This is a genomic window from Pseudomonas sp. WS 5412 (assembly GCF_012985615.1).
Classification (GTDB): domain Bacteria; phylum Pseudomonadota; class Gammaproteobacteria; order Pseudomonadales; family Pseudomonadaceae; genus Aquipseudomonas; species Aquipseudomonas shahriarae.
The window spans coordinates 1-46,493 of the sequence record NZ_JAARMB010000030.1; the positions used below are offsets into that span (position 1 = coordinate 1).

The 46,493-nt window shown below is 61.0% G+C and carries 56 protein-coding genes, 2 pseudogenes and 1 other annotated feature; of the genes and pseudogenes, 28 read left to right on the forward strand and 30 right to left on the reverse strand.

All coding sequences use genetic code 11. The annotated features are described in order from the left end of the window. Positions 1–478: 478 nt before the first annotated feature. On the reverse strand, positions 479–1,021 hold the full coding sequence (locus tag HBR94_RS26310) for a recombinase family protein (protein ID WP_169907648.1): 543 nt from the start codon (positions 1,019–1,021) through the stop codon (positions 479–481). A gap of 115 nt (positions 1,022–1,136) precedes the next feature. Between HBR94_RS26310 and HBR94_RS26315 the strand changes: the two genes are divergently transcribed. From HBR94_RS26315 to HBR94_RS26330, 4 genes are read left to right on the forward strand one after another with little or no spacing between them, the layout of a single operon-like run. Then, positions 1,137–2,816: a DDE-type integrase/transposase/recombinase gene (locus HBR94_RS26315; RefSeq protein ID WP_003465068.1), complete on the forward strand. Its 1,680-nt coding sequence runs from the start codon at positions 1,137–1,139 to the stop codon at positions 2,814–2,816. A 2-nt stretch (positions 2,817–2,818) separates the two neighbouring features. Beyond that, positions 2,819–3,727, forward strand: a complete 909-nt coding sequence (locus HBR94_RS26320; protein ID WP_003465065.1) for a TniB family NTP-binding protein — start codon at positions 2,819–2,821, stop codon at positions 3,725–3,727. Beyond that, positions 3,724–4,941, forward strand: coding sequence for a TniQ family protein (locus tag HBR94_RS26325; protein ID WP_003465063.1), 1,218 nt, complete (start codon positions 3,724–3,726; stop codon positions 4,939–4,941). Before HBR94_RS26320 ends, HBR94_RS26325 begins: the two co-directional genes overlap by 4 nt. A gap of 60 nt (positions 4,942–5,001) precedes the next feature. Then, positions 5,002–5,616, forward strand: coding sequence for a recombinase family protein (locus HBR94_RS26330; RefSeq protein ID WP_000904941.1), 615 nt, complete (start codon positions 5,002–5,004; stop codon positions 5,614–5,616). Between the two features lie 52 nt (positions 5,617–5,668). On the opposite strand, the gene merE (HBR94_RS26335) is transcribed toward HBR94_RS26330, so the two are convergent. From merE (HBR94_RS26335) to merT (HBR94_RS26360), 6 genes are read right to left on the reverse strand one after another with little or no spacing between them, the layout of a single operon-like run. Continuing rightward, positions 5,669–5,905 (reverse strand): broad-spectrum mercury transporter MerE, encoded by a 237-nt coding sequence (gene merE / locus HBR94_RS26335; protein WP_001087809.1) that lies wholly within the window; start codon positions 5,903–5,905, stop codon positions 5,669–5,671. Then, positions 5,902–6,267 (reverse strand): mercury resistance co-regulator MerD, encoded by a 366-nt coding sequence (gene merD / locus HBR94_RS26340; RefSeq protein ID WP_003465059.1) that lies wholly within the window; start codon positions 6,265–6,267, stop codon positions 5,902–5,904. Before merD (HBR94_RS26340) ends, merE (HBR94_RS26335) begins: the two co-directional genes overlap by 4 nt. A 16-nt stretch (positions 6,268–6,283) precedes the next feature. Then, positions 6,284–7,930, reverse strand: a complete 1,647-nt coding sequence (gene merA, locus HBR94_RS26345) for a mercury(II) reductase (protein ID WP_000136268.1) — start codon at positions 7,928–7,930, stop codon at positions 6,284–6,286. Then, entirely contained in the window at positions 7,927–8,172 is a 246-nt protein-coding gene (gene merF, locus HBR94_RS26350) for a mercury resistance system transport protein MerF (RefSeq protein WP_000654684.1), read from the reverse strand. The genes merA (HBR94_RS26345) and merF overlap by 4 nt, the downstream gene beginning before the upstream one ends. Before the next feature lie 2 nt (positions 8,173–8,174). Then, a complete protein-coding gene (gene merP / locus HBR94_RS26355; protein WP_000735441.1) occupies positions 8,175–8,450 on the reverse strand; it encodes a mercury resistance system periplasmic binding protein MerP in 276 nt (91 codons plus the stop codon). A gap of 15 nt (positions 8,451–8,465) precedes the next feature. After that, positions 8,466–8,816 (reverse strand): mercuric ion transporter MerT, encoded by a 351-nt coding sequence (merT, locus tag HBR94_RS26360; RefSeq protein ID WP_001294667.1) that lies wholly within the window; start codon positions 8,814–8,816, stop codon positions 8,466–8,468. A gap of 71 nt (positions 8,817–8,887) precedes the next feature. On the opposite strand from merT (HBR94_RS26360), the gene merR (HBR94_RS26365) reads away from it, so the two are divergent. The 11 genes from merR (HBR94_RS26365) (at position 8,888) to HBR94_RS26415 (ending at position 15,813) form a co-directional block, all read left to right on the forward strand. Further along, complete coding sequence (merR, locus tag HBR94_RS26365; RefSeq protein ID WP_000429838.1) at positions 8,888–9,322, forward strand: Hg(II)-responsive transcriptional regulator; 435 nt, start codon at positions 8,888–8,890, stop codon at positions 9,320–9,322. A gap of 220 nt (positions 9,323–9,542) precedes the next feature. Continuing rightward, positions 9,543–9,833 carry a nucleotidyltransferase gene (locus HBR94_RS26370; RefSeq protein WP_001247892.1) on the forward strand — a complete coding sequence of 97 codons (291 nt, stop codon included), beginning with the start codon at positions 9,543–9,545 and terminating at the stop codon, positions 9,831–9,833. Continuing rightward, positions 9,830–10,216: a DUF86 domain-containing protein gene (locus tag HBR94_RS26375; protein ID WP_003100872.1), complete on the forward strand. Its 387-nt coding sequence runs from the start codon at positions 9,830–9,832 to the stop codon at positions 10,214–10,216. The genes HBR94_RS26370 and HBR94_RS26375 overlap by 4 nt, the downstream gene beginning before the upstream one ends. A 236-nt stretch (positions 10,217–10,452) precedes the next feature. After that, the gene (locus HBR94_RS26380) at positions 10,453–10,809 is read left to right on the forward strand and encodes a cupin domain-containing protein (protein ID WP_003465043.1); all 357 of its coding nucleotides are present in this window, start codon (positions 10,453–10,455) and stop codon (positions 10,807–10,809) included. Positions 10,810–11,063: 254 nt separating this feature from the next. After that, entirely contained in the window at positions 11,064–11,390 is a 327-nt protein-coding gene (locus HBR94_RS26385; protein ID WP_003100858.1) for a hypothetical protein, read from the forward strand. Then, positions 11,387–11,887 (forward strand): hypothetical protein, encoded by a 501-nt coding sequence (locus HBR94_RS26390; RefSeq protein WP_003100856.1) that lies wholly within the window; start codon positions 11,387–11,389, stop codon positions 11,885–11,887. Before HBR94_RS26385 ends, HBR94_RS26390 begins: the two co-directional genes overlap by 4 nt. After that, entirely contained in the window at positions 11,884–12,255 is a 372-nt protein-coding gene (locus HBR94_RS26395) for a hypothetical protein (RefSeq protein ID WP_003100853.1), read from the forward strand. The genes HBR94_RS26390 and HBR94_RS26395 overlap by 4 nt, the downstream gene beginning before the upstream one ends. Then, positions 12,249–12,806: a recombinase family protein gene (locus tag HBR94_RS26400; protein ID WP_003100847.1), complete on the forward strand. Its 558-nt coding sequence runs from the start codon at positions 12,249–12,251 to the stop codon at positions 12,804–12,806. Before HBR94_RS26395 ends, HBR94_RS26400 begins: the two co-directional genes overlap by 7 nt. Positions 12,807–12,839: 33 nt before the next feature. Further along, positions 12,840–14,009, forward strand: coding sequence for an ABC transporter substrate-binding protein (locus tag HBR94_RS26405; RefSeq protein ID WP_016487053.1), 1,170 nt, complete (start codon positions 12,840–12,842; stop codon positions 14,007–14,009). Continuing rightward, positions 14,006–15,064 carry an iron ABC transporter permease gene (locus HBR94_RS26410; RefSeq protein ID WP_016487052.1) on the forward strand — a complete coding sequence of 353 codons (1,059 nt, stop codon included), beginning with the start codon at positions 14,006–14,008 and terminating at the stop codon, positions 15,062–15,064. Before HBR94_RS26405 ends, HBR94_RS26410 begins: the two co-directional genes overlap by 4 nt. Further along, positions 15,058–15,813, forward strand: a complete 756-nt coding sequence (locus HBR94_RS26415; RefSeq protein ID WP_016487051.1) for an ABC transporter ATP-binding protein — start codon at positions 15,058–15,060, stop codon at positions 15,811–15,813. Before HBR94_RS26410 ends, HBR94_RS26415 begins: the two co-directional genes overlap by 7 nt. 4 nt (positions 15,814–15,817) lie before the next feature. On the opposite strand, the gene HBR94_RS26420 is transcribed toward HBR94_RS26415, so the two are convergent. The 3 genes from HBR94_RS26420 to HBR94_RS26430 are packed head-to-tail and all read right to left on the reverse strand — an operon-like array spanning position 15,818 to position 19,289. Then, positions 15,818–17,140 (reverse strand): aminotransferase class III-fold pyridoxal phosphate-dependent enzyme, encoded by a 1,323-nt coding sequence (locus tag HBR94_RS26420; RefSeq protein ID WP_016487050.1) that lies wholly within the window; start codon positions 17,138–17,140, stop codon positions 15,818–15,820. Next, positions 17,137–18,204 carry a phosphotransferase gene (locus HBR94_RS26425; RefSeq protein WP_016487049.1) on the reverse strand — a complete coding sequence of 356 codons (1,068 nt, stop codon included), beginning with the start codon at positions 18,202–18,204 and terminating at the stop codon, positions 17,137–17,139. Before HBR94_RS26425 ends, HBR94_RS26420 begins: the two co-directional genes overlap by 4 nt. Before the next feature lie 53 nt (positions 18,205–18,257). Next, positions 18,258–19,289, reverse strand: coding sequence for an ABC transporter substrate-binding protein (locus tag HBR94_RS26430; protein ID WP_016487048.1), 1,032 nt, complete (start codon positions 19,287–19,289; stop codon positions 18,258–18,260). Positions 19,290–19,517: 228 nt separating this feature from the next. Here HBR94_RS26430 and HBR94_RS26435 point away from each other — a divergent pair, with 228 nt between their 5' ends. The 8 genes from HBR94_RS26435 to HBR94_RS26470 all read left to right on the forward strand — a co-directional run bounded on the left by HBR94_RS26435 (position 19,518) and on the right by HBR94_RS26470 (position 26,125). Next, complete coding sequence (locus HBR94_RS26435) at positions 19,518–20,252, forward strand: SDR family oxidoreductase (protein WP_016487047.1); 735 nt, start codon at positions 19,518–19,520, stop codon at positions 20,250–20,252. A 69-nt stretch (positions 20,253–20,321) separates the two neighbouring features. Beyond that, the gene (locus HBR94_RS26440) at positions 20,322–20,999 is read left to right on the forward strand and encodes a GntR family transcriptional regulator (protein WP_016487046.1); all 678 of its coding nucleotides are present in this window, start codon (positions 20,322–20,324) and stop codon (positions 20,997–20,999) included. 81 nt (positions 21,000–21,080) lie between these two features. After that, positions 21,081–21,671 (forward strand): TetR/AcrR family transcriptional regulator, encoded by a 591-nt coding sequence (locus tag HBR94_RS26445; RefSeq protein ID WP_003465041.1) that lies wholly within the window; start codon positions 21,081–21,083, stop codon positions 21,669–21,671. 90 nt (positions 21,672–21,761) lie between these two features. Next, positions 21,762–22,463: a cysteine hydrolase gene (locus HBR94_RS26450; RefSeq protein ID WP_003465039.1), complete on the forward strand. Its 702-nt coding sequence runs from the start codon at positions 21,762–21,764 to the stop codon at positions 22,461–22,463. A gap of 54 nt (positions 22,464–22,517) precedes the next feature. Continuing rightward, positions 22,518–22,742, forward strand: a complete 225-nt coding sequence (locus HBR94_RS26455) for a DUF2798 domain-containing protein (RefSeq protein WP_003465037.1) — start codon at positions 22,518–22,520, stop codon at positions 22,740–22,742. 280 nt (positions 22,743–23,022) lie between these two features. Then, on the forward strand, positions 23,023–24,075 hold the full coding sequence (locus tag HBR94_RS26460) for an ABC transporter substrate-binding protein (RefSeq protein WP_003465034.1): 1,053 nt from the start codon (positions 23,023–23,025) through the stop codon (positions 24,073–24,075). A 325-nt stretch (positions 24,076–24,400) separates the two neighbouring features. Beyond that, complete coding sequence (locus tag HBR94_RS26465) at positions 24,401–25,330, forward strand: ABC transporter permease (protein WP_003465031.1); 930 nt, start codon at positions 24,401–24,403, stop codon at positions 25,328–25,330. Next, positions 25,331–26,125, forward strand: coding sequence for an ABC transporter permease (locus HBR94_RS26470; RefSeq protein WP_003465028.1), 795 nt, complete (start codon positions 25,331–25,333; stop codon positions 26,123–26,125). Positions 26,126–26,474: 349 nt separating this feature from the next. Here HBR94_RS26470 and HBR94_RS26475 read toward each other — a convergent pair whose 3' ends face one another. The 5 genes and pseudogenes from HBR94_RS26475 to argC all read right to left on the reverse strand — a co-directional run bounded on the left by HBR94_RS26475 (position 26,475) and on the right by argC (position 31,135). Continuing rightward, positions 26,475–27,506 (reverse strand): HAMP domain-containing methyl-accepting chemotaxis protein, encoded by a 1,032-nt coding sequence (locus HBR94_RS26475; protein ID WP_073454648.1) that lies wholly within the window; start codon positions 27,504–27,506, stop codon positions 26,475–26,477. A gap of 36 nt (positions 27,507–27,542) precedes the next feature. Next, positions 27,543–28,571, reverse strand: coding sequence for an IS30 family transposase (locus HBR94_RS26480; protein WP_003465026.1), 1,029 nt, complete (start codon positions 28,569–28,571; stop codon positions 27,543–27,545). A gap of 24 nt (positions 28,572–28,595) precedes the next feature. Then, a complete protein-coding gene (locus HBR94_RS26485; RefSeq protein WP_003465024.1) occupies positions 28,596–29,222 on the reverse strand; it encodes a DNA methyltransferase in 627 nt (208 codons plus the stop codon). Between the two features lie 414 nt (positions 29,223–29,636). Beyond that, a pseudogene (locus HBR94_RS28835) lies at positions 29,637–29,792 on the reverse strand (OmpA family protein); the annotation flags it as partial. A 413-nt stretch (positions 29,793–30,205) separates the two neighbouring features. After that, positions 30,206–31,135, reverse strand: a complete 930-nt coding sequence (gene argC, locus HBR94_RS26490; RefSeq protein WP_003465021.1) for an N-acetyl-gamma-glutamyl-phosphate reductase — start codon at positions 31,133–31,135, stop codon at positions 30,206–30,208. Between the two features lie 114 nt (positions 31,136–31,249). On the opposite strand from argC, the gene HBR94_RS26495 reads away from it, so the two are divergent. Continuing rightward, positions 31,250–32,134 (forward strand): LysR family transcriptional regulator, encoded by an 885-nt coding sequence (locus tag HBR94_RS26495; protein WP_003465017.1) that lies wholly within the window; start codon positions 31,250–31,252, stop codon positions 32,132–32,134. Positions 32,135–32,317: 183 nt separating this feature from the next. Here HBR94_RS26495 and HBR94_RS28485 read toward each other — a convergent pair whose 3' ends face one another. Genes HBR94_RS28485 through HBR94_RS26510 form a run of 4 tightly spaced genes read right to left on the reverse strand, consistent with a single transcriptional unit; the run spans position 32,318 to position 34,101 of the window. Continuing rightward, complete coding sequence (locus tag HBR94_RS28485) at positions 32,318–32,530, reverse strand: hypothetical protein (RefSeq protein WP_223866296.1); 213 nt, start codon at positions 32,528–32,530, stop codon at positions 32,318–32,320. Next, the gene (locus HBR94_RS28840; protein WP_077203601.1) at positions 32,433–32,963 is read right to left on the reverse strand and encodes a uracil-DNA glycosylase family protein; all 531 of its coding nucleotides are present in this window, start codon (positions 32,961–32,963) and stop codon (positions 32,433–32,435) included. The genes HBR94_RS28485 and HBR94_RS28840 overlap by 98 nt, the downstream gene beginning before the upstream one ends. A 28-nt stretch (positions 32,964–32,991) precedes the next feature. Then, positions 32,992–33,540, reverse strand: a complete 549-nt coding sequence (locus HBR94_RS26505) for a cytochrome P460 family protein (protein ID WP_003465000.1) — start codon at positions 33,538–33,540, stop codon at positions 32,992–32,994. A 27-nt stretch (positions 33,541–33,567) separates the two neighbouring features. Next, positions 33,568–34,101 (reverse strand): carboxymuconolactone decarboxylase family protein, encoded by a 534-nt coding sequence (locus tag HBR94_RS26510; protein WP_020309197.1) that lies wholly within the window; start codon positions 34,099–34,101, stop codon positions 33,568–33,570. Positions 34,102–34,218: 117 nt separating this feature from the next. Between HBR94_RS26510 and HBR94_RS26515 the strand changes: the two genes are divergently transcribed. The 3 genes from HBR94_RS26515 to tnpC all read left to right on the forward strand — a co-directional run bounded on the left by HBR94_RS26515 (position 34,219) and on the right by tnpC (position 39,351). Continuing rightward, on the forward strand, positions 34,219–35,061 hold the full coding sequence (locus HBR94_RS26515; RefSeq protein ID WP_003464996.1) for an AraC family transcriptional regulator: 843 nt from the start codon (positions 34,219–34,221) through the stop codon (positions 35,059–35,061). Positions 35,062–35,971: 910 nt separating this feature from the next. After that, positions 35,972–38,989, forward strand: coding sequence for a Tn3 family transposase (locus tag HBR94_RS26520; protein WP_026140367.1), 3,018 nt, complete (start codon positions 35,972–35,974; stop codon positions 38,987–38,989). Continuing rightward, positions 38,989–39,351 carry a Tn3 family transposase post-transcriptional regulator TnpC gene (tnpC, locus tag HBR94_RS26525; protein ID WP_017849612.1) on the forward strand — a complete coding sequence of 121 codons (363 nt, stop codon included), beginning with the start codon at positions 38,989–38,991 and terminating at the stop codon, positions 39,349–39,351. The genes HBR94_RS26520 and tnpC overlap by 1 nt, the downstream gene beginning before the upstream one ends. Positions 39,352–39,605: 254 nt before the next feature. Here the strand turns inward: tnpC and HBR94_RS26530 are convergent. The 9 genes from HBR94_RS26530 to merT (HBR94_RS26570) all read right to left on the reverse strand — a co-directional run bounded on the left by HBR94_RS26530 (position 39,606) and on the right by merT (HBR94_RS26570) (position 45,164). Continuing rightward, a protein-coding gene (locus HBR94_RS26530) for an IS3 family transposase (RefSeq protein ID WP_143511574.1) occupies positions 39,606–40,828 on the reverse strand; the annotation gives its coding sequence in 2 pieces (ribosomal slippage) (positions 39,606–40,543 and positions 40,543–40,828; 1,224 coding nt in all). Beyond that, positions 40,434–40,550: a sequence feature (AL1L pseudoknot), on the reverse strand. Its footprint overlaps the gene before it by 117 nt. A gap of 132 nt (positions 40,829–40,960) precedes the next feature. Beyond that, positions 40,961–41,173 carry a DUF3330 domain-containing protein gene (locus HBR94_RS26535; protein ID WP_032805095.1) on the reverse strand — a complete coding sequence of 71 codons (213 nt, stop codon included), beginning with the start codon at positions 41,171–41,173 and terminating at the stop codon, positions 40,961–40,963. A gap of 161 nt (positions 41,174–41,334) precedes the next feature. After that, the gene (gene merE, locus HBR94_RS26540; protein WP_017849613.1) at positions 41,335–41,571 is read right to left on the reverse strand and encodes a broad-spectrum mercury transporter MerE; all 237 of its coding nucleotides are present in this window, start codon (positions 41,569–41,571) and stop codon (positions 41,335–41,337) included. Beyond that, the gene (gene merD, locus HBR94_RS26545; protein WP_017849614.1) at positions 41,564–41,926 is read right to left on the reverse strand and encodes a mercuric resistance transcriptional repressor MerD; all 363 of its coding nucleotides are present in this window, start codon (positions 41,924–41,926) and stop codon (positions 41,564–41,566) included. The genes merE (HBR94_RS26540) and merD (HBR94_RS26545) overlap by 8 nt, the downstream gene beginning before the upstream one ends. Further along, positions 41,923–42,342, reverse strand: coding sequence for a hypothetical protein (locus HBR94_RS26550; RefSeq protein ID WP_017849615.1), 420 nt, complete (start codon positions 42,340–42,342; stop codon positions 41,923–41,925). Before HBR94_RS26550 ends, merD (HBR94_RS26545) begins: the two co-directional genes overlap by 4 nt. Before the next feature lie 20 nt (positions 42,343–42,362). Continuing rightward, a complete protein-coding gene (merA, locus tag HBR94_RS26555; RefSeq protein WP_031633059.1) occupies positions 42,363–44,042 on the reverse strand; it encodes a mercury(II) reductase in 1,680 nt (559 codons plus the stop codon). A gap of 32 nt (positions 44,043–44,074) precedes the next feature. Further along, positions 44,075–44,509 (reverse strand): organomercurial transporter MerC, encoded by a 435-nt coding sequence (gene merC, locus HBR94_RS26560; protein WP_003131881.1) that lies wholly within the window; start codon positions 44,507–44,509, stop codon positions 44,075–44,077. 12 nt (positions 44,510–44,521) lie between these two features. Continuing rightward, a complete protein-coding gene (merP, locus tag HBR94_RS26565; RefSeq protein ID WP_003131880.1) occupies positions 44,522–44,800 on the reverse strand; it encodes a mercury resistance system periplasmic binding protein MerP in 279 nt (92 codons plus the stop codon). 13 nt (positions 44,801–44,813) lie between these two features. After that, positions 44,814–45,164 (reverse strand): mercuric ion transporter MerT, encoded by a 351-nt coding sequence (gene merT, locus HBR94_RS26570; RefSeq protein WP_017849617.1) that lies wholly within the window; start codon positions 45,162–45,164, stop codon positions 44,814–44,816. Between the two features lie 71 nt (positions 45,165–45,235). Here merT (HBR94_RS26570) and merR (HBR94_RS26575) point away from each other — a divergent pair, with 71 nt between their 5' ends. Continuing rightward, complete coding sequence (merR, locus tag HBR94_RS26575) at positions 45,236–45,676, forward strand: Hg(II)-responsive transcriptional regulator (RefSeq protein WP_003131870.1); 441 nt, start codon at positions 45,236–45,238, stop codon at positions 45,674–45,676. A 162-nt stretch (positions 45,677–45,838) separates the two neighbouring features. On the opposite strand, the gene HBR94_RS26580 is transcribed toward merR (HBR94_RS26575), so the two are convergent. Then, a complete protein-coding gene (locus tag HBR94_RS26580) occupies positions 45,839–46,054 on the reverse strand; it encodes a co-regulatory protein PtrA N-terminal domain-containing protein (protein WP_017849619.1) in 216 nt (71 codons plus the stop codon). A 195-nt stretch (positions 46,055–46,249) separates the two neighbouring features. Continuing rightward, positions 46,250–46,366, reverse strand: a pseudogene (locus tag HBR94_RS28845) (type II toxin-antitoxin system RelE/ParE family toxin); the annotation flags it as partial. Positions 46,367–46,493 lie beyond the last annotated feature (127 nt).

Consider the following 46,493-nt stretch of genomic DNA (forward strand, 5'->3'; position numbering starts at 1 on the left):
GTTGTACTTCGCCAAAATGGGGCTGGTCTCGCTGCGCAGCACTGTGCAGGGACTCCAGCGTATTAGTTGAACCGCCGTATGCGGAACCGCACGTACGGTGGTGTGAGAGGGCTGAGGGAAAAAAAAATCCCTCACCCTACTCGATTCTTCGCGTCAGCAGGCGAAGGCCAGCGCCTCGATCCGTGGGAGTTGTTCATCACGTCCAGGAGCGCGCCAGTTTGTCGGTAGCCACCTCGATCCGTGCGCCCCCCTGACAAATTGTCACCCCTCTACACACGCGGTTTCAGGGGCGCATCACCTGATCCGTGGGAGTTGTTCATCACGTCCAGGAGCGCGCCAGTTTGTCGGTGGCCACCTCGATCCGTGCGTCCCCCCTGACAAATTGTCACCCCCTCTACACACGCGGTTTCAGGGGCGCATTACCTGACCCGTGGGAGTTGTTCATCACGTCCAGGTTCACGCCAGGTCGGCCGGAGGCCTATTCCCGATCCCGCGCCGGCAGGTGTCGATAGAGAGTTGGCAACGATACCCCGATGGACATGGCCACCTCCTTGGCGTCCATCCCGTTGCTCAGCAACGTTTGTGCTGCCTCGGTTTTTGCTGGGGTCATTACCGGACGCCGGCCACCGACCTTTCCGCTACGCCTAGCGGCTTCCAGGCCGGCCCTGGTTCGCTCCAGGATCAATTCCCGCTCCATTTCCGCCATAGCGGCAAGGACGTGGAAGAAAAAGCGTCCAGCGGTTCCTTTGGTGTCGATACCGTCAGTGAGCGAACGAAGATCGACCTTCCGCGCATCAAGTTCGGCAGCAAGGTCAACCAGCCCTTTCATTGAACGACCAAGGCGATCCAGCTTCCACACGACGAGCGTGTCACCCTCGCGGGCGAAAGCCAGTGCATCTATCAGGCCGGCGCGGTCTAGTTTCTTCCCGCTGGCCTTATCGGTGAAAACCTTGTCGCATCCAGCCGCTTGTAGTGCGTCGAGCTGGAGGCGTATGTCGTTTTCAGAAGACGACCGCACCATCTGACTGGATGTAACGCCTGGTGTGCATACGGCTCCTGACAGCCCAATATCAGGAGTCGTCTGCACCAATCTCGACTATGCTCAATACTCGTGTGCACCAAAGCGAGGTTTGGGCATGACATCAGACACTCCACCGATTGCCGCGCAAGGCGTGGCCACCCTGCCCGACGAGGCATGGGCGCAAGCCCGGCACCGGACGGAAATCATCGGGCCACTGGCAGCGCTTGAGGTGGTCGGGCATGAAGCCGCCGATGAGGCAGCCCAAGCGCTGGGCCTGTCCCGGCGACAGGTATATGTCCTGATCCGTCGCGCCCGGCAGGGTACTGGCCTGGTAACAGACCTGACGCCCGGCCGATCCGGCGGCGGCAAAGGCAAGGGGCGCTTGCCGGAACCGGTCGAGCGCATCATCCGCGAGCTGCTGCAAAAGCGCTTCCTGACCAAGCAGAAACGCAGCCTGGCGGCGTTCCACCGCGAAGTCGCGCAGGCGTGCAAAACCCAGAAGCTGCCGGTGCCGGCGCGCAACACCGTGGCCCAGCGGATTGCCGGACTACACCCGGCGAAAATAGCCCGCAGCCGGGGCGGGCAGGACGCTGCCCGTCCCTTGCAAGGCGCGGGTGGCATTCCGCCCGAAGTCACCATGCCGCTGGAACAGGTGCAGATCGACCACACCGTCATCGACCTGATCGTGGTCGACGAGCGCGACCGGCAACCGATTGGCCGCCCATATTTGACCCTCGCCATCGACGTGTTCACGCGCTGCGTACTCGGCATGGTGGTCACGCTGGAAGCGCCGTCCGCCGTCTCGGTCGGCCTATGCCTCGCGCATGCCGCCTGCGACAAGCGGCCCTGGCTGGAAGGGCTGAATGTGGAAATGGACTGGCCGATGAGCGGCAAGCCCAGGCTGCTCTATCTGGACAACGCGGCCGAGTTCAAAAGCGAAGCGCTGCGCCGTGGCTGCGAACAGCATGGCATCCGGCTGGACTATCGCCCACCAGGCCAGCCGCACTACGGCGGCATCGTGGAACGGATCATCGGCACGGCGATGCAGATGATCCACGACGAATTACCGGGGACGACCTTCTCCAATCCCGGCCAGCGCGGCGAGTACGATTCCGAGAAGATGGCCACCCTGACGCTGCGCGAGCTGGAGCGCTGGCTCGCGTTGGCGGTAGGCACCTATCACGGCTCCGTGCACAACGGCCTGCTCCAGCCGCCGGCCGCGCGCTGGGCCGAGGCCGTGGAGCGCGTTGGCGTCCCGGCCGTCGTTACCCGCCCCACCGCGTTTTTGGTCGATTTCCTGCCGGTGATCCGCCGCACCCTGACCCGCACCGGCTTTGTCATCGACCACATCCACTACTACGCCGACGCCCTCAAGCCGTGGATTGCCCGGCGCGAGCGCTTGCCCGCCTTCCTGATCCGGCGCGATCCGCGCGACATCAGCCGCATCTGGGTACTGGAACCGGAAGGTCAGCACTATCTGGAGATCCACTACCGCACCTTGTCCCATCCGGCCGTCACCCTCTGGGAACAACGCCAGGCGCTGGCCAAATTGCGTCAGCTCGGGCGCGAGCAGGTGGACGAGTCGGCGCTGTTCCGCATGATCGGGCAGATGCGCGAGATCGTGACCACCGCCCAGAAGGCCACGCGCAAGGCGCGGCGCGACGCTGATCGCCGCCAGCACCTCAAGACGTCGGAGCCACCGGCCAAGCCCATACCGCCGGATGTGGACATGGCTGACCCGCAGGCAGACAACCTGCCGCCGGCCAAACCGTTCGATCAGATCGAGGAGTGGTAGCCGTGGACGAATATCCCGTCATTGACCTGTCCCACCTGCTGCCAGCGGCACAGGGTTTGGCCAGGCTGCCGGCAGACGAGCGCATCCAGCGCATTCGCGCCGACCGCTGGATCGGCTACCCGCGCGCGGTCGAGGCGCTGAACCGGCTGGAAACTCTGTATGCGTGGCCGAACAAGCAACGCATGCCAAACCTGCTGCTGGTCGGCCCCACCAACAACGGCAAGTCGATGATCGTCGAGAAATTCCGGCGGGCGCACCCGGTCGGCACCGACGCTGACCAAGAACATATCCCGGTGCTGGTCGTGCAGATGCCGTCAGAGCCATCGGTGATCCGCTTCTATGTCGCGCTGCTGGCTGCGATGGGCGCGCCGCTGCGCCCGCGCCCACGGCTGCCGGAAATGGAGCAACTGGCGCTGGCCCTGCTGCGCAAGGTCGGCGTGCGCATGCTGGTGATCGACGAACTGCACAATGTACTGGCTGGCAACAGCGTTAACCGGCGCGAGTTCCTCAACCTGCTGCGCTTCCTCGGCAACGAGCTGCGTATCCCCCTGGTCGGGGTCGGCACGCGCGAGGCGTACCTGGCCATCCGTTCGGACGATCAGTTGGAAAACCGCTTCGAGCCGATGCTGCTGCCGCCGTGGGAGGCCAATGAGGACTGCTGCTCGCTGCTGGCCAGCTTCGCGGCGTCACTCCCGCTACGGCGGCCATCCCCGATTGCCACGCTGGACATGGCCCGCTACCTGCTCACCCGGAGCGAAGGCACCATCGGCGAGCTTGCACATCTGCTGGTGGCGGCGGCCGTCGCCGCCGTGGAGAGTGGCGAGGAAGCGATCAACCACCGCACGCTCAGCATGGCCGACTACATCGGCCCCAGTGAGCGGCGGCGACAGTTCGAGCGGGAACTGATGTGAAGTCCGCGCCGCGCTGGCCGCTGCATCCGGCACCCAAGGAAGGCGAAGCCCTGTCCTCATGGCTCAACCGGGTCGCCGCCTGCTACCAGATGGACGTGCACGAGCTGCTGGCCCACGATCTTGGTCACAGCCAACTTGATGACCTGGATACCGCACCATCCTTGTCGTTGCTGACGGCGCTCTGCCAGCGCAGTGGCGTCGAGCTGGAGCGGTTGCGCAGCATGAGTCTTGCAGGCTGGGTGCCGTGGCTGCTCGACAGTCTCGACGATTCGGTACCAGCAGCCTTGGAAACCTATACATTCCAATGCGCGGTGCTCCTGCCCAAGCGCACCCGCAAGGTGCGGTCCATCACTCGCTGGCGTGCCTGGCTACCGAGCCAGACGATTCGCCGGGCGTGTCCGCAGTGTCTGAACGATCCAACGAATCAAGCTGTGCTACTCGTCTGGCAGCTCCCCTTGATGCTGAGCTGCCCGCAGCATGGCTGCTGGCTGGAGTCCTACTGGGGCATGCCCGGCCGGTATCTTCAGTGGGAAATCGCCGATGCTGCGCCGCGCCCTGCCGATGACGCAATCGCCTGCATGGACCGGCGCACCTGGCAGGCGCTGACGACGGGTTTTGTGGAGCTGCCGCGTCGGCGTGTCCACGCCGGCTTGTGGTTCCGGCTGCTGCGCACCCTGCTTGATGAGCTGAACACGCCGCTCTCGCACTGCGGCAGTTGCTCGGCGAGCATCCGCCATGTCTGGGAGCGCTGCGGCCATCCGCTGCGCGCCGGGCAGAGTCTGTGGCGTCCCTACGAGATTCTGGCCCCGGCGGTGCAGTGGCAGATGCTGGAGGCGGCGGCCACCGCCATCACGCTGATCGAGTCAAAGGCGCTGATCCCGCGCGGGGAACAGGCCGCGCTGTTTCAGACGGAGCCGCACACTGGTTTCACCAACGGCCTGCCGGCGAAGGTGCCGAAGCCGGAACCCATCAACCACTGGCAACGAGCAGCCCAGGCCATCGATGAGGCCATCATTGAAGCGCGACACAACCCGGAGACGGCCCGCTTGCTGTTCACACTGGCGTCCTACGGGCGACGCGACCCCGAATCCCTGGAACGTTTGCGCGCCACGTTCACCAAGGAGGGCATCCCGCCGGAGTTTTTGTCACATTACGAGCCTGAATGGCCGTTTGCAGGTCTTAGACTAAATGACGGGTTAAGTGACAGTTTTTGACGGCGAGAACTTTCTGGCTCACACTGTCACATAATCGAACGTATATGTGACAGGTACGACATGCTGATAGGCTACATGCGGGTATCGAAGGCGGACGGCTCCCAGGCTACCGATTTGCAGCGCGACGCGCTGATTGCCGCCGGGGTCGATCCAGTACATCTTTACGAGGACCAGGCATCCGGCATGCGCGAGGATCGGCCCGGCTTGACGAGCTGCCTGAAGGCGTTGCGAACTGGCGACACACTGGTCGTGTGGAAACTGGATCGGCTCGGACGCGACCTGCGACATCTCATCAACACCGTGCACGACCTGACTGGGCGCGGCATCGGCTTGAAGGTATTAACCGGGCACGGCGCGGCCATCGACACCACGACCGCCGCCGGCAAGCTGGTCTTTGGCATCTTCGCCGCCCTGGCCGAGTTCGAGCGCGAGTTGATCGCGGAGCGCACGATTGCCGGCCTAGCCTCGGCCCGCGCGCGCGGGCGGAAAGGCGGCCGGCCGTTCAAGATGACCGCCGCCAAGCTGCGGCTGGCGATGGCGGCAATGGGTCAGCCAGAGACCAAGGTCGGCGACCTGTGCCAGGAACTTGGCGTCACGCGGCAGACCCTGTATCGGCATGTTTCACCCAAGGGTGAGCTACGTCCAGATGGCGAGAAGCTACTCAGCCGAATTTGATGCCGGCATGAGGCAACGTAGCGACAGCGTGGTTTGTCTCAATGGGAAGCGCTCATGATCGATCTTTGAAGGCCCGCAGCAGTCGTGTCACAGACAGGACGAACAAACCGGTCAGCGTGAGGGCTGCGATACCCCAGTACTCTCCGATGAACGCGCCGGCCGTCGTGCCGGCCAGCACAATGGCGAGAATCGGCAAATGGCAGGGACAGGTGAGCACGGCCAGCGCGCCCCACAGGTAGCCGGTGATCGGTTTGTGCGTCTCGGACGGCAAGCGCTCGGGGCTGTTCATGGCAGACTCTCCGCGTGCTGTGCCGGCTCGGTCGGCATGGTGGCCAACTGCACCTCCAGATCGGCCAACGCTTCGCGCCGACGCTCGACGAACTGGCGCAGAACGGCAAGCTGCGCGGCCGCTTCATCGCCGTCCGCAGCATCCAGCGCCCGGCACAGCCGCGCCAGCGCGTCCAGGCCGATGCCCGCCTCGAAGGCCGCCCGCACGAAGCACAGCCGTTGCAAGGCGGCATCATCGAACAGGCCATAGCCGCCCGGGGTGCACGCCACCGGACGCAGCAATCCGCGCAGCAGGTAGTCGCGCACGATATGCACGCTCACCCCGGCATCAAGGGCCAGCCGGGACACGGTGTAGGCGCTCATTGAAAACCTCCTTTTTTTATCCAGCGCAGCAGGAAAGCTGCTTCACGTCCTTGTTGAAGGTCTGCGCCGCAAGCTTCAACCCCTCGACCATTGTCAGGTAGGGGAACAACTGGTCGGCCAGTTCCTGCACCGTCATGCGGTTGCGGATGGCGAGCACCGCCGTCTGGATCAGTTCGCCCGCTTCCGGGGCCACCGCCTGCACGCCGATGAGCCGTCCGCTACCTTCCTCGATGACCAGCTTGATGAAGCCGCGTGTGTCGAAGTTGGCAAGCGCTCGCGGAACGTTGTCGAGTGTCAGCGTGCGACTGTCGGTCTCGATGCCATCGTGGTGCGCTTCCGCCTCGCTGTAGCCCACGGTGGCGACTTGCGGGTCGGTGAACACCACTGCCGGCATCGCGGTCAGATTGAGGGCTGCGTCGCCGCCGGTCATGTTGATCGCGGCACGGGTGCCGGCGGCCGCTGCCACGTAGACGAACTGCGGCTGGTCGGTGCAGTCGCCGGCCGCGTAGATGTTCGGGTTGCTCGTGCGCATGCCTTGGTCGATAACGATGGCCCCTTGCGCATTGACAGTGACCCCCGCCGCGTCCAGCGCGAGGCTGCGCGTATTCGGTGCCCGACCGGTGGCAACCAGCAACTTGTCAGCGCGCAATTCACCGTGTCCGGTGGTCAGCACGAATTCGCCGTTCACATGGGCGACCTGGCTGGCTTGCGTGTGCTCCAGCACCTCGATGCCCTCGGCGCGGAAAGCGGCTGTCACGGCCTCGCCGATGGCCGGGTCTTCCCGGAAGAACAAGGTGCTGCGTGCCAGGATCGTGACCTGGCTGCCGAGCCGGGCAAAGGCTTGCGCCAGTTCCAACGCCACCACCGACGAACCGATCACGGCCAGGCGTGCGGGAATGGTGTCGCTGACAAGCGCTTCGGTGGAAGTCCAGTAGGGTGACTCTTTCAGGCCCGGAATCGGCGGCACGGCCGGACTGGCACCGGTGGCGACCAGGCAGCGGTCGAACGTTACCTCGCGCTCGCCACCCTCGTTCAAACGGACGACCAGGCTCTGGTCGTCCTTGAAACGCGCTTCACCGTGCAAAACGGTGATGGCTGGATTGCCGTCCAGGATGCCTTCGTATTTGGCGTGCCGCAGTTCATCGACACGGGCCTGCTGCTGGGCCAGCAGTTTGCTGCGGTCAATCGCAGGCACAGTTGCCGCAATACCGCCGTCGAACGGACTTTCCCGGCGCAGATGGGCAATATGGGCAGCGCGGATCATGATCTTGGACGGCACACAGCCGATATTGACGCAGGTGCCGCCGATGGTGCCGCGTTCGATCAGCGTGACCGTCGCGCCTTGCTCGACGGCCTTCAGCGCCGCCGCCATCGCGGCCCCGCCGCTGCCAATGATGGCGATATGCAAACCGGCGCCCTCAAGTGCATCACGGATTTTTGGTTCATCTTTGAAATCACCAACCCGGATCGAGCCTTGATAACCCAATGCGGCGATGGCGGCCAGCAGTTGGTTGTGGCTCACGGCGGTGTCTGCCATGACTTGCGCGCGGCTTTCTGGATAGGACACCACAGCGGCATTCACGCCGGGAATCTTTTCCAAAGCATCTTTGACATGGGTGGCGCAGGATGTGCAGGTCATGCCATTCACGGTGATTTCGGTCATTTTTTTACTCCATTGAATTTCGGGGTGCAGCAGGCATCGGCTTGGCGTTTTCGTTGGATGGCGTAGATGGTCAAGCCGATGAAAATCGCCAGCGCAGGCAGCAGCACATAGTCCAGATAGCCGGTCAGCGCGGACAAGCCGACCACACCGAGCAAAATGACCAGAACAGGGGTGAAGCAACACAGCGCCACGAGGGTTGTGCCAATGATGCTGACCCGCAGCAGTGTCTTCGGGTCTTTCATGATCAGTTCTTGACTGATGATGGGTAGCCCGCATCCTCGGTAGCCTTGGTCAGTTTCTGCACGCTGGTCTTGGCATCATCGAAGGTGACCACCGCTTCGCGCGTCTCGAAGGTCACGTCAACTTTACTGACGCCATCGACCTTGGAAATCGCCTTCTTGACAGTGATCGGACAGGCCGAGCAGGTCATGCCCGGTACGGACAGCGTAACGGTCTGGGTGGCGGCCCACACGGGGGCAACAACGGCAGCGAGGGCAAGGGCGGAAAGCAGCTTTTTCATGGTGAACTCCTGTGATCAATAGAAAAATGGCACGACGTAGGGAAATCCGAGCGCGACCAAAACCAGCACGGCCACGCCCCAGAAAATGAGCTTGTAAGTAGCTCGCACTTGGGGAATCGCGCAAACCTCACCCGGTTTGCAGGCGGCTGACGGCCGGTAGATGCGCCGCCAGGCGAAGAACAACGCCACCAGCGCCACGCCGATAAAGATGGGGCGATAGGGTTCCAACACCGTCAAGTTGCCGATCCAAGCGCCGCTGAACCCCAAGGCGATCAGAACCAGCGGCCCGAGGCAGCAAGCCGAGGCGAGGATGGCGGCCAGCCCGCCAGTGAAGAGCGCGCCGCGCCCGTTTTGAGGTTCAGACATACGTTTGTCCTTTCGAATCTGAATTGGATAGCTTAAGCTTACTTCCGTAGTTATGTACGGAGTCAAGCGATATGGAAAACAATTTGGAGAACCTGACCATTGGCGTTTTCGCCAGGACGGCCGGGGTCAATGTGGAGACCATCCGGTTCTATCAGCGCAAGGGCTTGCTCCCGGAACCGGACAAGCCTTACGGCAGCATTCGCCGCTATGGCGAGACGGATGTAACGCGGGTGCGCTTCGTGAAATCAGCCCAGCGGTTGGGCTTCAGCCTGGATGAGATCGCCGAGCTGCTGCGGCTGGAGGATGGCACCCATTGCGAGGAAGCCAGCAGCCTGGCCGAGCACAAGCTCAAGGACGTGCGCGAGAGGATGGCTGACCTGGCGCGCATGGAGGCCGTGCTGTCTGATTTGGTGTGCGCCTGCCATGCGCGGAAGGGGAACGTTTCCTGCCCGCTGATTGCGTCACTGCAAGGGAAGAAAGAACCGCGCAGTGCGGACGCGGTGTAGCCCGAGGGAACTACGCCTTAGCGTGCTTTATTTTCCGTTTTCTGAGGCGACTCCAACGTCAGAAAAGACCGTGCGGTCGACTTTTGATATTTCGTGCTGTCGCCTTCTGAAAGTGACACGCGGCACGGGAATCAAGGCATTGCGATTCTCGAAAATAGTTCTTGAAATTCTATTCTTGATTGCATATCATCTCAACGAGTTTCGATAAGAAAGGATGCCCATGCGACCGTCTGTTGTGCTTGACATGAAGCGAAGCGCAGTGCGTGAAGCGGTAGGCCGCTTTCGCGCCGCGAACCCGCGCGTCTTCGGCTCGGTGCTGCATGGCACCGACCGGGATGGCAGCGACCTCGACCTGTTGGTCGATGCGCTGCCCGGTGCCACGTTGTTGGACTTGGGCGATTTGGAAGAAGAACTGAAATCGCTGCTCGGCGTTGACGTCGATCTGCTGACTCCCGGCGACCTGCCGCCGAAGTTCCGGGCCAAGGTGCTCGCGGAGGCGCAACCGATATGAGCGAGAACCGCCTGCCCGATTACCTCGACCACATTCAGCAGGCCGCAACCGATGCGCGCAGCTTCGTGGAAGGGATGGCCAAGGACGACTTCTTGGCCGACAAGCGCACCCAGCAGGCCGTCATCATGAGCCTGATCGTCATCGGCGAGGCGGCCACAAAGGTGATGGATGGCTACGTCGAGTTCACCCAGGCGCATGCCGACGTGCCGTGGCGCAGCATGCGCAATATGCGTAATCGCATGGCTCACGGCTATTTCGACATCAACCTCGATGTGGTGTGGGAGACGGTACAGGAATGGCTGCCGGCGTTGCTCCAGCAATTGCCCGCCGTGCGTCAGGATGCCGACGATGAAGACCGTAACGACAAAGGCATGGAGCCATGACCAATCAAGCCGCCGATGTTCGGCCCCTCTGGCGTGTTCGATCCCGCGACCTATGAGCCGCGCTCGGGCAAGACCTTCTGGATGGCCGCAACGGACGTGAGTTCGCTGGTGGGCAAGGAGGCAGCAGCCGACACGCTCATCGGCAACTGCACGACCGCACGACCAGCCTCCCGTTCAAATTCGAGTTAGAACTCATATCCAGCCTGTCTGGGGGCACTGTGAAAGAGGGATCTCCGATGACTGTTGAATCGAGAATATTTTCTGTAGCCGAGTATGTTCAGCCGTCCGAAGGCGAGCCTATTCGTTCCGTTGTGCTTGAAACCCGAGACTCAATTATCGTGGTTTGGCATGTCCATCCCGGGCAGGAAATTGCGGCTCACATTCATCCTCACGGCCAAGACACGTGGACTGTTTTGTCGGGAATGGCTGATTACTTTCAGGGCAATGGGATTGTTCGTGCCCTCAGGGAAGGTGAGATAGCCGTGGCAAGACCGGGCCAAGTGCACGGGGCGCGAAATACAGGTACCGAGCCATTTGTGTTCGTCTCGGTTGTGGCATCAGCCAATGCCGGTTTCGTATTGGCTGAGCGATAGAGCCCAATCTCTGGAGTTGGTCCAATGAGCGGTCGGGGAGATAGGTAACAGACATGCAGCGGACACGGCTGCTAAACCAGGTCGCAAACCTCCTTGCGTCGCAGCGTGCCGCAAGCGACGCGATCAATCGAATGGGGTCGGCATGAGACTGAACACCATCCAGTTCCCGACCGCGTAGCCGCCTGTCCTGCCGATCAGGTCTTGACCATCGACGCCTGGGATCAGTCCTGAATGTTCTTGGAGACCACTACGTTATGAGCCGCAGCCGCCGCAAAACACCCATCGTCGGGCACACGACCTGCGGCAGCGAGCGCGAGGACAAGAAGCTCTGGCATCAGCGCTGGCGCACCCGTGAGCGCACGGCGCTGACCAGCGCGTCGCCCGAAGCCCTGAGCGCCCATCTGCCCCTGCTGGAAAACCAGGCCAGCAGCGTCTGGTCGATGGGCAAGGATGGCCGCTCCTACTGGCCCGTCAAGCGCCAGGCCGCCACGGCGGATCGCATCGCCAATCACAAGGGACGCAACCCGCAAGAACGCGCCTCCCTGAAAAAGCGCCTGCTGCGCAAGTGGATGAGCAAATGAAGCTCTCCTTCCATCAGCACATTGCGCTGTTCTGGATGATCGGTGCTCCGGGCGTCTTCGCGCCCGTGATCGAGAACGCCAAGCGGCCCGATGCCGGCGCCGTCATGGCGTGGGGTGTCGCGATCGTGGCGGTGATGATCCTCTTCACCCCTTTGCTGCTGCGCTGTCCACCATTCCGGCGCTGGTATGGCCGGACGGATGCGCTGTCGGAGCGGCAGCGCCAGGCGCTTGCCGAGCGCGGCCTGCGCCGCTACTACCAGACCGCTTTCGATGACGGCTACGTGCCCCGCGTGATGCCCTACGTGTGGCGCATCATCTGGACGGTCGGCGGGTTGATGGCTGTGACCGCCGTACTGCCTACCAACACCGGACGGCCAGCCTTCGATGCCTTGGTGGTCTTCTCGACCTGGTATCCGATAGGCGTGATGCTGCTGGTTTTCGCGTCGAGGCCCCTTGGCCGGTTGATTCGCCAAAGAGCACAGGAGCGGCGGAAATGAGCACGTCAACCATCGAGGCGCTGGCCAGCGCCTGGGCAAGGATTGCCGAGGAAGCGGAATTCCCCGCTGACTACGAGGGGACTGCCACACCACAAGCGCATCGGGCTAGCGAAGCTATTCAGGAGCAGATTCGGGAGCGCATCGTCGCCACCAACGACATGCGGCTGTTCAGCCTGCTGCACCTGCTGGGTCAGGCGTCGCTGCGCATGGAGCAAGCGCTGTGGCCGGAGGATTACGAGCGGATGACGCGCGAGGTTGAGGAAGCCCTGCGGCAAGCCACCGACGCCAACGCCAGATCGTACACCCACGAAGAAGTGATGCAGGCGATGCAGGAACGCATCGACCGGGCGCGAGACAAGCCATGTTGATTGGCTATGCGCGCGTCTCGACGCAGGATCAGAACCTGGAGCTGCAACGCGAAGCCTTGAGCAAGGCCGGATGTAAAAAGGTCTTCGAGGACAAGGTGAGTGGCACGCGGGCAGACCGGCCTGGCTTGGCCAAGACGCTCGAAATGCTGCGCGAAGGCGATACTTTGGTCGTCTGGAAGCTCGACCGGCTGGGCCGGTCGGTCAAGCAACTGGTCGATCTGGTCGGCGATCTGCACAAGCACGGTGTCCAGTTCAGGAGCCTCACCGACTCCATCGACACCGGCACACCATCCGGGCGGTTCTTCTTCCACGTCATGGCGAGCCTTGCCGAAATGGAGCGCGAGCTGACCGTCGAGCGCACCCGCGCCGGGCTGGAAGTCGCCAAGCAGCTCGGCCGCAAAGGCGGCCGCAAGCCGAAGATGACCGACAGCAAGATCGAGTCGGCCAAGAAGCTGCTGGCCAGCGGGGTGCCGCCCAAGGACGTGGCCAAGAACCTCGGCGTGTCCATTCCGACGCTGTACCGCTGGGTGCCAGCCTCCACGCACGCTTAGCGTGCTTTATTTTCCGTTTTCTGAGACGACCCCATGCTCACCATTGTTCGACGCAGCCACGCCCTGGCCGCGCTGCTGTTTGCTGGATTGCTGGGGGTTTCACTGGCGTCATTGGCCAACGAAGCGGTTGACACACGCAGCACCGTGACCGATTTGCTCGGGCGCAAGGTCAAGGTAAACCTGCCAGTCAAACGGGTGATTCTCGGCGAAGGCCGCCAGTTGTACCTGGTGGCGGCGCTGGACACGCAAAACCCCATCGAGCGTATCGTCGGCTGGCGCAAGGACCTCATCCAGTCCGATCCCGACACCTACAACGCCTACCTGCGCAAGTTTCCGGGCATTGCCGACATCCCCACCTTCGGCGGGTTTGAAGACGGCACCTTCGACATCGAGCAAGCGATCTCGCAGCGCCCCGATGTGATTGTCCTCAATATCGAGGCCCAGCACGCGACCGAAGATGCGCGCTACATCGAGAAGCTCGACGCCCTGGGCATTCCCGTGGTGTACGTCGACTTTCGCAACTACCCGATGCAGAACACCGAGCCGACCATGCGCCTGTTCGGCCAATTGTTCGGCAAGGAGCAACGCGCCGAAGCGTTCATCGCGTTCCGCAACCAGCAGATTCGCCGGGTCACCGACGTGATTGCCGCGCACCAACCTGCGCGCCCCAAGGTGTTCATCGAGCGCATCGGCGGCTACACCGACGATTGCTGCCTGAGCTTTGGCAACGAGAACTTTGGCCGCTTCGTCGAAATGGCCGGCGGCGACAACATCGCCAGGGACATCATCCCCACGACCTTCGGCCAGTTGAACGCCGAGCAGGTGATCGTCGCCAACCCTGACCAGATTGTCGTGACCAGCGCCAACTGGGAAGCCTTCGCCCCGGGCGGGCATTGGGTGGGTGTGGGTCCGGGCGCGGACATGGCCGAGGCCCGACGCAAACTGGCCTGGTACACCGGTCGCCCGGCCTATGCCGGAATCAAGGCGCAGGACAGCCAGGCCTTCCACGCCATCTGGCACCAGTTCTACAACAGCCCCTATCAGTTCGTGGCCATCCAGCAACTGGCCAAATGGTTTCATCCGACGCTGTTTGCAGACCTCGATCCGCAAGCCGCGTTTCGCGAGTTGCATGAGCGCTTCCTGCCGGTGCCCTACGAGCCTGGCTATTTCGTCAGCCTGGGCGAACCCGAGATCAAGCCATGAATGCGATCAACGATACGATGGTCCAGCGCGACACCTACCGCCGCCTGGTGGTGCGCAAACGCCTGATCCTCGGCGCCCTGACGCTGCTGTTGTTGGGCAGTGTGTTGCTTGACCTGGCCCTGGGCCCGGCCAGCTACAGCCTGGGCGAAGTGCTCGGTGCGCTGCTTTCACCGGACAGCGCCGCGCCGCAGGTGCGGGTGGTGATGTGGGATATTCGCCTGCCCGTGGCACTGATGGCGGTCGCCGTGGGCGCGGCGTTATCGCTGGCCGGGGCGCAGATGCAGACCATCCTCAACAACCCGTTGGCCAGCCCGTTCACCCTGGGCATTTCCGCGGCAGCCAGTTTCGGCGCCGCCATGGGGCTGGCGTTCGGTGTGGCGCTGTTTCCGCTGGCAGCGCAGTACATGGTGCCGGCCAACGCGTTCATCATGGCCATGCTCTGCGCCCTGCTGATCCACTTCTTGAGCCTGCGCCGTGGCGTCACCGCCGAAACCATCGTGCTGCTCGGCATTGCCCTGGTGTTCACGTTCAACGCGTTGCTCGCACTCGTGCAGTTTTTTGCCACCGAGCAAGCCGTGGCCGCCGTCGTGTTCTGGACCATGGGCAGCCTGACCAAGGCGACCTGGCCCAAGCTGGGCGTGATCTGTGTGGTGATCCTGATCACCCTGCCGATTTTCGCCAGGCGCACCTGGGCGCTCACCGCCCTGCGGCTGGGGGATGACAAGGCGGCCAGCTTCGGTATCAACGTGCGCAGCCTGCGTTTCCAGACGCTGATCATGGTCAGCCTGCTCGCTGCGTTTCCCGTGGCCTTCGTCGGCACCATCGGCTTTATCGGGCTGGTCGGCCCGCACATCGCGCGGATGCTGATTGGCGAAGACCAACGTTTCTTCCTGCCGGCCTCGTTGCTCACCGGCGCACTGATCCTGTCGGCGAGTTCGGTGGTCAGCAAAACCCTGATCCCCGGCGCGATTTTCCCCATCGGCGTGGTCACGTCCCTGATCGGCGTACCGTTCTTTATCTCTCTGATTCTCGGCGCAAAGAAAAACTCATGGTAACGATCCAGCTGCAAGACCTCGGCGCCAGCTATGGCCAGCGCACGATCATCAGCGGTGTGACCACCACCGAGTTTGTCGGCGGCCAGGTGGTCGCCGTGGTCGGGCCCAATGCCGCAGGTAAATCGACCCTGTTCAAACGCATGGCAGGGCTGATCGACGGGCCCGGCGAGGTAAAGCTGCAAGGCGCGGAAAAAGGCATGAAAGGCATCAGCTACATGCCCCAGGGCCTCAACGCCAGCGCCCGTTTGACCGTGTACGAATCGGTGCTGCTGGCGCGCAAGCAACTGACACCGGGTTGGGTGGTCCACGATGACGAACTGAAACTGGTCGATGAGATCCTCGACGCCCTGGGCATTACGCCGCTGTCATTCCGCAACCTGGGTGAACTCAGCGGCGGCCAGCAACAACTGGTCTCAATCGCCCAGACGCTGGTGCGCGAACCGCAGATCCTGCTGATGGACGAGCCCACCAGCGCCCTCGACATGCACCGCCAGGTCCAGGTGCTGAACTTCATGCGCGACCTGGCGCGAAAGCGCGAAGTCATCGTGTTCATCGCCATCCATGACCTGAACCAGGCCTTGCGCTTCGCCGATCAGGTGCTGGTCATCGCCGATGGCACCGCTCAGGGCAGCGGCCCGAGCCATGAAGTGATCAACGAGCAGATGCTGCGCGCGGTGTACAAGGTCGAGGCGCGCATCGAACGCTGCAGCCGTGGGCAGCACCATATCCTGATCGACGATATCGTCTGAACCGCTACGGCTGCAGCCCTTCCAGCGCCGTGCCGACCGCTTCCAGTAGCAAGTGCGCATGCTCCTGTTCGAAGGCCAGCAGCGGGCGAATCTTCAGCACGTTTTCCAGCGGCCCGGCAGCACTGATCAATACGCCCTGCTCGCGCATCGCGTTGACCACCTGACGGGTCTGCGTGGCGGCAGGCGCTTTTGTGGCGCGATCGGTCACCAGCTCGACCCCCAGGAACATCCCGGCACCGCGCACATCGCCGATGATCGGGTAACGCTCGGCCAGCTCCCGCAACCCCGTCAACAGACATTCACCCAGGGTGTGCGAGCGCTGCTGCAACTGTTCGTCACGGATGACGTCCAGCACGGCCTGCCCCGCTGCGCAGGACACCGGGTTGCCGCCAAAGGTGTTGAAGTAGCGCATGTTCTGGCCAAAGTGATCGACCACTTGCGCTCGACCGACCAGGCCGGCGATGGGGTGGCCGTTGCCCATCGGCTTGCCCAGGGTCAGGAGGTCGGGGCGCACGTCGTGCCGCTGGAAACCCCACATGTTCAGGCCAGTGCGGGCGAAGCCGGACTGGACTTCATCGGCGATGTACAACAGGCCTTCGGCCTGGGCCAATGCGATCCCTTCGGCGATGCAGCCGGTTGGGCCCGCAAAGACGCCATCGCTGGCGAAAATGCCGTCGAGCAGGATCGCCGCCGGACGAATGCCGTGTTTGCGCAGGTCATCGATGGCCGCACGGACGTCAGCCACGAAGGTCGAGGCCACTTGATCCGCACCCAGCCGATAAGCATCGGGGGCGCGAACGGTGCGCACGTGGGGTGGCAGAACCATGCTCGGGCCGAGCGACGGAGAAAGCTCGGCGATATCACCCGTGACGCCATGATACGCGAAGCGGGTGATGATCACGCCGGTGCCGCCGGTAAACTGTTTGGCGATGCGCAACGCCAGATCGTTGGCCTCGCTGCCGGTGCACGTAAACATGACCCGCTCGAGGTACTCGGGAAAGGTGCCCAGCAGTTGCTCGGCGTAATCGAGCATGCCCTCCTGCAAGTAGCGAGTGTGGGTGTTGAGTTGCCCGGCCTGCCGGCTGATCGCCTCGACCACCCGGGGATGACAATGCCCCACCGACGCCACGTTATTGTAGGCATCCAGATACCGCCGGCCTTGTTCGTCGTACAGCCACACGCCCTCGCCGCGCACCGTGTGCAAGGGGTGTTCGTAGAACAGTCGATAGGCCGGGCCGAGCAACCGTGCCCGGCGTTCGACAAGGCGTTTTTCCTTGTCTGACAGGCGATCGGCATCTTCAGAAGTGAAACCGTTGATCATGCTCATGCGCCAACCTCCTGGGTGCAAGCGGCAAGGATTCTGTCGTGGATCTCGGCGGGTGCCATTGCGGACAATCCCGCCAGGGCATCCTGGGCGCGGTATGAGTTGCGCAGGATGTACTCGCGATTGTCCGGGTGCAGGTCGGCCCGCCAATAATTGATGCACAACGACAACGCCAGGCGTGTGGAGATCAGCACCGGCAGCAGTTGCAATTCTTCGCCGGTGAGGGGATTGACCTGGTGATAGGCGCGGATCATGTCCAGCGCCGGGGCCAGGACGTCGCCCGCCACCCCCAATTGGTACGATGCCGCGACCGCGACCTCGTTGACCAACGGCGCGTGGACCATGTCGCCAAAATCCAGGATGTTGCGCAACACATCGGGCTGATCCGGATCGACGATGATGTTGTGCGGGTTCATGTCGTTATGGATCACCTGGTGGCGCAGCGTGGCGCACTTGCCCAGTACCTGGGATTCGAAGCGGTCCAGGCTGTGTTCGATCCGGTCGCGACGAACGCCCGGCTCGATGTGTTTCAGCCGGGGCCTGAGGCGCTGGGCGTGTTGCATGTCCCACAGCAGGACGTGCCCGGCAGCGGGATGGCTGAAGCCGTCCAGGGCCAGGTCGAACCGGGCGAGCGCTTGGCCCAGGTTCTGCCTGAAATTCACCGATGTGTGGGCGACGCGGTGCAGCGGCAAGCCGTCAACGAAGGACAGGAGACGGACCAACATGCGCTGGCCTTCGATTTCGACCGGCTCCACGAATCGCCCGCCGAGTGATGCAAAGACACGCTGCACCGGCAACGCCGGATCGTTACGCTCGATCTGGAGCATGGCCTGGTTATGGAAGTCCACGACCTGCGGGTTTTCCAATGGATGCGACAACTTGAACAGACGCGACGTACCGTCCGCGAGCATGACCCGGAAATTGAGGTCGCGCTCGCCGCCCAGTTGCTCGAGTTTTCCGCTGATCGCGTAGTGCTGCGCAAGGACCCCAAGGACCTGCCCGTCACTGACACGGGCAGGGGCCGCCTCCAGCAGACAGGGTTGCGCCGATACTTTCTCAAGCGGCATTGTTCATGACTCCTCGCTTCGGTGATGTGGCCTGCTCGCGCAGGCCCCTTGCATTACTTGTTGGCCCAAGCGATGAAACGCTCTTCCAGGTCTTCGCCGTGGTCGATCCAGAACTCGGCATCCGTGGCCCGGGCGTTCTTCAGGTTATCCGGTGAAGTCGGCAGTTTGCTGCCCACCGCCTCATCGACCAGTGCCACGGTTTTGGTGTTGCTTGGCCCATAAGGAATGGCCTCGACAAAGTGCTTCTGCTGAACCGGTGCACTGGCAAACGCGATGAAGTTTTCCGCCAGGGCCTTCTTCGGCGAGCCTTTGACGATGGCCCAGTGATCCAGGTCGTACAGGCTGCCATTCCACTGCATTTCAAACGATTGTCCCTCCGCCTGCGCCGAGGTGACACGCCCGTTATAGGCCGAAGTCATCACCACGTCGCCTGCCGCCAGCCATTGCAACGGCTGCGCGCCGGATTCCCACCACTGGATGTCGGGCTTGATCTGATCCAGTTTGCGGAAGGCCCGCTGCACGCCCTCCTCGGTGCCGAGCAAGGTGTAGACATCTTCCTTGGCCACGCCATCGGCCAACAGGGCGAACTCCAGGGTGAACTTGGCGCCACGGCGCAGGCCGCGCTTGCCGGGGTATTTCTTCACGTCCCAGAAATCCGCCCAGCCCTGTGGCGCGCTGGCGAGTTTTTTCGGGTCGTATGTCAGAACGGTAGACCAGATGAAGATACCCACCCCGCAATCGCTGACGGCGGCCGGGATGAAATCTTCTTTCTTGCCGATGCGCGACCAGTCCAATGGCTCGAACAGGCCTTCGCTACAACCGCGCAACAGCTCGGGGGATTCGACCTCGACCACGTCCCAGCTGGTTTTCCCGGTGTCGGCCATGACCCGGATCTTGGCCATTTCGCCGTTGTAGTCATCGGCCGTGATCGCCACTTTCTTTTCCGAGGTGAAGGGTTTGTAGAAGGCTTTTTCCTGGGCCTGGCGGTTGTTGCCGCCGAAGGACACCACGGTCAGTTTTTCAGCGGCGCTCAAAGGGCCGGCAAGCATTCCAAGCATCAGTACAGTTGCGATTTTGCTGTTCATGCGTCTCTCCGAATTCGCTACGTGCGTGAGCGGCAGCTAAGGGATGGCAGGTGGTTTTTTTGTTTTTGGCAGCAATATTTCGGTCAGCGCCGGGTGTCTTGCACCTGGTGGCCGGCGCACGGCGATGATTCCGAGGCGCAGCTCATTAGTAACATATTTAGAATATGATGCATCATAATTTTTACTGGTATAGTCTCACCACTCCACCCCTTCCTCAGGAGCGCCTGCATGACCGAGCAACGAACCCTCCTCCTCACCGGTGCGAGCCGTGGCATCGGCCATGCCACGGTGAAGCACTTCAACGCTGCGGGCTGGCGCGTGTTTACGGCCTCGCGACAGAACTGGACCGAAGGCTGCCCCTGGGCTGAAGGCGAGTTGAACCACATCCACCTGGACCTGGAAGACATCGACGAAGTGCGCCGCAGCCTGCCATTGATCCGGGAGAAACTCGGCGGACGCCTCGATGCCCTGGTGAACAACGCCGGCATTTCACCCAAAGGCGAAGCCGGCGCACGATTGGGCGTGCTGGAATCCGATTACGCCACCTGGCTCAGCGTGTTCAACGTCAACCTGTTTTCCACGGCGTTACTGGCCCAAGGGCTGTTCGATGAGCTCAAGGCGGCGCAAGGCTCGGTGATCAACGTCACCTCGATTGCAGGTTCCAGGGTGCACCCGTTTGCCGGGGTCGCCTACGCCTGCTCGAAAGCTGCACTGGCCGCACTGACGCGGGAAATGGCCCATGATTTCGGGCCACACGGTGTGCGGGTCAATGCGATTGCACCGGGTGAGATCGAGACGTCGATCCTGTCTGCCGGGACCGAACTGATCGTCGATCAGCAGATCCCCATGCACCGCTTGGGCAAGCCGGAAGAAGTCGCATCCCTGGTGCATTTCCTCTGCACCCGAGGCGCGTCGTACATCAACGGTTCGGAGATTCATGTCAACGGTGGTCAGCACGTCTGAAATAATCTGGAAATCCCGGCCGGAAACTTCCATCATTCGGGCCGGGCATCCGCCGCAGATGAGCGATCAATGAGCAACCCCTACCCTATTCAAACCCTCAATCACTCTTACCTGGGCAGTGGCATCTACGAGTTGCTGCGCGAGGCACTGATCACCGGGCGTTTCCAGCCCGATGACCGCCTGCGCATCCGCGACCTGGCCGAACAACTGGGCACCAGCGTCACACCGGTGCGCGACGCGATCCTGCAACTGGCCAAGGAACAGGCGCTGATCCTCAAGACCCCGCGTGACATCCGCGTACCCATCCTCACCGCCGCGCAATACGGCGAGATCCGCAGCATCCGCCTGGCGCTTGAAGGCCTGGCTGCGGAGACGGCCGCCGCGCTGGTGACCGACAGCGAACTCGCAGACCTGCAAGCCTGCATCGAAAACAACATCGCCGCGATCAACGCCCAGGACTTGCAAGCCGCTCTCAAGTGCAATCAGCAATTTCACTACGCGCTGACCACCATCGCGCGCATGCCGGTGCTGGCGGGTTTGCTCGATAGCCTGTGGATGCGCACCGGCCCACTGATCGCCCGTGCCTATGGCAACTTCAACGAGCGCATGGCCATCGACCATCACTGGGAAGTGCTCGACGCACTCAAGCGCCGCGATGGCGCGGCGGCACGGGCGGCCATCTGCCGTGACATTCTCGATGGCAACGAGAAGATGCTCGAGTACATCGAGATGGCGCAGGCGGACTGATTGGCAGTCAATTCGACTGTTGACGAAACATAGATGACCAGTTAGTTTATTAAAACTTTCTCATCACTGGATGTCTCTGTCATGGCTCGCCCGGTCAACCTCGAAGTCAGATCCCGTTTGCTGTCGATTGGCCGCCAGGTGGTTCACAACCGTGGCTTCAACGGCTGCGGCGTCCAGGACATCACCGCCGCTGCCGAGATTCCCAAGGGCTCTTTCTACAACTACTTCGCCAGCAAGGAAGACTTCGCGGCAGAGATCCTCGAGGAATACTGGACCTCGATCGAAACCCGCCACGGGCCGATCTTCTACGACGCCCGGGTCAAGCCGCTGGAGCGCATCGGCCAGTTCTTCCAGGCCCTGGTGCTCGAGCACGGCGAGCATGAATACAGCCTGGGTTGCCTGATTGGCAACCTGTCCCTGGAAATGTCCAATGGCAGCGAACAAACCCGCAAGCGTCTGGCCGATGTGCTGGCGCGCTGGGAAGGTTTGCTCGCGAGCTGCCTGCGTGAAGCGCAGCAGCGCCGCGAACTCTCTGAAACTCACGACGCCGAAGCGCTGGCCAGTGTCATCGTCGAAGGCTGGGAAGGTGCGGTCATGCGCGGCAAGGTCCTGCGCGACGGTGCACCTCTGCAGCGTTTCGTATCGATGGTCTTGCCTCGGCTATTGGAGTGAGTTTTTTTTCCTCATTAATAAGACGACTGGTCATTTATATAAAGCAACATTCACGTCTCATCCACGCAAGCACCCAAGAGGTAAATCGTCATGAGCCATCTGTACGCCGACCCCGCCGAACCCGCACTGCCTGCCACTGGTTTCAAGCTCGACCTGAGCAAAGCCGCCCTGGTGGTCATCGACCCACAGAACGACTTCCTCAGCCCTGCCGGCGCCAGTTGGGCGGTGTTCGGTGAGAGCATCGTCGAGAACAACACCGTCGAAAACCTGGAAAAACTGTTCAAGGCCTTCAAGGCTCACGACCTGCCCGTGGCCGTGTCGCCACACTATTACTACCCGCACGACCACGACTGGCATTTTGGCGGTCCGCTGGAAAAGGTCATGCACAGCATCTGCATGTTCGATCGCAAGGGACCGAACACCCTGGAAAACTTCGAAGGCTCCGGCGCCGATTTCCTCGAGATCTACAAGCCGTACATTCTCGACGGCGAGACCATCATCGCCTCGCCGCACAAGGTCTACGGCCCGGAAACCAACGACCTGGCGCTGCAATTGCGCAAGAAAGGCGTGTCGCAGATCATCCTCGCCGGCATGGCGGCCAACCTTTGCGTGGAATCACACCTGCGCGAACTGCTCGAACAGGGCTTTGAAATAGTCGTGGTACGCGACGCCACCGCCGGCCCGCGCCTGCCGGATGGCGACGGCTACCTGGCGGCCATCATCAATTACCGCTTCCTCGCCCACGGGCTGTGGACCACCGAAGAGACTATCGCGCAACTGCAACCGGCTTGATCGTGCCCGAGCGGCCGGGCATCGCGCCCCCCCGCTCTTTCTCGAGAACCCCCGATGAAAATCCCCGCCCGTTATGAGCATTTCGTTTTCGGCGTCGTTCAATCCGGCCTGACCTGCGCGGTCGCGGCCGCCATCGCCACCACACCCCATGCGCTCGACCTGGCCTTTGCCGGCCGCTGGTTGAACGCGTGGGCGCTGTCGTGGGTATCGATGTTGCCGGTGGTGGTGCTGGCGGCGCCGATGATTCGGCGCGTGGTGAGGCGGATGACGGTGGGCTGAATGACTTGGCTATGACTCACCCAACACACCGCCATCGCGAGCATGCTCGCTCCTACCGGGGGCTTCGGGGCTGCTCGCGACAGGCGCGCAAGCCCGCACCCGACGCACGAAATACTGTGCCCGTTCGCATTTTCGCAATAAACCACTTTTCATCCGCGCATTTGTAGCCGCTTCGTTCACGGACAAGCCGGTACATTAGACCTCCATGGTCCCGCAGAGCGACCGACAACAAAACCTACAGCTCGCCCAAGAAAATCTGCCAACCATTCGGAGTCTTTCCATGAGCACATTGCGCACTACAGCTTTCCAACTCGCGAGTCTGGCCCTGTTCATCGGTAGCGCCACCCAGGCCATGGCCGAGGACATCACGTTCGTATCCCAGGGCGGTGCTTATCAGGAAGCCCAGAGCAAGGCGATCCTGGAGCCTGCGGCGAAAAAGCTCGGTCTGACGCTCAAACAGGACAGCTCGCCCAAGGCCTACCCGATCATCAAGACCCAGGTCGAGAGCGGCAAGGTCACCTGGGACGTGGTGGACCTGCCCACTGGCGACTGCATCCGTGGCGAAGCCGAAGGGCTGTTCGAGAAGCTCGACCTTGCGCTGATTCCCAATGCCGCGCAAATACCCGACAGCCTCAAGGACGAATACAGCGTCGGCTACATCAGCTACTCCACGGTGCTGGCGTATCGCACGGACGCGTTCAAAGGCGCGGACGTACCCAAGACCTGGGCCGACTTCTGGGACACCAAAAAATACCCGGGCCAGCGCTCCCTACGTAACCTGCCACGTCCAACCCTGGAAATCGCGCTGCTGGCCGATGGCGTGCCGATGGACAAGCTCTATCCGCTGGACGTCGATCGCGCCTTCCGCAAGCTTGAGCAGATCAAGCCCGACATCGCCACCTGGTGGACGTCCGGCGGGCAGTCGGCGCAGCTGATCAGCGACGGCGAAGTGGACATGATCCAGGCCTGGAACGGCCGTATCACCGCCGTACAGGCCGCCGGCGCACCCGTGGCATTCGACTACAACCAGGGTGTGCTGGAAACCAACTCGTTGTGCGTCCTCAAAGGCTCGCCGCACAAGGTGGCCGCCATGAAATTCGTCAACGAGGCCATCGATGCCAAACTGCAAGCGGCGTTGCCGATGATCATCGACTACGGCCCGCTCAACCCCGAAGCCTTCAAGACCGGGGTAATCCCGGCCGAGCGCGAGGCCAAGCTGCCTTCCGCACCCGGCAACATCTCGCGCCAGGCCCTGCTCTCGGCGCAATGGTGGGCCTCCGAAGCCGGGGTCAAGGCCGAAGAACGCTGGTTGTCCTTCGTCCAGAAAAAATAGCCATCGGCCGTTGCTGCGCCGCAGGCCAGAGGCCTCGGCGCAGGACATGCCGTCTACCCCCGCGATTTCGACATAAAGCGCTTGCGCACCGGTCAATTGCGTCCACTTCATTCGTTGGCATCCCGGTACATTAGGCCTGAGGGTCCCGCAGAGTGACCTGTGCAGACAACTCGCGCTCGCCTCAAGTACCTGCCCACCATTGGGAGTTCTTCACATGACATTACCCGAGCACCGCACCCTGCTGTCCGCCAGGACGACTGCCACCGCCAGCGCTACCCGTCAGTGCTGGATACCCTCCAGCACTGCGCAGTGACGAGAGGTCATCATGTCCAACGCCTATCTCGCCAAATCCATGCCCGACTCCAGCGACCAGCAGCACCAGCCGCCCATGACCAGCGAAGACGCCCTGGCCCGTGAAGAACGCAAGGAGCACACCTCCATGCTGTTGCTGCTCACCCCGGCGCTGGTCATGGTCGTGGTGCTGTTGATCATGCCGCTGTGCTGGCTGGCCTTTCAGTCGGTCCAGACCGAGGAAGGGTTTTCCCTGGCCAACTACATCCGGATTTTCCAGGAAAGCATTTACTGGGACACCTTCGCCCTGACCTTCAAGATCAGTTTCCTGGTGACGATCCTGTCGATCGTCATGGGCTTCCCCATTGCCTACGCCGCTTCGCGCCTGCAGGGTTTCTGGGCCAACCTGATTCTGATCTGCGTGATCCTGCCGTTCTGGACCAGCGTGCTGGTGCGGGCCTATGCCTGGCTGGTGCTCCTGCAACGCCGCGGACTGGTCAATCAGACGCTGATGGACCTTGGCATCATCGACCAACCCCTGACGCTGATGCACAACACCACTGGCACGGTAATCGGCACCCTGCACGTCATGCTGCCCTTTATGGTCCTGCCGCTGTATTCGGTGATGAAAAAAATCCCCCAGGACCTCATGCAAGCGTCCGAGAGCCTTGGCGCCAAACCCTTCTACACCTTCCGCCGGGTCTTCCTGCCGATGGCAGCGCCGGGGGTCATGGCCGGTTCCATCCTGGTGTTCGTCATCTGCCTAGGCTTCTTCATCACCCCGGAACTGCTCGGCGGTGGCCGCACGATCCTGGTGTCGATGCTGGTGCAACGCAACGTCGAGCTCTATCACGCCTGGGGCGCAGCCAGCGCAGTCGGCCTGGTGCTGCTGTTTGTGGTGTTCCTGATCTTCTGGGGCATCAATCGCTTCATCCCCATCGAACGCATCCTGGGAGCGCGCTAAATGAACCTGCTTGCCAACCTGCGTCACCTTCGCCTGTCCCACGTGCTGTTCACGGTGCTGGTCGCGGCGATCCTGCTGTACCTGATCATCCCGGTGCTGATCGTGGTACCCATGTCGTTCTCCGAGGCGCGCTTCCTGCAATTCCCTCCCAAGCAATGGTCCTTCCACTGGTACGAGGCGTTCTTCAACAGCGTGGAGTGGATGTCGGCGGCGCGGGTCAGTCTGATCACGGCATTTTTCACCATGGCCATCAGCCTGCCGATTGGTATGGCGGCCGCCTACGCCATCAACAACTCCAGCCTGAAGGTGGTGCGTACGCTGCAGATCATCCTGCTGCTGCCGATGATGGTGCCCATCATCCTGATCGCCGCCGGCGTGTTCTTCGTTTACGCCCGGGTCGGCCTGATCAGCACGCTGACCGGCCTGGTGCTGGCGCACATCATGCTCGCCTTGCCCTACGTGATCATCGCGCTGCTGGCCGGTCTGCGTAACTTCGACATGTCCCAGGAAATGGTGGCGCGCAGCCTGGGCATGAACCGCTTTCGCGCCTTCATGGCCGTGACCCTGCCGCAGATCAAGCCCAGTGTGGTCTCGGCGACACTGTTCGCCTTCATCACCTCGCTGGATGAAACTGTGGTGGCGCTGTTCATCTCCGGCGGCGACAACCAGACTCTGACCAAGCGCATGTTCACGGCGCTGCGCGACGAGATCGATCCGACCATTGCCGCTATCAGTTCGATCCTGATCCTGGCGTCGCTGATCCTGGTGGTGATTGCCGGTCGCAACAAACAATAACCAACAACGCACTCCCCCTCTGCAAACACACTTGCCCGCCATTGCGGGCAAGTGTGTTTTTGCGTCCTGACCACGCACGCCCATGCCGACGTGCAGCCCAGCACAGCCTGCCGTCACACGGCTTAATTCAGCATCTATCACCCGTGTCCAGGCCCATCTCGGGGGAACCGCAGAATTCGGAAAAAATCGTACGCTAAGCTAACGGTGTTCTCGTGACAGCTCTTTGACTAGGCTTTCTAAGGCCATTCTGATAGCCCTGACTTCCTGAAAAGCCATGGCTAAAATTTGTGCGGCTAAAAGGGATAACCGATGGTAAAGTAAGTTATCCCTGTCGAGATACTGAAAAGCGTTATCCTCGTTTTTCCCAAAACTGTTTTGCCAGTTCGCTCAGAGCGCTAGTTAACTGAGCGACAGATTTCGCACTTTGCAAATTATTCTGCCCGGTCTGTACATTGGTATCAGCAGCATCGCGTATATTGATAATACTGCGGTTTATGTCTTCACTTACTGCTCCCTGCTGCTCGACCGCAGTCGCTATTTGCGCGTTCATGTCGGTAATTTCGTTAACGCGTTGGCCAATTCCATCAAGAGCTGTAGCTGCTTCCTCTGCGTGAGCTACACTCGTGTGCGCTTGCCGACTACTTTGCTCCATGACTGTAACAGCGGATTGCGCTCGCTCTTGTAGAGCGCTGATCATGCTTTGAATATCCGTTGTCGATTGCTGTGTGCGAGCAGCAAGACTGCGAACCTCATCGGCGACAACAGCAAAACCACGCCCCTGCTCACCAGCACGCGCGGCCTCAATTGCTGCGTTGAGTGCCAACAAATTCGTTTGCTCGGCGATCCCTCGTATAACGTCAAGAACTTTTGATATCTCGTTACTTTGACCTTCAAGCTCATGAATAACCTGAGCGGCTTGCCTAATTTCACCTTCAAGGGCAGTGATTGACTGGCTTGTGTGGGCTACCAGACGCTGGCCAGATGCCGTCTCAGTGTCTGCTCTTCCGGCCGCATCTGCAGCATGCTGTGCATTGCTCGCAACCTCTTGAATGCTTGCCGCCATTTGGTTTACTGCCGTTGCTATTTGATCTGTCTCTGCCTGCTGCTCAACTGTAAGTACATTGCTTGACTCAATATCCTTTAGTAGGCCTCGGGTGTGTTCGCTAAGCCGATTTGATGCATCACCTATGCGACCTACTATGGCGCCTGTTTCAGCTTGCATCATTCGTAAAGCAAACTCTATTTGGCCAAACTCATCGGTGCGCCCAGTGTAGAGGGATTGACTTAATGGGTTATTGGAAATATTCCTGGCTCTTTCAACCAGTCTTCCAAGAGGAGAGAGAATAGCCAAAACACTAACAGAGCTTAAGCTTCCTGACATTAAAGTGGGCGGTTACAGGAGCTGAGTGCAACACGGTTATTGAATTGAAGCTGGAGCATCATGCCGCATAGCCATAGCTTCCTGCATCACCTCGTCCATAACCTCGATCGGACACTTGAAGTCGAAGCGCTTACGGGGGCGCATGTTCAGTTGCAGTGCGATGGCATCCAGTTCCTCCTGGCTATGCACCGACAAGTCCGTGCCTTTGGGCAGGTACTGGCGGATCAGGCCATTGATGTTTTCGTTACTGCCGCGCTGCCAAGGGCTGTGCGGGTCGCAGAAGTAAATCGCCACCCCGGTCTGCTGGGTGATTTCAGCATGCCGCGCCATTTCTCGGCCCTGGTCGTAGGTCATGCTCTTGCGCATCGCCAGCGGCATGCCATTGAGCGCTGCACTGAAGCCTTCCATCGCCGAGGTCGCCGTCGCGTCGTTCATCTTCACCAGCATCAGGTAGCCACTGGTGCGCTCCACCAGCGTACCTACAGACGAGGCGTTGGCCTTGCCCTTGATCAGGTCGCCTTCCCAATGCCCTGGCATCAGTCGGTCTTCGATCTCCGGCGGACGTACATGAATACTGACCCTCTCAGGGATCTGACCGCGCCGATCCACGCCGCCAGAGCGCGGCCTGCGCATCGTCTTGCTTTGGCGCAGGCAGATGATCAGCTCTTTACGCAGCTCGCCGACTGGCAAGGCATAGATCGCGTTATAGATCGTCTCGCGACAGACGTAGGCATCTCTGAGGCTGGGAATATTCATGCTGCGCAGCTTGCCGGCAATCTGCTCGGGAGACAAACGCTCACGCAGCATATGCGCCACCAATTCGAAGCGCTCGCTACCCGGCAACAGCTTTTGCTTCGGTCGACACACCTGACGGCGGGCCTGCATCTGCTGCTGGGCCACGCGGGCCGAGTAGCCGCCACAGGCATCTCGATTGCGGCGCAGCTCCCGGCTGATGGTCGAAGGGGATCGGTTGATCAAGCAGGCAATCCCGCGCAGGCTGAAACCTTGGGCATGACCGATTTGAATGGTGGCGCGCTCTTCAACGCTGAGTTCGGAATAAGACATAGGGACAGCACCGTACCGGAAAGGTCAGGTGTTGCACTCAGTTTTCGCCGCCGCCCCCTTATTATCACTGCGAGGTGAATAGCTTTTCTGCCAATTGATTATGCCAATGCGATTCTCTTCGCCGAAGATTTCGTCCATGAGCATGCCAAGTCTAAATAGTTCCCTATGATCAATACAGATAGCCATAACCCCGCCTGGGGTTAGCATCTCACGCATCATCCAGATTCTGGGTGTCATGAAGCGCAACCATTTGCTGTGCTTGGACCCATCATCTTTAGGAACTACATCGCCGAGATCTGGATCGTTTGGATCCTTGTCCCACTTGTCGTTATAGCGGAAGTCCTCGCCGGTGTTGTACGGCGGGTCTGTTACTACAAGATCAACTTGACCACGATATTTATAGAGCGTGACCATCGCAGAAAGGTTTTCACCGTCCCAGATCTCATTCTCTGACTGGGCGGTTTCCTCTCCAAAGGATACTTTCTTGATAATACGATGCAGCTTCGGCTTGACCTGGCGGATGATCTGCCAGGGAGCAGCCCGCCCGGTGTAACTCATAACGATGCCATTCTTGCCAGCATCGGCAAGCGCCGCATCATGCTCCTGCAGCATACGGACCAAGGCGGCCCTCGGCAGTTGTTCGTAATCCATGCTTGCCCCTTGAATTCGTGCGGCGGCACCGAAAAGCTGAAAATTCTAGTACCGCTCGTGGATGCTTCACCATCCCTAGGGTGGCGAGTGTACTTGTGAACGTATTGATTTGGCTGTTAAACCGTTGAAAAAGACGGATCAACTGAGTTCCAAACGGGCTGCGTACTGGCTGGCAGATGCGAATCCGGCGCACGCCGCTCCCTTCTGGGCTCAAGCCCGCGAAGCGGGCATAAAGAACCCGGCCGAGGCCGGGATCCTTATGGGCTTATGGGCCGGCGTATTGGTCTGCCCAGTCCAAAGCCGGTGCCACGGGAGCTTGCACCTCCTGAGGCCAGGTTTTGGAGCCCACTGCAAATCGCCCGTAACCCATTAAAAGATAGCTGGGCATCCGACGAAAAGAGCACCAAGGCACCATTACCCTTGAGCTACAGCGCCGCTACGGGGCACCAGTTTGATTTCAACGCGGCGATTTTGGGCGCGACCCTCGGCGGTGTCGTTGGGGGCAATGGGCGAGCTGGAGCCTGCACCAAAGGTTTGCAGGCGCGAAGGATCGACGCCATTGCTGCGCAAAGAGAAAAAGGGGACTGATTTATGTGCGCCAGGCAAAGCTTGGTCGCCTGGGAATGACGGCGCAAGCCGTCACGAAATGGCGTAAGAAACCCAGCGGGTATGACCCCCGCCCGGTAAAGGTTAGCCACCGACCGGAAGCGAGTCTTGCGTGGTGACCGGGTAACCGGCGCTGCGAAGCGTAGACAGCAGAAAAGGGGATTTATTTTCCCTACTCTAAAACGGCCGCTGTTGGCCGATTGCTGCCTGTCGTGGACGACCGTTTAACTTCAAAGCCTGACTGGATTGCAAACTGCTGACACGCGTAGATTCTGTTTTCGACTCGTTTAATGCCGTCGATGCCAGGCCATAAACAGAGAGGAAACAACCGCTCGAAAATTCGAGCCATAGACTCTAGAGCCAGTGGGTAGTCGGAGTCATGTTCCTGCAACCATCAAATCCAGATTCTGCACCGCCGCTCCAGCGGCTCCCTTCCCAAGATTGTCAAACACCGCAGCCAACAAAACCTGCCCCGTCTCATCATTTTCACACACCACCAATCGCAAACTATCAGTCCCGTTAAGCGCCTGAGGATCAAGGCACGTCAACCCTTTGGCCTCCTGCATCGACATCACCTGTACATGGTCCGCATCGACGTAGTGCTGCATAAGACACGCATGCAACCGCACCGCATCCACGCCCGGCGCCAACAAGCGAAGTTGCAACGGTATGGTCAGCACGATCCCCTGCCGAAAAGCCCCATAAGCCGGCACAAACATCGGCCGCTCCATCAGACCGCTTTGCTGCTGAATCTCCGGAATATGTTTGTGTGCCAGCCCCAGACCATAAACCTGAAACGCGGGCGCCTGTGATGCGCCCTCTCCCTCATGCTCTTGCACGCCAACGCGCCCTTTTCCGGAATAGCCCGACACAGCATGAATGTTCGTCGGATAGTCCCTGGGCAGCAACCCGGCCTCCAGCAATGGGCGCAGCAGCCCTATCGCCCCCGTGGGATAGCAACCGGGATTGCTGACCCGCCGTGCCGTGGCGATGCGTTGGGCCTGCTGCGAGTTCATCTCCGCGAAACCATAGGTCCAGTCTGGATGGGTGCGGTGCGCCGAACTCGCATCGATCACCCGAACGGCGGGGTTTTCGATGCTCGCTACAGCGTCGCGTGCGGCTTGGTCGGGCAAGCAGAGAATCGCGATGTCGCAGGCGTTGATGATTTCGGCGCGACGTTGCGGATCCTTGCGATGTTCGGGGCTGAGCGTGATAAGCCGCAGATCGGTCCGGTCGCGTAGACGTTGATGGATTTGCAACCCGGTGGTGCCTTGGTCGCCGTCGATGAATATAAGAGGACTTGCCATGGAATGCTCTCGGACATAGGAAATCAGGAGTTCCAATCTTCAGTGAGGGGCTAAGATAGGAAAAGTTGAATTTCTAAACGATGAAATTCAGCTTTTCTGAACAAGGAGTGACTCATGCGCGAAATCAGCCTGGACCGTCTGCGCACGTTGGTGGCCATTGCCGACCTGGGTTCGTTTGCCGAGGCGGCCCGTGTGCTGCACCTCGCGCCACCCACGGTCAGTTTGCATATTGCCGACCTGGAGTCGCGGGTTGGCGGAAAGCTGTTGTCGCGCACACGTGGGCGCATTCAGCCTTCGGCGATTGGAGAAACGCTGGTGGAGCGCGCGCGGCGCCTGTTGGCGGATGCGGAGCAGGCGCTTGAGGACGTGGAGCGTCAGGTGCAGGGCTTGGCCGGGCGTGTGCGGCTGGGTGCCTCCACAGGGGCCATCGCACAGTTGATGCCGCAAGCTTTGGAGACGTTGGGCCAACGCCATCCCGCTATCGATGTGCAGGTCGCGGTGCTCACGTCGCAGGAAACTTTGAAGAAGCTTGCCGAGGGCTCTTTGGAGATCGGTCTGGTCGCGCTGCCACAGACCCCGGTGAAGGAATTGCGGATCGAGCCATGGCGGCGGGACCCGGTCATGGCCTTCTTGCCGGCTCGCTGGGAATGCCCGGATGTTGTGACCCCCGGTTGGCTGGCCGCCCAGCCATTAATTCTGAATGACAAAACTACTCGGCTTTCGCGCTTGACCTCGGAGTGGTTCGCCAGTGATGGACGGCAGCCCACGCCGCGTATTCAACTGAACTACAACGATGCGATCAAAAGCCTAGTGGCGGCCGGTTATGGTGCGACGTTGTTGCCGCATGAAGCCTCCACGCCATTGCCCGATACCAGGATCGTCATGCGGCCATTACAGCCCTTATTGTGGCGTCAACTTGGTATTGCCCACCGTGGTGGGGACGTCGAGCGGCCTACGCAACATGTGCTGGATGTGTTGTGGGGGTTGAGTGCGGGCTAGGGCGATGTTGTCAGAGAAAGGACCGCTTTCGACCCGGTCATACGGTGATTGAGGTCCCAGGCGTCAGCTACCGCACCTGAAGCCGTCGTTCATCGCTCCAAAGCCGGTGCCTGTCTCCGTTCGCCCAGGCCAGGGTGTCGTAGTACTTGTGCAGCAGCTCGGTAATGGCGGCGGTGTCGTCGGTCATGGGGTTTCCTTGGGGTTGGCGGTGAGGACTGCCTGGACGCGTGCTTGCAGCGCGGGCAGCACGTCTTGTTGGAACCAGGGGTTGCGCACCAGCCAGCGATTGTTGCGCGGGCTAGGGTGAGGCAGGGGGAACGCTTGCGGCCAGTGCTCGCGCCAGGCTTCGACCACCCGGGTGAGCGGCGTCTTGCCAGTACCGAGGTGGTAGTCCATGGCGTAGCTGCCCAGCACGATGACCAGCGACAGGCGCTCGAAACGCTGCATGAAGGCTTCGCGCCAGGCGGGGGGCGCACTCCGGGCGTAGCGGCAGGTCACCGCTTTTGCCGGTGCCCGGATAACAGAAGCCCATGGGCAGAATGGCGATGCGGGTAGGGTCGTAGAAGGTGTCGCGGTCCACGCCCAGCCAGGCGCGCAGACGCGCGCCGCTGGCGTCGTCGAAGGGCACGCCTGAGGCATGGACCCGGGCCCCCGGTGCTTGGCCGGCGATGAGGATGGGCGCACTCGGGTGAAACTGGAAGACCGGCTGCACGCCGTGTGGCAGATGCGGTGCGCAGCGCGTGCAGGCGCGGACGTCGGTCAGAAAGGCGTCGAGTGTCGGCATGGCGCGCTTCCGGAAAGGGTGGCTCGCGCAGGACGGAGGTGCCATCCTGCGCGAAGCGTAACCCGGCAGCAAGTCAGTGCTGGGTCAGTGTCGGATAGCCCTGGATGAATACGCGGTCGGTCTTGGCCGCCGGCACATGGCAGCCCATGCAGTCGGCTTCGTAGCTGACGGCGACATTCTTGGCGGGGGCGTCGGCCTTGAACAGCGCCCAGCCCCAGCCGTCGCCCCACAAGGGGTTGCTGGCGAAACGGCCTTTGGCGTCCTTGACCATCACGAACCACACGGCCGCATCGGAACCCCAGACCACAGGGTTGCCAGTGGTCATGGCGCTGGTTTCGAGCTTGCGGATCTCTTTCACCAGCGTGGCGCCGTCCAAGAACTTGCCGGTCTTGCGGTAGTGCTCGGCCGAGGCCTTTTCGGTGTACACATCGTGCAAGCCGCGAGAGGCGGATTTTTCGTCCAACACCGCATATGAGCCCAGGTGGACGAAGTTTGTGCGGAAGTCTGTGGGGCGGCTGATGCCGCCCTGGCTGTCCACATAGGGCGAAAAGTCGCCGGCCGTGACGGCCAGTGGCAGGACGAGGGCGCTGGCGAGCAGAGCGCCGGTGAGTGCGATTTTCATCGTGTTCTCCTTATATGCCTATGGAGATCAGACGGCGACCACGGGGAAATCCACCGTGGTGTCGGCGATGTGGTTGGTGTAGTTGGTGAGCGTGTTCAGCGCGACGTTGGCGATCACTTCCAGTATCAGGCCGTCGTCGAGCCCCGCGCGGCGGTAGTTGGCCATGGCGTCGGCCGACACCACGCCGCGTTGCTCGACCAGCGCGCGGGCAAAGCCGGCGATTGCATCGTCAAGTGCGTTGGCCGCCTGGCCGGTGCGGGCCGCGGCGATGGCCTCTGCCGACAGTCCGGCACCTTTGCCGATCAGGGTGTGTGCGCTCAGGCAATACTGGCAGCGATTGGCTTGACCGGCAGCGAGCGCAACGATCTCGCGCTGGGAGGCATTCAGGCGGCCGGTGCCCAGCGTTTCGGACAAGCCGAGGTAGCCATTGAGCGCCGCCGGCGCGTGGGCCAGCGTGGCGAACAGGTTCGGCACCATGCCAAGCTTGGCTTTGACGGCCTTGAGTGTGGCAGCGGTAGCGGCGTCAGCGGTGTCGATGGTCAGGGGGGCGATTTGGGTCATGTCTATCTCCGTAGTGGGTGAGGTGCAAGAGCACGTGGGCATGATCGCCCTTTGTTTGGTACGATATGGCACGTAAAGTATCAAATACGTAACCTATCGTCTTATATGGAGAGTGGAATGGCGGATCGACTGGCCGGCTTGCTCCGGCACTACTCGCTTTCGGCGCGCGTTTTTCACAGCGGCGCCTTCTGTGGGCAGCATCATTACGCGGCGCCGCATGGCTATATCCATCTGGTGCGGCGCGGCCCGATTACGGCGCGTTCGCCCGTGCATGAAGATCTGCTGGTTACCGAGCCGAGCCTGCTGTTTTATCCGCGCGTGGCGTCGCATCGTTTTGTCGCCGCCCCCGGCGATACCGCTGAGCGGTTGTGTGCGGAGGTCGACCTGGGCGCTTCGACGGGCAATCCGTTGGCCATGGCCTTGCCGTCGATGCTGCTGATTCCGTTGGCGGACTTGCCCGGCCTCGGGCCGACGCTAGAGTTGCTGTTTGCCGAAGCCGAGCGCGACCAGTGCGGTCGGCAGGCCGCCATCGACCGCTTGTGCGAGTTGCTACTGATCCAGTTGCTGCGTTATCTGATGGATGGGCGGCTTGGCGCCACCGGACTGCTGGCGGGCCTGGCCGACCCGAAACTCGCGCGCGCCATAACCGCCATGCACGATGCGCCGCAGACCGCGTGGTCGCTCGAGGCGCTGGCGGCGAAGGCGGGCATGTCACGCGCGCGCTTCGCCGCCGCGTTCAAGGACGCGGTGGGCGTCACGCCGGGCGACTATCTGGCCGACTGGCGGATGAACGTCAGTTGCACCCTGCTCAAGCAGGGGCGGCCGGTGGCGGTGGTGGCCGACCGCGTCGGCTACGGCAGCCCGAACGCTCTGGCGCGCGCCTTCCGCGTGCGCATGGGCTGCGCCCCGCGCGACTGGCTGGCGCAGCAGCGCGGTGACGCGGCGCTCAGCGGTTCGTGAGTTTGAGTTCGATTCGCCGGTTCTTGGCGTAGGCGGCGCCGGTGTTGCGCTCGTCGAGCGGGTGAAATTCGCATCACGCCGGAACAACTGGCGGAACTCCAGGTGGCGATCCGTCAACGGCTGGTCAGTCTGTTCGTGCGGCGCGGCCGGCTGGACAAGGCTGAGTCAGTGGCGCAGGTAGCTGGATGACGCTGTCCCGCCCTGAGCCGACGCTCACAGGCGGGGATTTCCAGTGTCGTCATTGTCGGCTATTGGCCGGCAGCAGCCCGTCGTTGCCTGATGGATCCAACCCCTCCGCTGCTATAGTGCAGTCGGCTTCTGACGTTCAGTGCAGCCGTCTTCTGAAAACGACAGGTTGAACGCCAAAGAGGGGGCGGGAGCGCTGCAACCGGAGCAGCGTCAGAGCCTCCAGAATCGCCCACACAACGCGGAAGCTGTCAGTCAGGGGGCAAGCCTACCTTGGCACCAGAAACGCGCCCAGGAGGCCGCAGGGGGCGATTTTGGCCGCTGCAACTGTCCAACCTTGGCCGGGCCTCGCCGGGCCGAGTGGGGCGGCCTTCGACCAGGGCGGGCCGGCGACCGTCCGTCGGGCATGGAGGGGACGATAGAGAAAACGGACAAAATCGTACGCTAAGCGTGCGGCCTGTCAGGTTGAGGCCCTAGAGGTTGCAGGCGAGTCGTCAGAAAATGCTGGAATCGGCCCTATTCTGACACTGCCCAAGGTTCCGGCCTGACGCCCAGTTAGGGCATAGCTCAATATGGGGTTATGCCGAGATAAGGCAAAAATTAGGACATTCGTTCTGCAAGATATTGAACTAAAAGGAAATTTATTGAGTTCTTGATTGCTGGTCATCCCCCGCCTGACTAGCCGTCTATGCTGATGTTTTGCCTTACTTGGGGGATGAACTCAATGGCTTCGGTGGAAAGGACAGCCTACCCGCTCTTGCCCAGTCAGTTGCCAGCTAAGGAGCTGCATCGATGCTATTCCCTGTCTGATTCAGAGATCGAATGGGTCAATAACACCGCTAAGAGTCCAGCGCTATCGATTGGGCTGGCAATCCAACTAAAGGTGTTTCAGCAGCTACACTATTTTGTTCCGTTCGAGGAGCTTCCTCAGGAGCTCATCAGTCATGTCCGACAATGCCTTCGCTACGGCGCACGAATAGCTCCGCGCTACAGCAACCCCCGCACCCTTTACCGACACCAAGCGGCGGTTCGGCAGTACCTGCAGGTTACACCCTTCTATAGCAGCGACGGGCTAGCGATCACTGAGGAAATCGCACGTGACTGCGCTGTAGTGCTTGAGCAGCGAGTCGATCTCATTAATGCCATGCTTGATGAGCTGATTCAGCGTGGCTATGAGCTTCCGGCTTATTCGACGCTCAACAACATCGCAGAAACCGCTTTGGCGAGTGCTCAGGAAGTTACCTTCAACCTGATCGTGCTCCGAGCGCCAATCGAGGTGATCTACAAGCTAAAGGAGCTGCTCGACACGGATTTCGGGCGTCGGCAGAGTGACTTCAACGCACTCAAGCAGGCACCCAAGAAGCCTTCCCGCAAGCACCTGGAGGTGTTGATCGACCACCTGGCGTGGTTAGAGAGCTTCGGAGATCTGGATGCCATTCTTGAGGGGGTCGTCGATGCTAAGATCCGCCACTTCGCCACCCAAGCCGCCGCGTCGGACGTCGCCGAGCTGAAGGACTGCTCGCTGCCGAAACGCTACACACTGATGCTGGCCTTGATCTATCGGATGCGGGTGCGAACTCGGGATCACCTGGCCGAGATGTTCATCCGACGGATTTCGACGATCCACAAACGCGCCAAGGAGGAGTTGGAGCAAATCCAGGCGCGGCAACGCCAGAAGCTGGAGCAACTGGCGGCCACCCTGGATGGCGTGGTGCAGATTCTTGTTCAGGAACCGGATGACCAGGAGGCTGGCAGTCTGATCCGGGAATTCCTCTCTCCCGATGGCAACCTGGATCGGTTGCGCGAGACTTGCGCCGAAGTCCAGGCTACGGGCGGTAACAACTACCTGCCGCTGATCTGGAAGCACTTCAAGTCCCATCGCTCGCTGTTGTTCCGTCTGAGCCACCTTCTTCAACTGGAACCCACGACTCAGGATCGCTCACTTATCCAGGCGCTTCAGCTCATCCAGGACAGCGAAAATCTACACCGCGAGTGGATCGACGAGCATGTCGACTTGTCGTTTGCGTCGGAGCGCTGGGTTAAGGTCGTGCGTCGTCCTGCCAGTGAAGGGCCACCTACCAACCGGCGCTATCTGGAAGTCTGCGTGTTCTCTTACCTGGCCAGTGAGCTGCGCTCGGGTGATATGTGCGTGCTGGGGTCGGAATCTTTCGCCGACTACCGTAAGCAGTTGCTGCCCTGGGAAGAATGTTTCCATCGTCTACCGGCCTACTGCGAAAAGGTGGGGCTGCCTGGCACGGCGAAGGAGTTTGTCGCCTCCCTCAAGATTCAGCTGGAGGAAACCGCGCAGCATCTGGATGAAAAATTCCCTTCTTGCCGAGGTGACGTATCGATCAATGAAGCCGGCGAACCGGTGCTACGCCGAGTGATAGCGCGGGACATCCCGCCTTCGGCCATCTCGCTACAGACGGCGCTTATGCAGCGCATGCCGGCCAGGCACGTGCTCGACATCATGGCCAACATTGAGCATTGGATTCAGTTCACTCGGCATTTCGGGCCGATGTCCGGCAACGAGCCAAAGCTCAAAGAACCGGCCGAGCGCTACCTGATGACGATCTTCGCCATGGGCTGCAACCTTGGCCCCAACCAGGCCGCACGGCATCTGGCCGGTAATGTCACGCCGCACATGCTGTCCTATACGAATCGCCGCCATCTCTCGCTTGAGAAGTTAGACAAGGCTAACCGCGAGCTGGTGGAACTCTATCTGCAACTTGACCTGCCCAAGCTCTGGGGCGATGGCAAGGCGGTGGCCGCGGACGGTACGCAGTTCGACTTCTATGACGACAATCTGCTGGCCGGCTACCACTTCCGCTATCGCAAGATGGGGGCCGTGGCGTACCGACACGTGGCCAATAACTACATCGCGGTGTTCCAGCACTTCATCCCGCCTGGTATCTGGGAGGCAATCTATGTGATTGAGGGGTTGCTCAAGGTCGACCTCAGCGTCGAACCCGATACGGTGTACTCTGACACCCAGGGCCAGTCGGCCACGGTGTTCGCCTTCACTCATCTGCTGGGCATCAATCTGATGCCGCGTATCCGCAACTGGCGCGACCTGGTGATGTGCCGGCCAGATCGCGGCGTTTCGTATAAACACATCAACCGTCTGTTCACCGACACCGCCGACTGGCACCTGATCGAAACCCACTGGCAGGATCTGATGCAGGTCGCGTTGTCAATCCAGGCCGGCAAGATTTCCTCACCTATGCTACTGCGCAAACTTGGCTCCTACAGTCGGCGCAACAAGCTCTATCATGCCGCGCAAGCGCTGGGCAGCGTGATCCGGACGATCTTCCTACTCAACTGGATCGGCAGCCGCGAGTTGCGCCAGGAAGTCACCGCCAACACCAATAAGATCGAGTCCTACAACGGCTTCTCTAAGTGGCTGTCCTTTGGCGGTGACGTGATCGCCGAAAACGATCCGGACGAGCAACAGAAACGCCTGCGCTACAACGACATGGTGGCCTCGTCGGTGATCCTGCAGAACACCGTGGACATGATGCGCATCCTGCAGAAGCTCGCCCGTGATGGCTGGCAGTTCACTGACGACGACGTATCGTTTCTCAGCCCCTACCTAACCAGCAATGTCAAACGTTTTGGGGAGTTCAACCTGAAACTCAAACGCCCACCGGAACCCTGGATCAAGGATTCCATTTTCCAGCAGGCTGCGGGATCAATGCGTGCGAAACAGATGTCTGACAGCAACGTTGAGGTGACGAACTGATGCATATCCCGCCAGCTTCGTTCCGCGTGACACCTTATGGGGACGTCGATACCAAGGTACTCGACTCTCTGCGTGCAAGCTACGACACCGCTCAGTTGCTCAACTTGGTCGACCGGCTGGATGCCTGCCTTGCTGAAATCGGAGGGGTCGGCAGCATTCGAGAAGACTTCCTACGCCTGCATGGCATGGCCATGACGGTACTGGAAGGTTTCCCCCTCACTGTGGCTACCAGTGATGTCGACAGTATTTGGGCGCAGGCGATGGCCCTTCAAGAGGATATTTCTGCTTTATGTTCATGCTTGCAGGCGGGTTCTAAACACGTTGCTCCTTTGGCAGCGCTTGCTCCTGACTATCAGGACTAGACTATTCGTGCAAATGGGCTGCCGGCAGACTGAATACAATGGAGGTGCAGAGTAAAACTGATGCTGCAGGACTGACGAGTAACTCTATAGCATCGCTGTACTGTGGGGTGAATTTGACTCTGGGTAGCCGGTTTTGACGCCCTGTAGGCACGCTGCCATCCTCCCGGGCATCGGCCTAGATAAAACTACTGACGAAGCCTTCGGGCTTACATTAGTGAATCGCCCCGGGTTTCGTGGAGGCTGTTTCGTTTAAGTCAGGCCGCTATGGCCTGACCTGTTTGTTGCTGGTGGAAGTTTGCCTCAGCCTCCGCAGGCGGGATATACCCGATTGAGCTCAACAGCCGCTGGTGGTTGTACCAGTGCACCCATTTCAAGGTCGCCATCTCAACAGCTTCGCGGCTCTTCCATGATTGACGGTAAATCAGCTCGGCCTTGTACAGTCCGTTGATGGTTTCGGCCAAGGCGTTGTCGTAGCTATCGCCCTTGCTGCCAACCGAAGGCTCAATGCCGGCCTCTGCCAGCCGCTCGGTGTAGCGAATAGAGACGTACTGGCTGCCACGGTCGCTGTGATGAATCAGTCCACCGGCACGGTGTGGCTGGCGGCCGTACAGGGCCTGCTCCAGGGCATCCAGTACGAAGTCGGTCTTCATGCTGCTACTGACTCGCCACCCCACGATGCGCCGCGCAAAGACGTCGATCACGAAGGCCACATACAGCCATCCCTGCCAGGTCGACACGTAAGTGAAATCCGACACCCACAGCTGGTTGGGGCGGTCGGCCTGGAATTGGCGCTGGACACGATCCAGCGGACAGAGCGACTTGTCTCCGGCCACCGTTGTCCGCACGACCTGACCGCGCCTTATGCCCTGCAATCCAGCTCGACGCATCAACCGTTCCACCGTGCATCTGGCTGCCTCGATACCTTCTCGCCGGAGCTGCTTCCAAACCTTCACCGCGCCATAGCACTGCATGTTGGTGTCCCACACGCGCTGGATCTCCAAGCTCAACGCCTCATCGCGCTGAGCACGGCAACAACGCAGTGCCGGATTACGCAGTTGGGCCGCATGTCTGCGGTAACCGGACGGGGCGATCTGCAAGACACGGCAGATCGACTCGACCCCGAGACGGTCACGGTACTGATCGACAAAAGCCCTCAGGACTTGGTGCGGCGGTCGAGCTCCGCCTGGGCAAAATACGCACTGGCCAGACGCAGAATTTCATTGGCCTTACGCAATTCCCGGTTCTCCCGCTCCAACGCCTTGATGCGTTCACGCTCTTCGGTGGTCGGGCCTGGACGCTGACCTGCGTCGGTCTGATGACGGCGAATCCAGCCATGCAACGTTTGCGCTGCACAGCCAATCTTCGGCGCGATGGCTTCAATGGCGGCCCACTCGGAGGAGTAGTCGTTCAAATGCTCCAGAACCATGCGCACGGCACGTTCACGGACTTCAGGGGAGTAGGTCGTAGTCTTTCTCATGGTCTCATCTTCTCAAGAGTTGAGGCCTCCACGAAACCCGGGGCGATTCATTAGCCACGAGCGGACTTGCATTAAATCTCAATGGACTCACGCTTTCTAAAAAAAACCAGAGCCACTTTCCAGAGGCAAAGATTAGTCGTCGTGACGGGTACTGACCTCTGGTGTGCAGGGGTGATCAGGCTCGGATGCCGCTCTCTTATCCGCGCGCGATATGAAGCGCTGATAGCATTCAAGGCCACAGAAGTGCACGACGTACTCGGTACCTTCCGGCGTCAGTGCGGCGTCAAGGGAAATTTCCTTGCAACATTCGCAGCAACTGATAGTGGGGGTGTCGTTTGCGTTCATGATGGGGTTTCTCCATCGTCCAAGAAAACCTAGTAACTCTTCCACACCTGCGATCGAACCTGCGCGCAGATCGACCTGCGGCTGGCAGTGCAGCAACAATTCCCAACGCTCCCAAGCCTGCCGCAACTCGGCAGCGGAGACCGCGCCGTGCTCCGAGCGGGTCACGCCCGCTTCCGAAAGGCCCGTAGAGCCGCTCTCAGGAAGAGGACGAAGAGAACCGTCAGCACGAGCGTCGCGAGGCTCCAATGCTCGCTGACGAAGGCCCCGGCCGCAGTCCCCGAGAGCAGTAATGCCAGCACCGGCAGATGGCAGGGGCAAGTGAGCGCGGCGAGCACACCCCACGTGTAGGCGTGCCAGCGGGGCATCTTGATTGATTCGGATTGGTTGGTATTACGCATGGGTGTGACCTTCGATGGCACGATGAGTCAGCCCGGCCAACTCCGTTTTCACTGCGTCTAAAGCTGCCAGCCGGGTCGCGATTTGCCCAAGCAAGCGGTCGATACACCCGATCACATCGGTACTATCGTCTGCATCGAGCGCTCGACAGAGCCGCGCCAATTCGTCGAGCCCGATACCGGACTCAAAGGCGGCACGTACGAAGCACAGCCGCGCCAGGGACCGCTCATCGAAAATGCCGTAACCGCTTTCCGTGCGCCGCGCGGGGTGCAGCAAGCCGCGCAGCATATAATCTCGGACTATATGGACACTGACGCCCGCGTCCTCGGCCAATCTGGATATGGAGTAGGCATTCATCGCCGACACTCCCGACCTTCACCGCAAACTGGGGCGCTCAGATATTTCCTTCCGGCTAGGCGCTCAGGTAGCCAGATGAGCAACGGTGCAGCTCCCAGAGCCAGTAGCAGCCACAACCTGGAGAGATGCTCGCCGTTTTGGTCAAACACATAAGCCAATAGCGCACCAACTGCGAGCAACAGGAAGTGAGGCCCCGTTATGTAGCAGTGAAGGCGGCGACAACGCGTGGCGTTGACCAGGCAGGCGCCGCCCATCACGGCCAGCGCGGCGCCTGCTGCCAGGAACAACGCGGGGCGTCGATTAGACAGAACAATCGCTATCGTCGCCACGACGGCAGGCAGGCCCCAGAAGCTGACCAACTGCCATGTCTTGCGTAGGCTGTCGCACCTACCGAGATCGTCTGCCGTGTTGCTCATGTTTCAACCTCCCTCTCTCATTACCCTGCGCAGCAGGACAATTGTTTGACGTCTTTGTTAAAGGTCTGTGCGGCGAGTTTCAGTCCCTCGACCATCGTCAGGTAGGGGAACAACTGGTCAGCCAATTCCTGCACGGTCATACGGTTGCGGATGGCGAGTACCGCCGTCTGGATCAGTTCTCCTGCTTCCGGGGCCACAGCCTGCACTCCCAGCAGTCGGCCGGAGCCCGCTTCGGCAACCAACTTGATGAAACCCCGCGTGTCGAAGTTGGCCAACGCGCGCGGCACGTTGTCCAGGGTCAAGGTGCGGCTGTCGGTTTCGATCCCGGCGTGCTGCGCTTCGGCTTCGCTGTAGCCGACGGTGGCCACTTGCGGATCGGTGAACACCACGGCCGGCATGACGTCGAGATTGAGCTTGGCCTCGCCGCCGGTCATGTTGATTGCCGCGCGGGTGCCAGCCGCTGCCGCGACGTAGACGAACTGCGGTTGGTCGGTGCAGTCGCCGGCCGCATAGATATCCGCTGCGCTGGTGCGCATGCGCTCGTCGATCTGGATGCCGCCGCGCTCGTCCAGCTGCACGTCGGCCGCTTCCAGGTTCAGGCCCTGGGTATTGGGCGTGCGGCCGGTGGCGACGAGCAGTTGGTCGGCACGTAACTCACCATGGTTGGTGGCCAGTACGAACTCGCCGTTGGCGTGGGACACCTGGCTGGCTTGCGTTTGCTCCAGCACTTCGATGCCCTCCATACGGAAGGCCTCCGTCACCGCCGCGCCGATGGCCGGGTCTTCGTGGAAGAACATCGCACTGCGTGCCAGGATCGTGACCTCGCTACCCAGCCGGGCGAAGGCCTGCGCCAGTTCCACTGCCACTACGGAGGCGCCGATCACGGCGAGCCGCTTAGGGATTGTATCGCTCGCCAGTGCCTGGTCTGAGGTCCAGTACGGCGTGTCTTTCAGTCCTGGAATCGGTGGAACGGCCGCGCTTGCGCCGGTGGCGACCAGGCAGCGGTCGAAGGCTACGATGTGCTCGCCACCCTCGGCCAGTTTCACGCTGAGCGTGTGGCCGTCCTGGAAACGGGCGGTGCCGCGCAGCACGCTGATCGCCGGCGTGCTCTCCAGGATGCTTTCGTACTTGGCGTGGCGCAGTTCGGCGACACGGTCTTGTTGCTGCGCGAGCAGACGTTCGCGTAGGACGGTCGGCGTCATGGCGGAAAGCCCGGCGTCGAACGGGCTCTCGCGGCGCAGATGGGCCACATGCGCGGCACGAATCATGATCTTGGAGGGCACGCAGCCCACGTTGACGCAGGTGCCGCCGATGATGCCGCGCTCGATCAGGGTGACGCGGGCACCGCCTTCCACCGCCTTGAGCGCGGCCGCCATGGCGGCGCCACCACTGCCGATGACCGCGACGTGGAGCTTGTCGCCCTCTTTCCCGGCGTCAGTGCTGCTCAACCAACCCCGTGCCTTATCGAGCAGGCCAGGACGGGCTTGTACCATGGCGTCTTCGAACGCCGCTCGATACCCCAGGGCCTCGACAGCGGCCTGCATCTGCTCACGGCTTGCGCCCTCGTCGACCTTCAGTTCGGCCTTCCCGCTGGCGTAGGAAACATCCGCCCGATGCACGCCCGGAATCTTCTCCAAGGCCTCTTTCACATGCACGACACAGGAGGCGCAGGTCATACCAATGATTTTCAGTTCGGTCATTTCGTTACTCATTAGATCGTCTCTTGTCAGGTTCACTGGTTTGGCGGCGTCGGACAGGCATCCGGCCCACAACGGCGATGAGCGGGCGACACGAGATCCCATATCGACACCCCAAACATGAGGGCCAGGCCGATATAGAGCAGCCAACCGCTCCGCCAGCCATAAGCCCGCATAAAAAATACCGCTGCCAGTACCAGGGTAGGACCGATCAGGCCGAGCGCAGTCCGTCGCCACTGCCGATGATTGAGCCAGCCGAGGGCATTGACGAGCAGAGCCAGTCCAGCAAACAGAGGCAGCAGCGTGGTGATGAACAGGCCTTCCCACTGGCTCAAAAAGCCCAGACCGAACGCGGCCCCCAGACTAGCAAGGGCGGGAAAGCACATGGCGCAGCCTATGGCAGAAATCAGCACGCCGACGGAGCCGGCTTTGTCACCGATCCGCGTGAACAGATTGAGAGGATTTGCCATCGGAAGTCCCTCCTATTGCTTGACGCTGGACGGATAGCCAGCGTCCTCGGTCGCCTTAGTCAGCGCCAGGGCATTGGTCTTGGTATCGTCGAAGGTGACGATGGCCTCGCGGTTCTCGAAACTCACCTCAGCCTTGGTCACGCCATCGACCTTGGTCAACGCCGTCTTCACCGTAATCGGGCAGGCGGCGCAGGTCATGCCCGGCACCGCCAGGGTGACGGTCTGCGTGGCCGCCCAGACGGGTGTGGCGACCAGGCTGGCGAGGGCTAAGGATGCGAGCAGTTTTCTCATGGTGAACTCCTGATCAGTAGAACAAGGGAAGGATGTAGGGGAAGCCGAGCGCGACCAGCACCAAGGCCGCCACCAGCCAGTACAGCAGCTTGTAGGAGGTACGTACCTGAGGGATGGCGCAGACCTCGCCCGGTGCGCAGGCTTGAGCGGGGCGGAAAATGCGCCGGTAGGCGAAGAACAGCGCCACCAGTGCCGCGCCGATGAAGAGCGGGCGGTACGGTTCCAGCACGGTCAGGTTACCGATCCAGGCCCCGCTGAATCCCAGTGCGATCAGAATCAGCGGCCCGAGACAGCAAGCCGAGGCGAGAATCGCCGCAAGCCCCCCGGCGACAAGAGGGGCGCGCCCGTTTGATGGTTCAGACATGCATTTCTCCTTTCGAGCATTTGATCGATGGTTTAAGGTTAGTCCCGTAGTCATGTACGGAATCAAGCGGTATGAAAAACAATTTGGAAAGCCTGACCATTGGCGCTTTCGCCAAGGCGGCCGGGGTCAACGTGGAAACCATCCGGTTCTATCAACGCAAGGCGCTGTTACCCGAACCGGACAAGCCCTACGGCAGCATTCGCCGTTACGGTGAGGCGGATGTCGCCCGGGTGAAATTCGTTAAATCCGCGCAACGGCTGGGCTTTAGCCTCGATGAAGTGGCCGGGCTGTTGAGGCTGGATGACGGTGCTCACTGCGATGAAGCGCGTGTGCTCGCCGAGCAGAAGCTTGGGGATGTGCGTGGCAAGCTCGCGGATCTGCGACGGATCGAGTCAGTTTTGGAGCAACTGGTTCACGACTGTTGTGCGAGCCACGGGACTGTTTCCTGTCCGCTGATCGTTTCGCTGCATGGGGACAACTCGGGCGTTAACCGAGGATTTCCCGTTGCGTAAGGCGCCCCTGTTGGTCGGCTTGCGCTTAGAAAAAAGCGGCGCTCAATGAGCGCCGCTGAATGGCCAAAGGAGCACTTGCAAAGGGCACAGTTTGGTATTGCTATTTGCCCTCGCGCCTCAGCAGAGTGGGCTCACGTTGCATCTGGTCGAGTAGCACAGGCTCTACTTTGCAGGCGGACAGGCGGGCTGCGCTTCGCTACGGCCTGCCGCCGTGGGGCCCAGTTGCTTAATCTCCTTGACGGTTTCCGCCACCAGGGTCGCTTCAGCCCTCTCGCGTGCAGCAATTCGCTCAATCGCTCGGTCGCTCCCGCCCTCGGCCCATACGGTGGATGACAGCAGAGTCGCACCCACTACCAGCAGCAGTCTTAGGTGTTTCATAACGGCGATCTCCTCTCGGGTTTTCGATCCACGATTCAACTCTACCTCCGTAGTTAAGTACGGAATCAAGGAGAGAGGAGATGAAGGTCCTGGATTATGGCGCTGAGAGGAAATGGCAGGGCTCCGCCATGAAGACGGCGATTGCTTCAGGGCCGTCTAGGGCTGCTGCTGGGTCGTAGTCGTAAATTTTTTCGCTCATTCTGACCTCCACTCGCTGGCGAGTTTTTTAGCCGCTTCAATATCACGGCTTTGGCTGCTTTTGTCGCCGCCGCACAACAGCAAAACGAATTCATCACCTCGCTGCTGGAAATAGGGGTTGGGGGAGCAACGGAACAGAAAGTGCACTTAAGCTCAGTCGCTGCCCCGCAAACCCTTGCAACGTCTGGATAGTTTCGAAAAACGACCGTTTTATGAAACCGTTTCCGCTATCGCGAGGAAA

What these genes read in the sequence shown, in the direction of transcription:
- HBR94_RS26375 (WP_003100872.1), top strand. Translation starts at nt 9,830, where the DNA reads ATGAGCGAGAACCGCCTGCCCGATTACCTCGACCACATTCAGCAGGCC.
- HBR94_RS26475 (WP_073454648.1), bottom strand. Translation starts at nt 27,506, where the DNA reads ATGTCAGGAAGCTTAAGCTCTGTTAGTGTTTTGGCTATTCTCTCTCCT.
- HBR94_RS26380 (WP_003465043.1), top strand. Translation starts at nt 10,453, where the DNA reads ATGACTGTTGAATCGAGAATATTTTCTGTAGCCGAGTATGTTCAGCCG.
- HBR94_RS26465 (WP_003465031.1), top strand. Translation starts at nt 24,401, where the DNA reads ATGTCCAACGCCTATCTCGCCAAATCCATGCCCGACTCCAGCGACCAG.
- HBR94_RS26580 (WP_017849619.1), bottom strand. Translation starts at nt 46,054, where the DNA reads ATGAAACACCTAAGACTGCTGCTGGTAGTGGGTGCGACTCTGCTGTCA.
- HBR94_RS26430 (WP_016487048.1), bottom strand. Translation starts at nt 19,289, where the DNA reads ATGAACAGCAAAATCGCAACTGTACTGATGCTTGGAATGCTTGCCGGC.
- HBR94_RS26505 (WP_003465000.1), bottom strand. Translation starts at nt 33,540, where the DNA reads ATGAAAATCGCACTCACCGGCGCTCTGCTCGCCAGCGCCCTCGTCCTG.
- HBR94_RS26480 (WP_003465026.1), bottom strand. Translation starts at nt 28,571, where the DNA reads ATGTCTTATTCCGAACTCAGCGTTGAAGAGCGCGCCACCATTCAAATC.
- HBR94_RS26535 (WP_032805095.1), bottom strand. Translation starts at nt 41,173, where the DNA reads ATGAACGCAAACGACACCCCCACTATCAGTTGCTGCGAATGTTGCAAG.
- HBR94_RS26470 (WP_003465028.1), top strand. Translation starts at nt 25,331, where the DNA reads ATGAACCTGCTTGCCAACCTGCGTCACCTTCGCCTGTCCCACGTGCTG.
- HBR94_RS26455 (WP_003465037.1), top strand. Translation starts at nt 22,518, where the DNA reads ATGAAAATCCCCGCCCGTTATGAGCATTTCGTTTTCGGCGTCGTTCAA.
- HBR94_RS26405 (WP_016487053.1), top strand. Translation starts at nt 12,840, where the DNA reads ATGCTCACCATTGTTCGACGCAGCCACGCCCTGGCCGCGCTGCTGTTT.
- HBR94_RS26410 (WP_016487052.1), top strand. Translation starts at nt 14,006, where the DNA reads ATGAATGCGATCAACGATACGATGGTCCAGCGCGACACCTACCGCCGC.
- argC (WP_003465021.1), bottom strand. Translation starts at nt 31,135, where the DNA reads ATGGCAAGTCCTCTTATATTCATCGACGGCGACCAAGGCACCACCGGG.
- merR (WP_003131870.1), top strand. Translation starts at nt 45,236, where the DNA reads ATGAAAAACAATTTGGAAAGCCTGACCATTGGCGCTTTCGCCAAGGCG.
- merA (WP_000136268.1), bottom strand. Translation starts at nt 7,930, where the DNA reads ATGACCGAAATCACCGTGAATGGCATGACCTGCACATCCTGCGCCACC.
- HBR94_RS26520 (WP_026140367.1), top strand. Translation starts at nt 35,972, where the DNA reads ATGGCTTCGGTGGAAAGGACAGCCTACCCGCTCTTGCCCAGTCAGTTG.
- merD (WP_017849614.1), bottom strand. Translation starts at nt 41,926, where the DNA reads ATGAATGCCTACTCCATATCCAGATTGGCCGAGGACGCGGGCGTCAGT.
- merR (WP_000429838.1), top strand. Translation starts at nt 8,888, where the DNA reads ATGGAAAACAATTTGGAGAACCTGACCATTGGCGTTTTCGCCAGGACG.
- merD (WP_003465059.1), bottom strand. Translation starts at nt 6,267, where the DNA reads ATGAGCGCCTACACCGTGTCCCGGCTGGCCCTTGATGCCGGGGTGAGC.
- HBR94_RS26315 (WP_003465068.1), top strand. Translation starts at nt 1,137, where the DNA reads ATGACATCAGACACTCCACCGATTGCCGCGCAAGGCGTGGCCACCCTG.
- HBR94_RS26415 (WP_016487051.1), top strand. Translation starts at nt 15,058, where the DNA reads ATGGTAACGATCCAGCTGCAAGACCTCGGCGCCAGCTATGGCCAGCGC.
- HBR94_RS26445 (WP_003465041.1), top strand. Translation starts at nt 21,081, where the DNA reads ATGGCTCGCCCGGTCAACCTCGAAGTCAGATCCCGTTTGCTGTCGATT.
- merT (WP_001294667.1), bottom strand. Translation starts at nt 8,816, where the DNA reads ATGTCTGAACCTCAAAACGGGCGCGGCGCGCTCTTCACTGGCGGGCTG.
- HBR94_RS26400 (WP_003100847.1), top strand. Translation starts at nt 12,249, where the DNA reads ATGTTGATTGGCTATGCGCGCGTCTCGACGCAGGATCAGAACCTGGAG.
- HBR94_RS26450 (WP_003465039.1), top strand. Translation starts at nt 21,762, where the DNA reads ATGAGCCATCTGTACGCCGACCCCGCCGAACCCGCACTGCCTGCCACT.
- HBR94_RS26385 (WP_003100858.1), top strand. Translation starts at nt 11,064, where the DNA reads ATGAGCCGCAGCCGCCGCAAAACACCCATCGTCGGGCACACGACCTGC.
- HBR94_RS28485 (WP_223866296.1), bottom strand. Translation starts at nt 32,530, where the DNA reads ATGGACTACCACCTCGGTACTGGCAAGACGCCGCTCACCCGGGTGGTC.
- HBR94_RS26515 (WP_003464996.1), top strand. Translation starts at nt 34,219, where the DNA reads ATGGCGGATCGACTGGCCGGCTTGCTCCGGCACTACTCGCTTTCGGCG.
- HBR94_RS26370 (WP_001247892.1), top strand. Translation starts at nt 9,543, where the DNA reads ATGCGACCGTCTGTTGTGCTTGACATGAAGCGAAGCGCAGTGCGTGAA.
- merC (WP_003131881.1), bottom strand. Translation starts at nt 44,509, where the DNA reads ATGGCAAATCCTCTCAATCTGTTCACGCGGATCGGTGACAAAGCCGGC.
- HBR94_RS28840 (WP_077203601.1), bottom strand. Translation starts at nt 32,963, where the DNA reads ATGGCACCTCCGTCCTGCGCGAGCCACCCTTTCCGGAAGCGCGCCATG.
- merT (WP_017849617.1), bottom strand. Translation starts at nt 45,164, where the DNA reads ATGTCTGAACCATCAAACGGGCGCGCCCCTCTTGTCGCCGGGGGGCTT.
- HBR94_RS26425 (WP_016487049.1), bottom strand. Translation starts at nt 18,204, where the DNA reads ATGCCGCTTGAGAAAGTATCGGCGCAACCCTGTCTGCTGGAGGCGGCC.
- HBR94_RS26485 (WP_003465024.1), bottom strand. Translation starts at nt 29,222, where the DNA reads ATGGATTACGAACAACTGCCGAGGGCCGCCTTGGTCCGTATGCTGCAG.
- merE (WP_017849613.1), bottom strand. Translation starts at nt 41,571, where the DNA reads ATGCGTAATACCAACCAATCCGAATCAATCAAGATGCCCCGCTGGCAC.
- HBR94_RS26460 (WP_003465034.1), top strand. Translation starts at nt 23,023, where the DNA reads ATGAGCACATTGCGCACTACAGCTTTCCAACTCGCGAGTCTGGCCCTG.
- HBR94_RS26390 (WP_003100856.1), top strand. Translation starts at nt 11,387, where the DNA reads ATGAAGCTCTCCTTCCATCAGCACATTGCGCTGTTCTGGATGATCGGT.
- merE (WP_001087809.1), bottom strand. Translation starts at nt 5,905, where the DNA reads ATGAACAGCCCCGAGCGCTTGCCGTCCGAGACGCACAAACCGATCACC.
- tnpC (WP_017849612.1), top strand. Translation starts at nt 38,989, where the DNA reads ATGCATATCCCGCCAGCTTCGTTCCGCGTGACACCTTATGGGGACGTC.
- HBR94_RS26435 (WP_016487047.1), top strand. Translation starts at nt 19,518, where the DNA reads ATGACCGAGCAACGAACCCTCCTCCTCACCGGTGCGAGCCGTGGCATC.
- HBR94_RS26440 (WP_016487046.1), top strand. Translation starts at nt 20,322, where the DNA reads ATGAGCAACCCCTACCCTATTCAAACCCTCAATCACTCTTACCTGGGC.
- merF (WP_000654684.1), bottom strand. Translation starts at nt 8,172, where the DNA reads ATGAAAGACCCGAAGACACTGCTGCGGGTCAGCATCATTGGCACAACC.
- merA (WP_031633059.1), bottom strand. Translation starts at nt 44,042, where the DNA reads ATGACCGAACTGAAAATCATTGGTATGACCTGCGCCTCCTGTGTCGTG.
- HBR94_RS26510 (WP_020309197.1), bottom strand. Translation starts at nt 34,101, where the DNA reads ATGACCCAAATCGCCCCCCTGACCATCGACACCGCTGACGCCGCTACC.
- HBR94_RS26420 (WP_016487050.1), bottom strand. Translation starts at nt 17,140, where the DNA reads ATGAGCATGATCAACGGTTTCACTTCTGAAGATGCCGATCGCCTGTCA.
- merP (WP_003131880.1), bottom strand. Translation starts at nt 44,800, where the DNA reads ATGAGAAAACTGCTCGCATCCTTAGCCCTCGCCAGCCTGGTCGCCACA.
- merP (WP_000735441.1), bottom strand. Translation starts at nt 8,450, where the DNA reads ATGAAAAAGCTGCTTTCCGCCCTTGCCCTCGCTGCCGTTGTTGCCCCC.
- HBR94_RS26550 (WP_017849615.1), bottom strand. Translation starts at nt 42,342, where the DNA reads ATGAGCAACACGGCAGACGATCTCGGTAGGTGCGACAGCCTACGCAAG.
- HBR94_RS26330 (WP_000904941.1), top strand. Translation starts at nt 5,002, where the DNA reads ATGCTGATAGGCTACATGCGGGTATCGAAGGCGGACGGCTCCCAGGCT.
- HBR94_RS26495 (WP_003465017.1), top strand. Translation starts at nt 31,250, where the DNA reads ATGCGCGAAATCAGCCTGGACCGTCTGCGCACGTTGGTGGCCATTGCC.
- HBR94_RS26395 (WP_003100853.1), top strand. Translation starts at nt 11,884, where the DNA reads ATGAGCACGTCAACCATCGAGGCGCTGGCCAGCGCCTGGGCAAGGATT.
- HBR94_RS26310 (WP_169907648.1), bottom strand. Translation starts at nt 1,021, where the DNA reads ATGGTGCGGTCGTCTTCTGAAAACGACATACGCCTCCAGCTCGACGCA.